At 72.9% G+C, this 55,637-nt stretch carries 52 protein-coding genes (2 of these 52 only partly in view); 30 read left to right on the top strand and 22 right to left on the bottom strand.

Annotation, left to right across the window (positions count from 1 at the left end; genetic code table 11):
* Positions 1-551 carry the 3' end of a Na+/H+ antiporter gene (locus B6R96_RS12325; RefSeq protein WP_081522492.1) on the top strand. Its footprint begins 1,030 nt before the window's first position, so only the last 551 of its 1,581 coding nucleotides appear in the window; its start codon lies beyond the left edge, outside the window; its stop codon occupies positions 549-551.
* 40 nt (positions 552-591) lie between these two features.
* Here the strand turns inward: B6R96_RS12325 and B6R96_RS12320 are convergent, their stop codons facing one another.
* The 4 genes from B6R96_RS12320 to B6R96_RS12305 form a co-directional block, all read right to left on the bottom strand.
* The gene (locus tag B6R96_RS12320) at positions 592-1,485 is read right to left on the bottom strand and encodes a 1-aminocyclopropane-1-carboxylate deaminase/D-cysteine desulfhydrase (RefSeq protein WP_053703966.1); all 894 of its coding nucleotides are present in this window, start codon (positions 1,483-1,485) and stop codon (positions 592-594) included.
* A 42-nt stretch (positions 1,486-1,527) separates the two neighbouring features.
* The gene (locus tag B6R96_RS12315; protein WP_184791660.1) at positions 1,528-2,118 is read right to left on the bottom strand and encodes a peptidoglycan recognition protein family protein; all 591 of its coding nucleotides are present in this window, start codon (positions 2,116-2,118) and stop codon (positions 1,528-1,530) included.
* A 127-nt stretch (positions 2,119-2,245) separates the two neighbouring features.
* The gene (locus tag B6R96_RS12310; RefSeq protein WP_081522491.1) at positions 2,246-3,442 is read right to left on the bottom strand and encodes a globin domain-containing protein; all 1,197 of its coding nucleotides are present in this window, start codon (positions 3,440-3,442) and stop codon (positions 2,246-2,248) included.
* A gap of 187 nt (positions 3,443-3,629) precedes the next feature.
* Positions 3,630-4,088 carry an RrF2 family transcriptional regulator gene (locus B6R96_RS12305; protein ID WP_052873811.1) on the bottom strand — a complete coding sequence of 153 codons (459 nt, stop codon included), beginning with the start codon at positions 4,086-4,088 and terminating at the stop codon, positions 3,630-3,632.
* Between the two features lie 235 nt (positions 4,089-4,323).
* On the opposite strand from B6R96_RS12305, the gene B6R96_RS12300 reads away from it, so the two are divergent.
* The 5 genes from B6R96_RS12300 (at position 4,324) to B6R96_RS12280 (ending at position 8,459) form a co-directional block, all read left to right on the top strand.
* The gene (locus B6R96_RS12300; RefSeq protein WP_081522490.1) at positions 4,324-5,730 is read left to right on the top strand and encodes a family 2B encapsulin nanocompartment shell protein; all 1,407 of its coding nucleotides are present in this window, start codon (positions 4,324-4,326) and stop codon (positions 5,728-5,730) included.
* Positions 5,727-6,779, top strand: coding sequence for a family 2 encapsulin nanocompartment cargo protein polyprenyl transferase (locus tag B6R96_RS12295; RefSeq protein WP_203351724.1), 1,053 nt, complete (start codon positions 5,727-5,729; stop codon positions 6,777-6,779). Before B6R96_RS12300 ends, B6R96_RS12295 begins: the two co-directional genes overlap by 4 nt.
* Before the next feature lie 141 nt (positions 6,780-6,920).
* Positions 6,921-7,523 (top strand): GNAT family N-acetyltransferase, encoded by a 603-nt coding sequence (locus B6R96_RS12290; RefSeq protein WP_081522489.1) that lies wholly within the window; start codon positions 6,921-6,923, stop codon positions 7,521-7,523.
* A gap of 108 nt (positions 7,524-7,631) precedes the next feature.
* Positions 7,632-8,219, top strand: coding sequence for a dihydrofolate reductase family protein (locus tag B6R96_RS12285; RefSeq protein ID WP_081522488.1), 588 nt, complete (start codon positions 7,632-7,634; stop codon positions 8,217-8,219).
* Positions 8,220-8,255: 36 nt separating this feature from the next.
* Positions 8,256-8,459, top strand: a complete 204-nt coding sequence (locus B6R96_RS12280; protein ID WP_052873807.1) for a hypothetical protein — start codon at positions 8,256-8,258, stop codon at positions 8,457-8,459.
* Position 8,460: 1 nt separating this feature from the next.
* Here the strand turns inward: B6R96_RS12280 and snpA are convergent, their stop codons facing one another.
* Positions 8,461-9,129, bottom strand: coding sequence for a snapalysin (snpA, locus tag B6R96_RS12275; RefSeq protein ID WP_081522487.1), 669 nt, complete (start codon positions 9,127-9,129; stop codon positions 8,461-8,463).
* Between the two features lie 210 nt (positions 9,130-9,339).
* On the opposite strand from snpA, the gene B6R96_RS12270 reads away from it, so the two are divergent.
* A complete protein-coding gene (locus B6R96_RS12270) occupies positions 9,340-10,275 on the top strand; it encodes a LysR family transcriptional regulator (RefSeq protein WP_030385993.1) in 936 nt (311 codons plus the stop codon).
* Positions 10,276-10,291: 16 nt separating this feature from the next.
* Here B6R96_RS12270 and B6R96_RS12265 read toward each other — a convergent pair whose 3' ends face one another.
* On the bottom strand, positions 10,292-11,101 hold the full coding sequence (locus B6R96_RS12265; protein WP_203351723.1) for a hypothetical protein: 810 nt from the start codon (positions 11,099-11,101) through the stop codon (positions 10,292-10,294).
* A gap of 154 nt (positions 11,102-11,255) precedes the next feature.
* Here B6R96_RS12265 and B6R96_RS12260 point away from each other — a divergent pair, with 154 nt between their 5' ends.
* Both B6R96_RS12260 and B6R96_RS12255 read left to right on the top strand, forming a co-directional pair.
* Positions 11,256-12,215: a DUF4097 family beta strand repeat-containing protein gene (locus B6R96_RS12260; protein ID WP_053703972.1), complete on the top strand. Its 960-nt coding sequence runs from the start codon at positions 11,256-11,258 to the stop codon at positions 12,213-12,215.
* Position 12,216: 1 nt separating this feature from the next.
* A complete protein-coding gene (locus B6R96_RS12255) occupies positions 12,217-13,182 on the top strand; it encodes a PadR family transcriptional regulator (RefSeq protein ID WP_081522485.1) in 966 nt (321 codons plus the stop codon).
* A gap of 183 nt (positions 13,183-13,365) precedes the next feature.
* Here B6R96_RS12255 and B6R96_RS12250 read toward each other — a convergent pair whose 3' ends face one another.
* The 4 genes from B6R96_RS12250 to B6R96_RS12235 all read right to left on the bottom strand — a co-directional run bounded on the left by B6R96_RS12250 (position 13,366) and on the right by B6R96_RS12235 (position 16,502).
* Positions 13,366-13,938 carry a Clp protease N-terminal domain-containing protein gene (locus B6R96_RS12250; RefSeq protein WP_081522484.1) on the bottom strand — a complete coding sequence of 191 codons (573 nt, stop codon included), beginning with the start codon at positions 13,936-13,938 and terminating at the stop codon, positions 13,366-13,368.
* On the bottom strand, positions 13,938-14,147 hold the full coding sequence (locus tag B6R96_RS12245) for a helix-turn-helix domain-containing protein (RefSeq protein ID WP_030385998.1): 210 nt from the start codon (positions 14,145-14,147) through the stop codon (positions 13,938-13,940). The genes B6R96_RS12250 and B6R96_RS12245 overlap by 1 nt, the downstream gene beginning before the upstream one ends.
* Positions 14,148-14,195: 48 nt before the next feature.
* Positions 14,196-15,158, bottom strand: coding sequence for a zinc-binding dehydrogenase (locus B6R96_RS12240; RefSeq protein WP_030385999.1), 963 nt, complete (start codon positions 15,156-15,158; stop codon positions 14,196-14,198).
* A 141-nt stretch (positions 15,159-15,299) separates the two neighbouring features.
* Positions 15,300-16,502 (bottom strand): NAD(P)-dependent malic enzyme, encoded by a 1,203-nt coding sequence (locus B6R96_RS12235; RefSeq protein WP_081522483.1) that lies wholly within the window; start codon positions 16,500-16,502, stop codon positions 15,300-15,302.
* Positions 16,503-17,028: 526 nt separating this feature from the next.
* Here B6R96_RS12235 and B6R96_RS12230 point away from each other — a divergent pair.
* From B6R96_RS12230 to B6R96_RS12220, 3 genes are read left to right on the top strand one after another with little or no spacing between them, the layout of a single operon-like run.
* Positions 17,029-17,988, top strand: coding sequence for an ABC transporter substrate-binding protein (locus tag B6R96_RS12230; RefSeq protein WP_030386001.1), 960 nt, complete (start codon positions 17,029-17,031; stop codon positions 17,986-17,988).
* Between the two features lie 39 nt (positions 17,989-18,027).
* The gene (locus B6R96_RS12225; RefSeq protein ID WP_030386002.1) at positions 18,028-18,969 is read left to right on the top strand and encodes an amino acid ABC transporter permease; all 942 of its coding nucleotides are present in this window, start codon (positions 18,028-18,030) and stop codon (positions 18,967-18,969) included.
* Complete coding sequence (locus B6R96_RS12220) at positions 18,969-19,733, top strand: amino acid ABC transporter ATP-binding protein (protein WP_030386003.1); 765 nt, start codon at positions 18,969-18,971, stop codon at positions 19,731-19,733. The genes B6R96_RS12225 and B6R96_RS12220 overlap by 1 nt, the downstream gene beginning before the upstream one ends.
* A gap of 101 nt (positions 19,734-19,834) precedes the next feature.
* Here the strand turns inward: B6R96_RS12220 and B6R96_RS12215 are convergent, their stop codons facing one another.
* Positions 19,835-20,608 carry a class I SAM-dependent methyltransferase gene (locus tag B6R96_RS12215; protein ID WP_081522482.1) on the bottom strand — a complete coding sequence of 258 codons (774 nt, stop codon included), beginning with the start codon at positions 20,606-20,608 and terminating at the stop codon, positions 19,835-19,837.
* Between the two features lie 82 nt (positions 20,609-20,690).
* Here B6R96_RS12215 and B6R96_RS12210 point away from each other — a divergent pair, with 82 nt between their 5' ends.
* A complete protein-coding gene (locus tag B6R96_RS12210) occupies positions 20,691-21,320 on the top strand; it encodes a CGNR zinc finger domain-containing protein (protein WP_030386005.1) in 630 nt (209 codons plus the stop codon).
* Here the strand turns inward: B6R96_RS12210 and sodX are convergent.
* The gene (gene sodX, locus B6R96_RS12205) at positions 21,224-21,646 is read right to left on the bottom strand and encodes a nickel-type superoxide dismutase maturation protease (RefSeq protein ID WP_030386006.1); all 423 of its coding nucleotides are present in this window, start codon (positions 21,644-21,646) and stop codon (positions 21,224-21,226) included. The genes B6R96_RS12210 and sodX overlap by 97 nt on opposite strands.
* A 171-nt stretch (positions 21,647-21,817) precedes the next feature.
* Between sodX and sodN the strand changes: the two genes are divergently transcribed.
* Positions 21,818-22,213, top strand: coding sequence for a superoxide dismutase, Ni (sodN, locus tag B6R96_RS12200; protein WP_030009413.1), 396 nt, complete (start codon positions 21,818-21,820; stop codon positions 22,211-22,213).
* Between the two features lie 110 nt (positions 22,214-22,323).
* Here sodN and B6R96_RS12195 read toward each other — a convergent pair whose 3' ends face one another.
* Entirely contained in the window at positions 22,324-22,902 is a 579-nt protein-coding gene (locus B6R96_RS12195; protein WP_081522481.1) for an HD domain-containing protein, read from the bottom strand.
* A 26-nt stretch (positions 22,903-22,928) separates the two neighbouring features.
* Positions 22,929-23,972: a helix-turn-helix domain-containing protein gene (locus tag B6R96_RS12190; RefSeq protein WP_237291402.1), complete on the bottom strand. Its 1,044-nt coding sequence runs from the start codon at positions 23,970-23,972 to the stop codon at positions 22,929-22,931.
* A gap of 246 nt (positions 23,973-24,218) precedes the next feature.
* Here B6R96_RS12190 and B6R96_RS12185 point away from each other — a divergent pair, with 246 nt between their 5' ends.
* The 3 genes from B6R96_RS12185 (at position 24,219) to B6R96_RS12175 (ending at position 26,230) form a co-directional block, all read left to right on the top strand.
* Positions 24,219-24,638, top strand: coding sequence for a hypothetical protein (locus B6R96_RS12185; RefSeq protein ID WP_159396320.1), 420 nt, complete (start codon positions 24,219-24,221; stop codon positions 24,636-24,638).
* Complete coding sequence (locus tag B6R96_RS12180) at positions 24,635-24,913, top strand: hypothetical protein (RefSeq protein WP_081522478.1); 279 nt, start codon at positions 24,635-24,637, stop codon at positions 24,911-24,913. Before B6R96_RS12185 ends, B6R96_RS12180 begins: the two co-directional genes overlap by 4 nt.
* A 213-nt stretch (positions 24,914-25,126) precedes the next feature.
* The gene (locus B6R96_RS12175; protein WP_159396319.1) at positions 25,127-26,230 is read left to right on the top strand and encodes a protein-L-isoaspartate O-methyltransferase family protein; all 1,104 of its coding nucleotides are present in this window, start codon (positions 25,127-25,129) and stop codon (positions 26,228-26,230) included.
* A gap of 218 nt (positions 26,231-26,448) precedes the next feature.
* Here the strand turns inward: B6R96_RS12175 and B6R96_RS12170 are convergent, their stop codons facing one another.
* The gene (locus B6R96_RS12170; protein ID WP_030386011.1) at positions 26,449-26,637 is read right to left on the bottom strand and encodes a DUF6104 family protein; all 189 of its coding nucleotides are present in this window, start codon (positions 26,635-26,637) and stop codon (positions 26,449-26,451) included.
* A gap of 105 nt (positions 26,638-26,742) precedes the next feature.
* On the opposite strand from B6R96_RS12170, the gene B6R96_RS12165 reads away from it, so the two are divergent.
* The 7 genes from B6R96_RS12165 to fxsT all read left to right on the top strand — a co-directional run bounded on the left by B6R96_RS12165 (position 26,743) and on the right by fxsT (position 39,730).
* Complete coding sequence (locus tag B6R96_RS12165; RefSeq protein ID WP_081522476.1) at positions 26,743-28,983, top strand: VMAP-C domain-containing protein; 2,241 nt, start codon at positions 26,743-26,745, stop codon at positions 28,981-28,983.
* A 41-nt stretch (positions 28,984-29,024) separates the two neighbouring features.
* Positions 29,025-30,113 carry an AAA family ATPase gene (locus tag B6R96_RS12160; protein ID WP_081522475.1) on the top strand — a complete coding sequence of 363 codons (1,089 nt, stop codon included), beginning with the start codon at positions 29,025-29,027 and terminating at the stop codon, positions 30,111-30,113.
* Between the two features lie 6 nt (positions 30,114-30,119).
* Positions 30,120-33,518 carry an SAV_2336 N-terminal domain-related protein gene (locus tag B6R96_RS12155; RefSeq protein ID WP_081522474.1) on the top strand — a complete coding sequence of 1,133 codons (3,399 nt, stop codon included), beginning with the start codon at positions 30,120-30,122 and terminating at the stop codon, positions 33,516-33,518.
* A 132-nt stretch (positions 33,519-33,650) separates the two neighbouring features.
* The gene (gene fxsA / locus B6R96_RS12150) at positions 33,651-33,845 is read left to right on the top strand and encodes an FxSxx-COOH cyclophane-containing RiPP peptide (RefSeq protein WP_037859955.1); all 195 of its coding nucleotides are present in this window, start codon (positions 33,651-33,653) and stop codon (positions 33,843-33,845) included.
* Between the two features lie 151 nt (positions 33,846-33,996).
* Positions 33,997-35,412, top strand: a complete 1,416-nt coding sequence (locus tag B6R96_RS12145; protein ID WP_237291401.1) for an FxsB family cyclophane-forming radical SAM/SPASM peptide maturase — start codon at positions 33,997-33,999, stop codon at positions 35,410-35,412.
* The gene (locus B6R96_RS12140; RefSeq protein WP_081522473.1) at positions 35,409-36,665 is read left to right on the top strand and encodes an aKG-HExxH-type peptide beta-hydroxylase; all 1,257 of its coding nucleotides are present in this window, start codon (positions 35,409-35,411) and stop codon (positions 36,663-36,665) included. The genes B6R96_RS12145 and B6R96_RS12140 overlap by 4 nt, the downstream gene beginning before the upstream one ends.
* 62 nt (positions 36,666-36,727) lie before the next feature.
* The gene (gene fxsT / locus B6R96_RS12135) at positions 36,728-39,730 is read left to right on the top strand and encodes an FxSxx-COOH system tetratricopeptide repeat protein (protein WP_081522472.1); all 3,003 of its coding nucleotides are present in this window, start codon (positions 36,728-36,730) and stop codon (positions 39,728-39,730) included.
* 27 nt (positions 39,731-39,757) lie between these two features.
* Here the strand turns inward: fxsT and B6R96_RS12130 are convergent, their stop codons facing one another.
* The 5 genes from B6R96_RS12130 to B6R96_RS12110 form a co-directional block, all read right to left on the bottom strand.
* Positions 39,758-40,237, bottom strand: coding sequence for a hypothetical protein (locus B6R96_RS12130; protein WP_081522471.1), 480 nt, complete (start codon positions 40,235-40,237; stop codon positions 39,758-39,760).
* Positions 40,238-40,510: 273 nt separating this feature from the next.
* Positions 40,511-44,386 (bottom strand): multifunctional oxoglutarate decarboxylase/oxoglutarate dehydrogenase thiamine pyrophosphate-binding subunit/dihydrolipoyllysine-residue succinyltransferase subunit, encoded by a 3,876-nt coding sequence (locus B6R96_RS12125; RefSeq protein WP_081525074.1) that lies wholly within the window; start codon positions 44,384-44,386, stop codon positions 40,511-40,513.
* A 271-nt stretch (positions 44,387-44,657) separates the two neighbouring features.
* The gene (locus B6R96_RS12120; protein ID WP_081522470.1) at positions 44,658-45,755 is read right to left on the bottom strand and encodes a HAMP domain-containing sensor histidine kinase; all 1,098 of its coding nucleotides are present in this window, start codon (positions 45,753-45,755) and stop codon (positions 44,658-44,660) included.
* Positions 45,752-46,492, bottom strand: coding sequence for a response regulator transcription factor (locus tag B6R96_RS12115; protein ID WP_053704699.1), 741 nt, complete (start codon positions 46,490-46,492; stop codon positions 45,752-45,754). The genes B6R96_RS12120 and B6R96_RS12115 overlap by 4 nt, the downstream gene beginning before the upstream one ends.
* A gap of 201 nt (positions 46,493-46,693) precedes the next feature.
* On the bottom strand, positions 46,694-48,451 hold the full coding sequence (locus B6R96_RS12110) for a glycoside hydrolase family 3 protein (protein WP_081522469.1): 1,758 nt from the start codon (positions 48,449-48,451) through the stop codon (positions 46,694-46,696).
* 139 nt (positions 48,452-48,590) lie between these two features.
* On the opposite strand from B6R96_RS12110, the gene B6R96_RS12105 reads away from it, so the two are divergent.
* Complete coding sequence (locus B6R96_RS12105) at positions 48,591-49,307, top strand: TetR/AcrR family transcriptional regulator (protein WP_081522468.1); 717 nt, start codon at positions 48,591-48,593, stop codon at positions 49,305-49,307.
* Here the strand turns inward: B6R96_RS12105 and B6R96_RS37250 are convergent.
* Entirely contained in the window at positions 49,304-49,888 is a 585-nt protein-coding gene (locus B6R96_RS37250) for a hypothetical protein (protein WP_159396317.1), read from the bottom strand. The two genes, B6R96_RS12105 and B6R96_RS37250, sit on opposite strands and share 4 nt — an antisense overlap.
* Before the next feature lie 36 nt (positions 49,889-49,924).
* Here B6R96_RS37250 and B6R96_RS12090 point away from each other — a divergent pair, with 36 nt between their 5' ends.
* From B6R96_RS12090 to B6R96_RS12075, 4 genes are all read left to right on the top strand, one after another.
* On the top strand, positions 49,925-51,307 hold the full coding sequence (locus tag B6R96_RS12090) for a glycosyltransferase family 39 protein (protein ID WP_081522465.1): 1,383 nt from the start codon (positions 49,925-49,927) through the stop codon (positions 51,305-51,307).
* Between the two features lie 127 nt (positions 51,308-51,434).
* A complete protein-coding gene (locus B6R96_RS12085; RefSeq protein ID WP_081522464.1) occupies positions 51,435-52,370 on the top strand; it encodes a sulfurtransferase in 936 nt (311 codons plus the stop codon).
* A gap of 64 nt (positions 52,371-52,434) precedes the next feature.
* Entirely contained in the window at positions 52,435-53,199 is a 765-nt protein-coding gene (locus B6R96_RS12080; protein WP_081522463.1) for a DUF4097 family beta strand repeat-containing protein, read from the top strand.
* Positions 53,200-53,370: 171 nt separating this feature from the next.
* Positions 53,371-54,201 carry an SUKH-3 domain-containing protein gene (locus B6R96_RS12075; RefSeq protein WP_203351618.1) on the top strand — a complete coding sequence of 277 codons (831 nt, stop codon included), beginning with the start codon at positions 53,371-53,373 and terminating at the stop codon, positions 54,199-54,201.
* Positions 54,202-54,236: 35 nt separating this feature from the next.
* Here the strand turns inward: B6R96_RS12075 and B6R96_RS37245 are convergent, their stop codons facing one another.
* Positions 54,237-54,725, bottom strand: coding sequence for a hypothetical protein (locus B6R96_RS37245; protein WP_159396316.1), 489 nt, complete (start codon positions 54,723-54,725; stop codon positions 54,237-54,239).
* A gap of 582 nt (positions 54,726-55,307) precedes the next feature.
* On the opposite strand from B6R96_RS37245, the gene lon reads away from it, so the two are divergent.
* Positions 55,308-55,637: the beginning of an endopeptidase La gene (gene lon, locus B6R96_RS12060; protein WP_081522459.1), read on the top strand. Its footprint extends 2,076 nt past the window's final position; only the first 330 of its 2,406 coding nucleotides appear in the window; it begins with the start codon at positions 55,308-55,310; its stop codon lies off the right edge, out of view.

Below are 55,637 nucleotides of genomic sequence, written 5' to 3'. Positions count from 1 at the left end.
TGATCGTGGGATGGGCCGGGATGCGCGGCGTGGTCTCGCTGGCCATCGCCTTCTCCGTGCCCATGTCGGTGCCGCACCGGAACCTGATCCTCTTCCTGACCTTCACCACGGTCATCGGGACGCTGGTGGTGCAGGGGCTGACGCTGCCGCCGCTGATCCGGGCGCTGAACCTGCCGCCGAAGGACGTGCAGGCCGAGACCCTGGCCGAGGCGCAGGCGCAGAGCGAGGCCTCGCGGGCGGCGGAGGAACGGCTGGCGGAGCTGCTGGAGGAACCGGAGAGCAGCACGCTGCCGCCGCCGCTGGCGGACCGGCTGCGCACGGTGCTGGAGCGGCGGCGCAATGCGGTGTGGGAGCGGCTGGGCGAGGTCAACCCGGAGACGGGGGAGTCGGCGGACGACATCTACCGGCGCCTCGCCCGGGAGATGATCGCCGCCGAGCGGGAGGTCTTCGTGACGCTGCGGGACCAGCGCCGGATCGACGACGAGATGCTGCGGGCGCTGCTGCGCCGGCTGGACCTGGAGGAGGCCGCGGCCTACCGCGAGGAGGGCTGAGGCCGGCGTCGGGGCCGGGGCGCCGGGGCGTCGGGCGCGGCTACGGCCGGCCCGTGACCACGGCGGCGAGGGTCGTACCGGGCGGGAAGGCGCCGGAGGCGGTGAGTTCGGTCAGGGCCCAGAGCAGCTTGGCCACGTAGATCCGCTCGACCGGCAGGCCGTGGCGGGAGGCGAAGTCGGCGGCGAAGGCCTCCAGCGCGGCCGGGACCCGGGCGTAGCCGCCGTGGTGGAAGTCCTCGGCCAGGGTCCAGTCGCCGGCCGGACCCCCGAAGGCGGCCGCCTGGAGGGAACGTATCTCCGCGGCCAGGAAGCCGCCCGCCAGGACCGGAACACCGAGCGCCCGCTGCCCGGGGCCCAGCCCGGCCGCGAGGCCCGCCAGGGTGCCGCCGGTGCCGCAGGCCACCGCCACCACATCGGCGGCGCCGCGCAGTTCCCGGCCGAGCTCGGCGCAGCCGGCCAGGGCGAGCGCGTTGCTGCCGCCCTCGGGGACGACGTACGCACCGCGCGCGCCCGCCGCGTCCACCAGCCGTGCCAGCCGGTCCGGCTCGGCCTTGCGGCGGTACTCGGACCGGGAGACGAAGTGCAGCCGCATACCGTCTGCGGCGCACCGGGCGAGGGAGTCGTTCAGGGGCCGCCCGGCGAGCTCGTCCCCGCGCACGACGCCGACCGTCCGCAGCCCGAGCAGCCGCCCGGCGGCGGCGGTGGCGCGCAGGTGGTTCGAGTACGCCCCGCCGAAGGTGAGCAGCTGATCGTGGCCGCCCGCGAGGGCGGCCCGGAGATTGGGCGCGAGCTTGCGCCACTTGTTGCCGGGCAGCTGCGGATGCACGAGGTCGTCGCGCTTCAGCAGCAGCCGCACGCCGTACCGTTCGAACCTGTCGTCCGCCGCCTCGACGAGCGCGGACGGCGGGCGCGGCAGCAGTTCGGGATGGGTCACCGGGTCATTGTCCCTGGTGGGGGACGGATTGTGGGGGACGGGCTACTTCAGGCGCTCGCCGATGCGGGCGCGCATGGCGTCCATCGTGAAGCCCCTGGGGTCGACCTTGCCCGGCTGCCATTCGCGGTGGCCGATCACCGAGCGGGCCGTCCAGTGGTGGACCCGGCACAGGGCCGCCGCGGCGCGGGCGATGGCGTCGAGCTGGACGGCGGGCCAGGGGTCCTCGCCGTCGCCGAGGTTCTCGCACTCGAAGCCGTAGAAGTGGCGGTTGCCGTCGGTGTCCGTCTCGTTGTCCGGCGGGAGCCGCTTCTCCGCGATGACCGCCGCGAGGACGTCGGAGTCACCGGCGCCCGCGTGGTTGGCGCGGCCGTAGCCGACCAGGTGGACGCGGCCGTCCTTGGCGATCACGCCGTGGCACAGGGGGCCGGGGAGGGCGCTGTGGCCCTCGCGGCAGAGCTCGACGGTGTGGGCGGTGCCGCGGGTGACGGTGTGGTGGATCATCACCCCGTGAACCGGCCCCCAGGGGCCCTTGTGGTTGCGGTTGTGGGTCCGCCAGGCGCCGACTTCGACGACGGTCAGACCCTCGTTCCGCAGTGCGTTGATGAAGCGGTCCGCGGACATGGGTGCGGCCATGGCCGCCTCCTTCGTTGCGGTGCGCGACGGACACCCTCTGTGCTCGTCTCGTCACCCTCCGGTTTAGTGGAGGCGACCCCTCCGCGCTAGTGCCTTCGTACGGCGAGCGAGCCGATCCGGCCAGGTGTCAGACCGATGCGAGCCACAGGTCCGGGCCGAAGACCTCGTAGTGGATGTCGGCGGCCGGCAGCCCCTTGGCGATCAGCTGCTCGCGCACGGCCCGCATGAAGGGGAGCGGTCCGCACAGGTAGGCCCGGGTGCCCGGCGCCAGGGCGACGGCCGAGAGGTCCATGCGGCCCTGGCCGTCGCCCGGCTCCGCCGCCTCCTCGTACCAGAACCGGGCCGAGGCGTCGGCCAGCTTGTGCGTCAGCGCCCGGTGGTCGCCCCGCAGCGGGTGGTCGGCGGGGGAGCGGTCCGCGTGCAGCACGGTCACCGGGGCGGTGTGCCCGGTGTCGGCCAGGTGCTCCAGCATCGACAGCATCGGGGTGCAGCCGATGCCGGCCGAGGCGAGCAGGACCGGGGCGGCCGAGTCGGCCAGGACCAGGTCGCCGTAGGGGGCCGAGACCCGCAGGGTGTCGCCGGTACGGACCCGGGCGTGCAGGTGGTGGGAGACCTCGCCGTCCGGGCCCGCGGCGGCCGGGCCGTGGACCCGCTTGACGGTGATCGCCCGGATCGTGGAGCCGGGGGAGGTGATGAGGCTGTACTGGCGGATCTGGCGGGCGCCGTCCGGCAGTTCGACCTGGACCGAGACGTACTGGCCGGGCCGGTGGGCGGGGGCCGGGGCGCCGTCCGCGGGAGCGATCCGGAAGGTGGTGCAGTCCGCCGTCTCCGCCACCCGCTCGGTGACGGTCCACTTGCGCCACACGTCACCGGCGACGACCTGCTGCTCGGCGTAGAGACGCTCCTCCAGGGCGATCAGGGCGTTCGCCATCAGCCAGTAGACCTCGTCCCAGGCCCGGGCTACCTCGGGGGTGACGGCCTCGCCGAGGACCTCGGCGATCGCCTCGAACAGGTGCCGGTGGACGACCGCGTACTGCTCGCGGGTCACACCGAGGCTGGCGTGCTTGTGGGCGATGCGGTTCAGCATCACGTCGGGCCGCGTGTCCGGGTGGGCGAGGAGGTGGGTCGCGAAGGCGGCGACGGAGCCGGCGAGGGCCTGCTTCTGGAGGCCGGCGTTCTGGTTCCCCCGGTTGAAGAGGTCGCGGATCAGTGCCGGGTGGGCCGCGAAGAGCTTGGTGTAGAAGAGCTCGGCTATCTCGCCGATGGCCGCTCCGACGGCGGGCAGGGTGGCTCGTACGGTGGCGCTCGACGTCTCGGACAGCATGGGGAACTCCTCGCGTGATGGGGCTGTGGGGCTGTGTGCGTGATCGATTGAATTTGCATCTAAGATGCATATTTTTGATCGCAGAAGGACCGCCGTGATGCGGACTTCTGTTCGGACGTGCGCCGGAACGGTGTGGACCGGTCCGGTCCGACGGCGGTAATCGGCCATCGGCCCATCGGGCCGAGGGTCAGGGGCTGCTGCCCGCCCCGGTCGGGGCCCTGCTCGAAATGCCCAGCAGGAGCGGCCCGGTCGGGGACGCCACCAGGTCGTTCACCGTCAGCGGGTCCAGCGCGGCGTAGAAGGCCTCCTGGGCACGGCGCAGGGCGCCGCGCAGGACGCAGGCCCCGCGCAGCGGGCAGGGGGTGGTGCCTTCGCAGTCCACGACGTCCCCCTCGCCCTCCAGCTCGCGCACCACCGAGCCGACCGGGGCGGCCCGTCCGGCGGAGGTCAGGGCGAGCCCGCCGCCGCGGCCGCGCCGCGCCTCGACCAGGCCGAGGTGCTGCAGTCTGGCGACCACTTTGGCCGTGTGCGTGTAGGGGACCTCCATGGTCGCCGCCACGTCACGGGTGGTGGGGAGGTCCGTTTCCTCGATGGCCAGGCGCATCAGGACGCGCAGTGCCAGGTCGGTGAATCGGGTCAGCCGCATGGGGCCACCGTAGGGAAACTTGCATCTCCTATGCAAGTTAGAGCGGCGGGAGGGTCGCGCATGGCCGAAATTGATGGGTCGCGTGGGGCTGGGGAGGCTCGTGGGGAAGGAGGTGGCCCCAAAGGGTGCCCCGCACCCGGACGGAGTAGTCCCACCCTTTTGTGTAATGGTCCGACCACGTTCCGTGCTGACAAGCTGCACCCGCAGATCCATGGAGTGATCGAAAGGGAAAGACATGTCGGTCCAGGCAGGTTCCGAGTCCGAGGCCCAGACACCGCAGCGCAGTCTCGGGACCACGGCCGCACGGAACTTGGCAACCACGACCAAGTCCGCGCCGCAGATGCAGGAGATCACCTCGCGGTGGCTCCTGAAGATGCTCCCGTGGGTGTCGGTGCAGGGCGGCACGTACCGCGTCAACCGCAGGCTGAGCTACTCGGTCGGCAACGGCGTCGTGGAGTTCATCAAGACCGGCACCCAGGTCCAGGTGATCCCGGCCGAGCTCGGTGAGCTCCCGCTGCTGCGCGACTACGAGGACCTCGACGTCCTCGGCGAACTCGCCCAGCGCTGCCGGCAGATCGACTTCGAGGCCGGACAGGAGCTCACCTCCTTCGGCAGCCCCGCCGACGAGGTCTTCCTGCTCGCCCACGGCCGCATCGACCAGATCGGCCCCGGCCCCTACGGCGAGGACGCCGTCCTGCGGACCGTCGCCGACGGCGCGTACTTCGGCGACGACTCCCTCGTCGATGAAGAATCGATTTGGGAGTACACCGCCCGCGCCGCCACCTCCGGCACCGCCCTCACCCTGTCCCGGCAGGACTTCCAGCTCCTCGCCGACCGGGTCGAATCGCTGCGCGCGCACGTGGAGGGCGTACGGAGCCGGCCCGACCGGCAGACCAACAAGTACGGCGAGGCCGCGATCGAGCTCTCCGCCGGCCACGAGGGCGAGGCCGTCCTCCCCGGCACCTTCGTCGACTACGAGGCCCGGCCGCGCGAGTACGAGCTCTCCATTGCACAAACGGTCCTGCGGGTCCACAGCCGCGTCGCCGACCTCTACAACCACCCGATGAACCAGACCGAGCAGCAGTTGCGGCTCACGGTCGAGGCGCTGCGCGAGCGCCAGGAGCACGAGATGCTCAACAATCGCAACTTCGGCCTGCTCCACAACGCCGACTACGACCAGCGCATCCAGCCGCACGACGGCGCACCCAGCCCCGACGACATGGACCAGCTGCTCAGCATGCGGCGCGGCTCCAAGCTGTTCCTGGCGCACCCCAAGGCGATCGCCGCCTTCGGCCGTGAGTGCAACAAGCGCGGGATCTACCCCGAGTCGGTGGACGTCGGCGGCAACCGGGTGCCGGCCTGGCGCGGGGTGCCGATCTTCCCGAGCAACAAGATCCCGATCAGCGATGCCCGCACCACGTCCATCCTGTGCATGCGCACCGGCGAGGACGAGCAGGGCGTGATCGGGCTCCACCAGCCGGGCATCCCGGACGAGATCGAGCCGAGCCTGTCGGTCCGTTTCATGGGCATCAGCGAGCAGGCGATCATCTCGTACCTGGTCACCGCCTACTTCTCGGCCGCGGTGCTGGTGCCGGACGCGCTCGGCGTGCTGGAGAACGTCGAGATCGGCCGCTGGCGCTGACCGCCGTGAACGCCATCGCGACCGGTGAGGGCCAGGACGCCGCAGCCCTCCTGGACCGGACGAGACAAGCGGTCGACCCGCAGCTGCGCCGTACCCTCGAGAGCCTGCCGGGCTCGATGCGGCGGGTGGCGATGTACCACTTCGGCTGGGAGCACGAGGACGGCAGCCCGGCCGCGGGCGGCGCGGGGAAGGCCATCCGGCCGGCCCTGGTGCTGGCCGCGGCGCAGGCCCTGCGCGGTCCGGATGCCGGGCCGGCCGACGAGGCCGTGAAGGCGGCGGCCGCCGTGGAGCTGGCGCACAACTTCACGCTGCTGCACGACGACATCATCGACAAGGACGTCCGGCGGCGCGGCCGGGCCACGGCCTGGACCGTCTTCGGGACGCCGGACGCCATCATCACGGGCGACGCGATGATGGCGCTCGCGCTGCGGCTGCTCGCGGAGGATCCGCATCCGGCCGCGGCGGCGGCCTCGGCCCGGCTCGCGGCCTGCATCATCGAGCTGTGCGCGGGCCAGCAGGCGGACTGCGCCTTCGAGCAGCGCCCGGAGGTCTCGCTCGACGAGTGCCTGGCCATGGCCACCGCCAAGACCGGGGCGCTCCTGGGCTGCGCGTGCGCGCTGGGAGCCTTGTACGCGGGGGCCGGGCTCGAGGAGGTCGACGCCATGGACGCGTTCGGGCGGGAGGCCGGACTGGCCTTCCAGCTGATCGATGACCTGATCGGCATCTGGGGGGACCCGGGGCACACCGGCAAGCCGGCCGGGGCCGACCTGATCGCCCGCAAGAAGTCCCTCCCGGTCGTGGCCGCCCTCACCTCGGGCACCGCGGCGGGCAAGGAGCTGGCCGCGCTGTACGCCGGCCCCATGACCGGGGACGACGTACGCAGGGCGGCCGACGCGGTGGACCGGGCCGGCGGGCGGGACTGGGCGCAGGCCGAGGCCGCGGACCGGATGGGGCGGGCGGTCCAGCAGCTGTCCCGGGCCGTGCCGGACCTGGGGGCGGCGGGCGGGCTGCTGGCACTGGCGGAGTTCGTGACGCGCCGCACGAGGTGACACGCGCCGCACGAGGTGAGACGTAAGGGGGGCCCGAGGCCCGTTCCGGTACCGCATGGTGCCGGAACGGGCCTTACCGCATGTCCGCGCCAACTCTAGGATCGCTCAAGGTTGTTGACACGTGAGTGAAGGGTGTGACCAGTGGCGCTGGAGATACGTCAGGCGGATCAGTCGGACCGGGACGCGGTGGCCCGGCTGCTCGACGAGTCCTTCCGCACCGACCCGGTGAGCAGCTGGGTCTTCCCGGACCCGGAGCACCGCGCCGCGGTGCACGGGAAGTTCCTCGGCGTCTTCGTGGACGTGGCGCTGGAGGAGGGGCGGATCGACTACGCCGTGGACGGTTCGGCGGCCGCGCTGTGGCTGCGGATCCCGGCCGCCGACCCGCAGGGGGAGCCGGTCGAGGACGAGGTCCCGGCGCGGATGCGGGCCGTCGCGGACCCGGACAACGAGCGCTGCGAGCTGGTCGGGCGCCTCACGGGCGCGGTGCACCCCACCGCCGAGGAGCACGAGTACCTGTTGATGATCGCGGTCGCGCCCGGCCGGCAGGGCGAGGGGCTCGGTACGGAGCTGATGCGTCCGGTGCTGGAGCGGTGCGACCGCGAGGGGGTGCCGGCGTACCTGGAGGCGAGCAGTGAGCGCAGCAAGGGGCTGTACGAGCGGCTCGGCTGGGAGTTCACGGGGGAGGCGGTGCGGCTCCCCGAAGGGCCGCTGATGTGGCCGATGTGGCGCAAGCCGCGCGGCTGAGCGCCGCTGCCGCGCCCCGGGGCGATAGTCGTTGCGTAACCACTTCAGGTGAAGTACTTTATGCGACGTGCCCCGGTGCGGTGGCACTGCCCACCGAAAGAGAATCGCTTGCGCAAGCTCACGTACTTCATCGCCACCTCCGTCGACGGGTTCATCGGTGCCCCGGACGGCGACGGCGATTTCTTCTACAGCCACCTCGACGCGGAGTTCGTCGGGTACCTGGCGGCCGAATACCCCGAGACCATCTCGGCCCAGGGACGCGTCCACCTCGGGATCGCCGACGCCGCCCCCAAGCGCTTCGACGCGGTGATCATGGGACGGCGCACCTACGAGCCGGGCCTCGCCCAGGGCATGACCAGCCCCTACGGCCACCTGCCCGAGCAGTACGTCGTCTCCCGCTCCCTCACCGCGCCGCCCGACCCGCAGGTCCGGCTGATCGGCGGCGACCTTGCCGCCGAGGTCCGCGCCCTCAAGGCCCGGGACGGCCTCGGCATCTGGCTCTGCGGCGGTGCCGACCTCGCCACCCAGCTGATCGACGAGATCGACGAGATCATCGTCAAGACCTACCCGGTCTTCGCGGGCACCGGCATGCCGATGTCGCACGCCGGCTTCGGAGTGCGCCCCCTGGAACTGACCGGGGTCAGGACCTTCGGCGGCGGCCAGGTCGTCAGCACGTACGCCGTCCGCCGGAGCTGACCCGCCGAACGCACGGAACCGGCCTACCGTGGAGGTATGGCCGGTGAACAGCAGCACCACGCGCACGAGACGGTGGCCCCGCAGGCCGGGCACGAGCAGCAGGCGTGCCCGGCGTGCGGTCGCCGCGTCGACACAGTGGTCAGGCGGCGCAAGTCCCTCGGGATCTTCATTCCGGTGTGGGGCCGGGGTCCCTGCCGGAACCCCGACTGCCGTGACTACGCGGACCCCGAGGAGCGGTGACTCAGCCCTTGGCGCCGAGATCCTTCGCGCCCAGGCCCGAGGCGAAGCCGTTGGCCCAGAGCTGGTTGACCCGCGCCCGCTCGGCGGAGTTCGGGTTGGCGTTCTGGCACGAGGTGCCCGGGCCGCCGCCCGACATCAGCTCGCTGCACGGGCCCGAGTAGTGGTCCGGCAGGCCCAGCACGTGGCCGGTCTCGTGCGCGGTCACCCGGGTGGAGTTGTACTGCTGGTTCTGCCGGTAGTCGAGGAAGATGTAGCCCCGGCCGTGCCCGTCCGTGCTCGCGTACGAGCCGCGTGAGTCATTGCCCTCGCGGTAGGAGAAGTTCCCGCCCGAGGACACCTCCTGCAGCTTCACGTTGGACACCGAGCTGTTCCAGATCTGCGTGGAGCGGGCTATCTGGGTGCGGAAGCTCGGGGCGCTGCGGGTGTTGTACGTGACGGTCACGGCCAGGACGCCGGGGTTGGCGGCGCGCTGCTCGGCGACCGAACGCTGCACGGCCTCGAAGAAGGCGCGGTTGGCGGCCTCGTTCTCCGGCGAGCGGTCGTACGCGGCGTAGCTCACGGCGCTGCCGACGGGGGCGGGCGCGGCGGTGGCGGTGGGGGCGACACCAAGGGCGGCTGCGAGGCCGAGGCCGACGGTCGTGGCCAGCATGGCCTTACGGGAGTGGCGCATGTGGGGGAGCTCCTACTCGTCCGGTGCGGTGGGGGGTGGTCTTTCGGTACCGGAGTCTGCGGGAGCACAAGTGCCCGGCGGATGATGTCAGTCCCCGATAGCGCGGGCCTATCGGGAAGATTTCGGAAGACCAACTAGCGTGAGAATGGCGGGATTCGGGGGGCTATCGGTGGCTGGTGCGGTCCATAGGGACCGGCCTACCCTCAGGGCATGGAGCTTGAGGTCAGGCACCTGCGCGCCCTGTGCGCCATCGCCGACGCCGGAAGCCTGCACAAGGCCGCCCGGCAACTCGGCGTGAGCCAGCCCTCCCTGACGACCCAGCTCCGCCGTATCGAACGGGCCCTCGACGGCGAGCTGTTCCTGCGCGAGCGCACCGGCTGCCGGCCCACCCCCTTCGGCCGGACCGTGCTGGGCCGGGCCCGCCCGCTGCTCGCCGAGATGGCCGCGCTGGTCGCGGAGGCCCGCGAACTGGCCCACGCATCGAGGCTGCGCATCGGCTCCACCGCCAGCAGCGCGCTGCCGGGCTGGCTGCGGCGGATCCACCGCAGGCTGCCGGACACCGAGACCTCGCTGGTGGTGGACGTCTCCGCCAACGCGCTGCTCAGGATGGTCGCCGCGGGGCAGCTGGACGTGGCGTTCGTGCACGAGGTGGAGGGCAGTCCGCTGCGGGTGCCGCCCGAGCTGGAGCTGCGCGTACTGATGGAGCGGGAACCGCAGTTCGTGTCGATGTCCCGGGACCATCCGGCCGCCGGCCAGGCGGTGGTCTCCTTACGGGACCTCGCCGCCGACCGCTGGATGGTGGATCCCTCGGTCGACGGCGAGTGGGACGGGCTGCGCCGGGTCTTCGCCGGGGCCGGGCTCGACCCGCCCGTCCTGCACGCCGACTACCACACGGCGACCTCGCTGATCATCTCCGGCGAGGCGGTCGCGCCCTGCCAGCCGACCTCCGGGCCGCGCGAGGACATGGCGATCCGGCCGCTGTGCGGGGACCCCCTCGCCGTACGCCTGCTCCTGGCGACCCGGCCCGGCGCGCACGCCGAGGTCTACGAGGACCTGCGCGCGGCCTACCGCGAGGCCGCGCTGCGCACGCCCCCGTACCGCGCCTGGCTCCACCACCACGCGAGCCCGCTCCTGGAGGTGGCGTAGCGGCGGATTCCGCCGGTCAGCGCCGCGCGCGTGCCCGGTCGTAGGCGAGGACCGCCGCCCCCTGCGCCAGCAGGACCGCGCCCGCCGTGGCCCAGCCCGGACTGCGGCGGTGCGCGGCCCAGGCCAGCAGCGGTGCGCCGGCCGCGACCTGGGCCGCGCCCAGCAGCCGGGCCCTCGGCCCGTGGATCCACGGGCCCGCCGGGCTCCCCTCCACCGCGTCGAGCTCGGCCCGCACCGCGTCGCGCCAGCCCGACCACTCCACCGTCTCGACGCCGGGGGCCACCCGGGCCGCACCCCGGAGCCGGTCGGCCGGTTCGCCCGGCGCCAGTCCGGCCGGCAGGGCCAGTCCGGCGCGGGTCAGCAGTGCGACCAGGGCCAGCAGCCGGCCCTCCCCGTCGACGGCCGGGTCCGCGTCGGCGCGGGTGAGGCGTTCGAGGTCCGCCAGGTCCAGGACCGGGTCGAGGCCGAGTCGCGCCGACAGGGCCCGCATCGCGCCGGGCTCGCCGTCCGGGCGCCCGGCGGCGTCCCACGCGTGGGCGGCGGTGCGCCGGAACCCGCTCGACAGGGCGAAGCCGGTCCGGCCGTCCTCCCACCACAGGCTCAGCACCGGCCAGTCGGCGCCGAGGGCGAGGGCCGATCCCCAGCCGGAGAGGACCTCCGCCACGCTCTCCCGGCCGTCCCGCCAGGGCTTGTCCTCGGGGACGAGCACGCTCCATTCGCCCGCCGGGGCGAGCAGCAGGCGGACGCGCAACAAGTGGGCCGGGCGGCGGACGGCCAGGGGTTCGGCGCGGCAGAGCAGCAGTCCGCCGGTCACGGTCCGGGAGATTGACATGCCCACACAATAGAGCAAAACACCCCAAACGGCGGGGTTTCGGGAGAGTGCTTGACTTCCCTTGACCGCGATATATCGTGTTAACAGAAGACGCGATATGTTGCGTGCGTCGAGCCAGGTCCGTGTACGCACGAGGAGGAGCAGCACCATGGCAGAGCAGTCGCCCGAGTCGCCCCAGCCGTCACCGGCGCCGTCGACGTGGCACTTCGCCGAACCGCGGAAGCTCACCTTCGAGGAGCCGGTGACCGAGCTCCGCGTCCGTGTCGTGAGCGGCACCGTCAATGTGGTCGCCGCCGAGGAGGGCCCGGCCCGCCTGGAGGTGACCGAGGTCGAAGGACCGCCCCTGTACGTGGTGCAGGACGGCGGCACGCTGACCGTCTCCTACGAGGACGCGCCCTGGAACGGCTCCCACGGGCTCAAGGAATGGTTCGAGTCCAAGCCCTGGAAGGCATGGTCCGGTTCGTTCTCCGGCCGCAAGGCCTGGGAGCGCAGCGCCGCGATCACCCTCTCCGTCCCCGCCGGCACCCACGTCCGCGTGGCCGCCGTCGACGCCGCCTCCTTCGTCTCCGGGATCTCCGGAGGCACCGACGTCAACGGGGTCTCCGGCGACGCCACGCTGGTCGGCCTGTCCGGCCGGGTGAAGGCGCACACCGTGTCCGGCAGCGTCGAGGCCCAGTCCGTCACCGGCGAGTTCGGCTTCCACTCGGTGTCCGGAAGCCTGACCGTGGTCGACGGCGCGGGCGTGAAGGTGCGCGCCGACTCCGTCAGCGGTGACATGCTCATCGACCTGGACCCCGGCCCGGAGGGCTCCGCGCCCGTGGACATCGCGCTGAACTCCGTCTCCGGCCAGGTCGCGATCCGCCTCCCGCACCCCGCCGACGCCCGCGTGGAGGCCAACACCGCCACGGGCCGCGTCTCCAACGCCTTCGAGGACCTGCGGGTCTCCGGCCAGTTGGGCGCCAAGCGGATCACCGGAACCCTCGGCTCCGGCGCGGGCACCCTGCGGGCCACCACGGTCTCCGGCTCGATCGCGCTGCTGCGCCGCCCGCAGTCCGAGGCCGACACCCCCGCCGCCGCCCCGCTCACGCTCGACAAGAAGGTGCTCTGACATGCCGCCCGTCTTCGCCCACGGCCGCCTGCGCCTGTACCTCCTCAAGCTGCTGGACGAGGCCCCGCGCCACGGGTACGAGGTGATCCGCCTGCTGGAGGAGCGCTTCCAGGGCCTGTACGCGCCCTCCGCCGGCACCGTGTACCCGCGGCTGGCGAAGCTGGAGGCCGAGGGCCTGGTCACGCACGCCACCGAGGGCGGGCGCAAGGTGTACTCCATCACCGAGGCGGGCCGCGCCGAGTTGGCCGACCGCGGCGGCGAACTCGCCGACCTCGAACTGGAGATCCGCGACTCGGTCACCGAACTGGCCGCCGAGATCCGCAGCGAGGTCCGGGGCGCGGCCGGTGACCTGCGGCGCGAGATGCAGGCGGCGGCCTCCGCGTCGGCGACCCGGACCACCGAGGAGGAGTCCTGGCAGACCGCCAAGGAGGAGCTGCGCAAAGCGCGGCAGGAATGGAAGGAACAGGCGCGCCGGGCCAAGGACGAGAGCCGCCGCGCCCGCGAGGAGGCGCAGCAGGCCCGCCGCCAGGCCAAGGAGGCCCAGGAGCGGGCCCGCGAGGAGGTCCAGCGGATAGCGGTCCAGCTTCAGGAGCAGTTCGCGAGGTCCGGCGGAGTCCTGGGCAGCCTGGCGGGGGCCTGGCTCGGCGGTACGCCTGCGGCGGGCTCGGCGGGCTCGGCGGGTGCCGGTGCGGGTGCCGGTGCCGGTGCGGCGGCGAAGGGGGCGGGTGCGGCGGACGCCTGGGCGGATGCGGCGGGGGACGCGGACCGGGCTTCCGAGTGGGCCGCGGATCTGACGGCCACCGGTGACCCGGCCCGTGACCTGGACCGGCTGCTCGACCGCTTCCGCGACGAGGTGCGCGACGCGGCGCGGGACCGCGGGGTGACCGAGGCCCAGGTGGCCGAGGCCCGTCGGCACCTCGAAGCGGCCTCCGCCCGGCTGGGAACCACGTTCGGGGCCCGGCCGTAGCCTCCCCGCGGCACCGCTGCCGGGGCTCCGCCCCGGACCCCGCGCCTCAAACGCCGGCGAGGCTGAAGGGCAGCCGGGGCTCCGCCCCGGACCCCGCGCCTCAAACGCCGGCGGGGCTGGAGGGGCGGGGCTCCGCCTACGGAACCCCGCCCCTCAAACGCCGGCGGGGCTGGAGGGGTGGGGTCAGGCGGCCAGGGTGGTTTCGGCCGTGCGGTAGGTGATGCCGTGGTCCGTCAGGACCTCGGAGACCGTGCCGGGGCGGGAGAGCAGCGCCAGCAGCAGGTGCAGGGTGCCGATGTGGTGGTCCTTGCGGCCCAGGGCGATGCGCAGGGACTGCTCCAGCACCTTCTTCGCCCCCTCGGTGAAGGGGACGTGCCGGTTGCCGGTGCGGCCGTCCGCCTCCTCGCGCCCGAGGACCGAGCGGAGCGAGGAGCCCAGGGTCCGCCTGCGGGGCGCCGGGGCCGCGAGGGCGCCTTCGCCGTGGGTCTCCTCGATGCGGGAGACGATCTGGGTGACGTCGATGCCGAGGCCGGCCAGCGCCTCCTCGTCCGCCCTCGACATGCCGCCCCGGCGGCGGGCCGCCGTGAGATCGGCGGCCACCGCCGCGCGGTCCACCCCGAGGGGGTCCAGGGCGCCCAGGGTCAGTAGGGACAGCAGCAGGTGTTCCTCGGTGACGGTGGCGGCGCCGCTGCGGCGGGCCTCGGTCACCGCCCCGGTCACGGTCGAGCGGGCGTCGCGGGTGAAGCGTTCGAACATCAGAGCCTCCCGTACTTCTTGTGCACGGCCTGCCGGCTGACGCCGAGCTCGGCCGCGATCTCCTGCCAGGACCACCCCTGCGCGCGGGCGCTGCGTACCTGTACGGCCTCCAGCTGCTCCAGCAGCCTGCGGAGGGCGGACACGGCACGCAGGCCCACGCGCGGGTCACGGTCACCGGCCCGCTCGGCGAGATCAGTGGCTTCGGTCATGCATGTCAATGTAGGTTGACGCGGGAGGTTCGTCAACCCCGGTTGACGTCAGGGGGTGAGGACGATCTTCCCGAAGAGGTCGCCCGACGCGAGCTTCTCGAACCCCTCCCGTGCCCGGTCCAGCGGCAGCACCTCGTCGATGACCGGCCGCAGCCCGGTGGTCGCGCAGAAGGCGAGGAGGTCCTCCAGCTCGTCCTTCGAGCCCATGGTGGAGCCCACCACCTTCAGCTCCAGGAAGAAGATCCGGGTCAGCTCGGCGTGCGCCGGGCGGTCGCCGCTCGTGGCGCCGGAGATCACCAGGGTGCCGCCGGGGCGCAGGGACTTCACCGAGTGGGACCAGGTGGCGGCGCCCACCGTCTCGATCACCGCGTCCACCCGCTGCGGCAGCCGCGCGCCCGGCTCGTACGCCTCTACCGCACCCAGCTCCACGGCCCGCTTGCGCTTGGCCTCGTCCCGGCTCGTCGCGAAGACCCGCAGGCCGGCCGCCTTGCCGAGGGCGATCGCGGCGGTCGCGACACCGCCGCCGGCGCCCTGGACGAGTACGGAGTCCCCGGGGCGGACCCCGGCATTGGTGAACAGCATCCGGTACGCCGTCAGCCAGGCCGTCGGGAGGCAGGCGGCCTCCTCGAAGCTCAGCTCGGCGGGCTTGCGCAGCACGTTCCAGGCGGGGACGGTCACCTGCTCGGCGAAGGTCCCCTGGTAGCGCTCGGTGAGGATCGAGCGGGGCTCGTCCGGGCCGACCCCGTGGCCGCTCTGGCCGATCACGGAGTGCAGGACGACCTCGTTGCCGTCCTGGTCGATCCCGGCGGCGTCGCAGCCGAGGATCATCGGGAGTCTTTCCTCGCCGAGGCCGACCCCGCGCAGCGACCAGAGGTCGTGGTGGTTGAGGGAGGCGGCCTTGACGTTCACGGTCACCCAGCCGGGTCGGGCCTCGGGAGCCGGGCGGTCGCCCAGCTCAAGGCCGTTCAGCGGCTGGTCACGGTCGATTCGGGCGGCGTAGGCAGCGAACATGCGGCGACGCTACCGCTCGGTAGCCCCGGCATCCACCCCCGTTCCCGTCACACGGCCGGGTCGGCCCCCGGTGCCGGATACGGCAGAGGCCCGGCCGGATCGCTCCGGTCGGGCCTCTGCGGGTACTGCTCGGGTCCGGTGTCAGACCAGGCGGGCCACGCCGTCGGCCTTCGCCGCGGCGGCGACGGCCGTGGCGACGGCCTCGGCGACGCGCTCGTCGAACGGCGACGGGATCACGTAGTCGGCGGCGAGCTCGTCACCCACGACGCCGGCGATGGCGTCGGCGGCGGCGATCTTCATGCCCTCGGTGATCCGGGTGGCGCGCACCTTGAGGGCGCCCGCGAAGATGCCCGGGAACGCCAGCACGTTGTTGATCTGGTTCGGGAAGTCCGAGCGGCCCGTGGCCACGACCGCCGCGTACTTGTGCGCGACGTCCGGGTGGACCTCCGGGTTCGGGTTGGCCATGGCGAAGACGAACGCGTCCTTCGCCATCGAGGCCACCGCCGCCTCCGGGACCGTGCCGCCGGAGACGCCGATGAAGACGTCCGCCCCGTTCAGGGCCGTCTCCAGGGAGCCGGTCTGGCCGGTCCGGTTGGTCAGGCCCGCGATCTCCGCCTTGACGTCCGTCAGGTCGGAGCGGTCCGCGGACACGACGCCCTTGCGGTCGGTGACGCAGACGTCGCCGATGCCCGCGTCCACCAGGATCTTCGCGATGGCGATACCGGCGGCGCCGGCGCCCGAGATCACGGCGCGCAGGTCGCCGAGGGTGCGACCCGTCAGCTTCGCCGCGTTGCGCAGCGCGGCCAGCGTCACGATGGCCGTGCCGTGCTGGTCGTCGTGGAAGATCGGGATGTCCAGCGCCTCCTGGAGGCGGCGCTCGATCTCGAAGCAGCGGGGGGCGGAGATGTCCTCCAGGTTCACCCCGCCGAAGGACGGAGCGAGACGGATGACCGTCTCGATGATCTCGTCCGTGTCCTTGGTGGCGAGCGCGATCGGAACCGCGTCCACACCACCGAACTGCTTGAAGAGAATGGCCTTGCCCTCCATGACGGGGAGGGAGGCCTCGGGACCGATGTCACCGAGTCCGAGCACGGCCGTACCGTCGGTGACGACGGCGACCACGTTGGACTTCCAGGTGTACTCGTTCACCAGCTCCGGCTGCTCGGCGATGGCGCTGCACACCTTCGCCACGCCGGGCGTGTACGCGAGGGAAAGGTCATCCTTGTTGGTGACCGGCACTGTGGCCTGGATGGCCATCTTGCCGCCCCGGTGCAGCGCGAACACCGCGTCCGGGTTGTTGTCCGTGACGCTGTCACTGCGAGGGTTGAAGATCTCCGCTGCCACTTCGTGTGACCCCTTAAGTCCTTTGAATCGTTGAGGGTGGCCACTCCTGGTTAAGGGGTGGGCGGGCACCGCGTCCGTACTCCGCGTCGACGGTTGGCCCGTCTCCGCGAAGGGGAGGTTCGTACGCGCGGGCGCGCCGCACGCGCGCCCTGAGCCCCGGATGAGGGGTGTAAGGATCTGTTCTACCCGAAGAACGCTCGCCCAGACGAGTCGATTCCCGCTCAACTGTAGGTCCCTTGCCCGGCTTTTGGCGAAAAGTCCAAACCTTGCTGTCCGATGGGCGAGACGCTCCGTAGAAACTGCGGCCAAAACACCAGGTCACAGCAGTATCTGCGGCCTGGAACCCCCTTCCCCGCAGTCCTGTTGGGCTACCCCCACCGCCCGTTATGCGATTTTGACCTGACGGGCACCCTGAATGTCTCAGTCCGAATGGCAAGATGCCGTAATCACACAAGGTCGCGACACTCGATGGTGCGTGTCCGACCGTTTTTCGATGCTTTTCCACCAGCGCCGGAGGAACCAAGCCATGACCGCTAGCACCACCCGTCGTACGACCGCCGCACGGTCCCGGATCGCCGCGGTCGGCGCGATCGCGGTTACGGGCGCCCTGATCCTCACCGGCTGTGGTGACCAGACCGACAAGGCCTCCGGCACCCCGTCGGGCGCGGCGAACAACAGCGCCCCGCTCTTCTCCAAGCTCCCGAAGAAGATCCAGGACGCCGGTGTCATCAAGGTCGGCACGGACGCCACCTATGCGCCGATGGAGTTCACCGAGGGCGGCAAGATCGTCGGCGTCGACCCCGACGTCGCGGCGGCCCTGAGCAAGCAGCTCGGCGTGCAGTTCAAGTTCGAGTCCGGCACTTTCGACACCCTGATCGGCAGCATGCAGACGGGTCGCAGCGACCTGGTCATGTCCTCGCTCACCGACACCAAGGCCCGTCAGGAGGGCCTGGACGACAAGGGCGCCAAGACCGGTGCCGGTGTCGACTTCGTCGACTACTTCTCCGCCTCGACCGGCATCCTGGTCAAGAAGGGCAACCCCCAGGGCATCAAGACCCTCGACGACCTGTGCGGCAAGACGGTCGCCGTCCAGCGCGGCACCACGTACGAGGAGTCCGCGAAGACCCAGGCCGAGAAGTGCAAGACGGACGGCAAGGGCGAGCTCAAGATCGAGTCCTTCCCGACCGATGCCGAGGCCCAGACCCGCGTGAAGGCCGGTGGCGCCGCCGCCGACCTGAACGACTCCCCGGTCGCCGCGTACATCGCGCAGACCGCCGGCGGCGGCAACGACTTCGAGGCCATCGCCAACCCGACCGACGCCGGCCTCTTCGGCATCGCGGTGGACAAGAAGAACACCGAGCTGCGCGACGCGCTCAAGGAAGCCCTCGACGCGGTCATCAAGGACGGCACGTACAAGGCCGCCCTGGACAAGTGGAACGCGGGCTCCGGCGCCGTGACCGAGGCCAAGATCAACGCCGGTTCCTGACCTCCGCGTACCACCGCAGCACACTGAAGGGCAGTCACTGTGACTGACAAGCTCGACAAGGTCCCGGACCCGGCGGACACCCCGCCGGCCGGGGCCGTCCCCCCCGAGGCGATCCGTGCCATCCCGGTCCGCCACTACGGTCGCTGGATCAGCGCCGTGGTCGTCATCGGCCTGGTCGTGGCGCTCGTCGTCGCCTTCTCGCAGGGCAACGTGCGCTGGGCGACCGTGCCGGAGAAGCTGTTCGACCCGACGATCCTGCGCGGTGTCGTCAACACGATCTGGATCAGCATCGCCTCGATGGCGCTGGGCCTGGTGCTCGGTGTCCTCTTCGCGGTCATGCGGCTCTCGAAGAACCCGGTCACCAGCACCATCGCCTGGTTCTACATCTGGCTCTTCCGCGGCACCCCGGTGTACGTGCAGCTGCTGATCTGGTTCAACCTCGCCCTGATCTTCCCGATCCTGAACCTCGGGTTCTACAAGGACGAGATGACCCAGGTCATGACGCCCTTCCTCGCGGCCCTGCTCGGTCTGGGCCTCAACGAGGGCGCGTACATGGCGGAGATCGTCCGCGCCGGCATCCAGTCGGTCGACGAGGGCCAGACGGAGGCCTCGCACGCGCTGGGCATGACCCGTACGCAGACCATGCGCCGGGTCGTCCTGCCGCAGGCCATGCGGGTGATCGTGCCGCCGTCGGGCAACGAGTTCATCAACATGCTCAAGACCTCCTCGCTCGTGGTGGCGGTGCAGTACTTCGACCTGCTGCGTGCGGCTCAGGACATCGCGTCCACGTCGTTCGCGGTGATGGAGATGTTCTTCGTCGCCTCGATCTGGTACCTCGCCCTGACCAGCGTGTTCAGCGTCGGCCAGTACTACCTGGAGCGTCGTTACGCCCGGGGTGCGCTGCGCTCGCTGCCGCCCACGCCGCTGCAGAAGATCAAGGCGAAACTGTCCAGCTTCTCGAACCGCAAGGCGGTGGCCTGATGACGACTGCCATGGTGAAGGCCGAGGGCGTCCACAAGTCCTACGGTGCGGCGCACATCCTCAAGGGCATCGACCTGGAGGTCGCCCCGCGTGAGGTGTTCTGCCTGGTCGGTCCGTCCGGTTCCGGCAAGTCGACGTTCCTGCGGTGCATCAACCACCTGGAGCAGGTCAACGCCGGACGGCTGTACGTCGACGGGCAGCTGGTGGGCTACCGCCAGAAGGGCGACAAGCTCTACGAGCTGAAGGACAGCGAGGTCGCGGCGCAGCGTCGGGACATCGGCATGGTCTTCCAGCGGTTCAACCTGTTCCCGCACATGACGGCCATCGAGAACGTCATGGAAGCGCCGGTCATGGTCAAGGGCGAGTCGAAGGCGGTGGCGCGCGAGCGCGCCGCCAAGCTCCTGGACCGGGTCGGGCTGGGCGACAAGGGCGGGAACTACCCCACCCAGCTCTCCGGCGGGCAGCAGCAGCGCGTGGCGATCGCCCGTGCGCTGGCCATGGAGCCGAAGCTGATGCTCTTCGACGAGCCGACCTCGGCGCTCGACCCGGAGCTCGTGGGTGACGTCCTGGACGTCATGCGGGACCTGGCCGAGTCGGGCATGACCATGATCGTGGTCACCCACGAGATGGGCTTCGCCCGCGAGGTCGGCGACAACCTCGTCTTCATGGACGGCGGCGTGGTCGTCGAGTCGGGTCACCCCCGCGAGGTCCTGGGCAACCCCCAGCACGACCGGACGAAGGCATTCCTGTCCAAGGTGCTGTAGTCCACGCACCCGCGGACGGCGAGGGGCGGTACGGGATTCCCGTACCGCCCCTCCGTCGTGTGCCGCCGTGCGGTCCCCGTTCTCGACCCTGCTCCAGGTCCCTACTTCAGTCCTAGGACCAGCGCGTCCGAGGGGGAGCGCCAGACCGTACGGGCCTCCGCGAAGCCCGCGGCACGCAGGGTCCGGGCGTGCCAGGCCTCGGAGGGGGTGTCGCCGTCCGCGTGCTCCCCGTAGATCTCGAAGCGCTGCTTGACCTGTTCGGTCAGCGCCGGGTCCGCGCCCGCCAGGTCCCACCACTCGCGCCAGTCCACCGCCCCCGCCGCCCTGGCCCGGTCCATGCCGGCGTGCCGGTGGGCGTGCTCGGCGGCGTCGATGCGCGGGGTGGCCGGGTCGGGCATGTGGTCGGCGTTCATGAACACCCCGCCCGGCGCCAGCAGCGGCGCGAGCTGCCCGTACAGGACGGCCAGGTCCCCGCTCGGCAGCCAGTGCAGGGCGGTGGCCGTCAGGACGGCGTCGTAGGTGTCGTGGGGGAGGGCGGCGCGCCAGTTCGGGTCCTTGAGGTCGGCGGTCACGAAGGCGACCCGCTCGTCCCCGGCGAAGTGGCCCTCGGCGATGGTCAACAGGGCGGGGTCGAGATCGACGCCCGTACTGGTGGCTTCCGGGAACCGCTTGAGGACGCGGTCCGTAATACTTCCCGTACCGCATGCGAGATCCAGAACGCGGGGGGCCGGTCCCACCAGTGCCTCGACCATGTCCAGCATCACGCGGAACCGTTCCTCGCGGTCGGGCATGTACCACTCCTGCTGCCGGTCCCAGCTGTCCTGCCAGGCCTGCCAGTCGGTCGTGCTCGCCGTGCTGTCCGCCGTATCAGCCATCCCGAACCCCTCCATACGTAATACCCTCGAAGACGTCTCAGCCGTTACCGGAGACACTAATCCGCAGCCGTAAGGACTACAAGTGGAACTGGCCCATTACTCGGACTTCGCCGTGCGCCTGGTCAACACCGAGGAGCCGGCCCGCAACAAGGACTCGCTCACCTCGGTGGACGCCGTCCGCGCCCTGTTCGGCGCCAGTCAGCAGATGGCGCGCCGCGTCACCGACGGTGACGTCACCCGCTTCCGCAACGTCCGCGGCCGCCTGCGCTCCGTCTTCGAGGCCGCCGACGGCGGCGACGAGGTCCTCGCGGTCGACCTGCTGAACTCGCTGCTCATGGAGTTCCCCGTCAGCCCGCAGGTGTCCGGCCACGAGACCCTGGCCGAGGACGGCCGCCCCGACTGGCACATCCACCTCGCCGAACACCCCTCGAACGCCTCCGCGGGCTACGCCGCCATGGCGGCCATGGGCCTGGCCTTCGCCCTCACCGAGCACGGCCCCGACCGGCTCGGCCTGTGCCAGGCCGCGCCCTGCCGCAACGCCTACCTCGACACCTCCACCAACCGCTCCCGGCGCTACTGCTCCGACCGCTGCGCCACCCGGGCGAACGTGGCCGCCTACCGCGCCCGCAAGCGGCTGGAGGCCGAGGCGTCCGCCCGCAGCGGGCGCAGCGCCGAGACCGCCCAGGACAGCCGGGCCCTCAGCGAACGCTGATCCTCCTCGCGCGGCCGGAAGCGCAGCACCGCCGTCGCCAGCACCAGCTCCCCGGGCACCGGCCCGTAGACGGTGCTGTCGCCGGTCTCGTTGAACGGGTTGTCGCCCAGCACCCACCAGCTGCCGCCCGGCCGCCGCTCCACCGCCCGCTTGACCACCAGCAGGTCCTGCTGGAAGGGGTGGCGCAGCACGACCACGTCACCCGGCCGGACGGCAGCCCCGTACCGGACCACGAGCCGGTCCCCGTTCAGCAGCGTGGGCACCATCGACGCCCCCGTCACCTCCACCACCTCGAACCGCTTCCGCGGGCGCCCGATCTCCACCATGCGTGTCCTCCTCGTCACCCCCGCATGCTGCCGCACGGGCCCGTACATTCGCTCACCGGTCCGGCCGCGACCCTGGACTTTTGTCCTAAGCCCATGGGGGCGGCCGCGAAATCCGGTTGTTCAGCGAGTAATCTCCCCCTTGAGAAGACGATCACGAGGAGGACACACTCCATGCTTTCCCGCCTCTTCGCCCCCAAGGCGAAGGTCTCCGCCCACTGCGATCTTCCGTGCGGCGTGTACGACCCTGCCCAGGCCCGCATCGAGGCCGAGTCCGTCAAGGCCGTGCAGGAGAAGTACCAGGCCAACGAAGACGCCGACTTCCGTGCGCGCGCCATCACCATCAAGGAGCAGCGCGCCGAGCTCGCCAAGCACCACGTCTCGGTGCTGTGGAGCGACTACTTCAAGCCCCCGCACTTCGAGAAGTACCCGCAGCTGCACACCCTGGTCAACGACACCCTGAAGGCCCTCTCGGCCGCCAAGGCGTCGAACGACCCGGCGACCGGCGCGAAGGCTCTTGAGCTCATCGCCGAGATCGACCGCATCTTCTGGGAGACCAAGGCCGCCTGATCCAGGGCGCCCCGGGGAACTCCCCGCGCTGCTGGTCAGAGCGCACGACACCGGCCCGACCGCTCCGAGCGGCCGGGCCGGTGTCGTTCTCCCCCGAGAGAGGTCCGGTATCAGGCCTTCTCGCCGAGGACGGTGCGCAGCCAGTCGAGCGGGTCCTGGCTCAGCAGCTCATCAGCCAGCCGCTGCCCGGTCTCCGTCGTGAGGCGCGCCCTGCTGTTGTCGATCCACCGCTGCGCGCCGGCGTGCCCCTGAGCCCTGTACTCGATGCCCTGGAGCATGCACTCCAGCTTGTCGGCGTCGCGCGCACAGACCGACTCCGGCGAGTCTTTGGCCTCGTACTCGGCGACGAGTTCCTGAATCGCCGATGCGAGCCGATCCGGCATGCCGGTGGTCTGGTCCGCCGTCACCGCAACCGGGTCGGCGTGGGTCGCGTACTTCTTCCCGAGGTGGTTCACATCCCCGGTGCGGGTCTCCTGGGTGTCGTGCCAGACGGCGAGGAAGGCCGCCCGCGCGGGGTCGGCCCCTTCCAGTTTCGCGATGATCGAAGCGATGAGAGACGTACGCCAGGAGTGCTCGGCGACGCTCTCCGGGTCGTTGACGCCGGCCATCCACCAGCCCGTGCGGCGCGTGTGCTTGAGCGTCCCCGCCTCGTAGAGGAAACCGGCCACCGCGGACAGGTCGTCAGCCACTGTGTCTCTCCTTCATGCCTCATGCCTCATGCCTCGGCGAGGCGGATCGCGTACCGAATGCCTTCCAGCTCCCGCCGTGCGCGCGGTGAGAGCCCAGTGCCATCCAACAGCACAGGCAGCCGGGCCCGGAGGGTCCGTCCGGCCGTGGACGGCGCGCGCAGGAGGGTGGGGCGCGCGGCGAGCAAGGCCCACACGGTGTGGATGTTCAGATCGAGGAAGCCGTGTTCGGGCACGAGGCCCTTCAGGAGGTGCTGGAGCATCCTGTGGCCGTGCCAGGCCCCGGTGCCCGGCGCGGCGATGAACTCGTCGGACAGCTGGAGGTGCGGACTCTCGCCGAGCCAGTAGGCCCAGTAATTCAGATTGGCCGCCTCGCCCGCCTCGTCGTCCAGCGTGGTGGAGATGAAGTGCCGCATGCGATCGCGGTCGCCGTGGCGTGCGGCGACGGCGGCCACGGAGCGGGCGGCGAGCCAGTGGGTGAGCCAGTCCTGCGGACGCTCCGCCCGCTGCTGCTGCGCGAGCCAGGCGGGGGTGTCCGGGGCGTCGTCGTATCCGGCCAGGTAGAGGGCCTGACGGCGGAGCAGGAACTGGCCCGCGCGGGCTTCCTCCGCAATCCGGCGGATGCGCCGGAAGAACCGCCGTCGGTCGTCCGGCGACAACGCGGGTCCGTCGGGGGCGGGTCCGCGGCGTGGCCTGCCGGGGCTCGCGTGGGCGCGCATCGGCTCGGGGGCCACTCCGTTCAGCGGCCACACCAGCACCTCGACGAGATCGCGTTGCAGGACCCACGTACCCAGGGGGCTGTCACCCGTCGGCCCGTCGTCGGTGAGCAGGTCCGTCAGGAGGAGATCCGCCTCCAGCGCCTTCTCCAGGGCGAGGAGCAGCGCGGTGCTCGCACCCATGCGCATGAGCCGGTGGCGATGCGTCAGCATCTGCCCCACTGCCAACGAGGTCAGCGGGCGCCGCCCCGACTCCCAGCCCGCCACCGTGTCCACGGAGACTTCGAAGGCTTCGGACAGGGACTCCTGAGTGTGACCCAGATGCTCCCGGATCAACCGGAAAACGTGGCCGGACACCACGCCGCGGCGACCGCGTTGCCGGGTTCCCCGACCGGGGGTCAGGGTGGGATCCGCCGGTGTGGCCACGACACCCTCCAGCCTGCGAAATGGCACCAAAGTACCCGTACCGGGGGTCACTTCGTGCGGCGAGTTCCGATTTCTACGCTGGTCTCCTCACCCGCTGACGACCGTAGGGAGCTGCCGTGTCCTGGAAGAAGACGGCCGACTGGTACGCGCGGAGCCTGGCCGATCCTGCGGCGGCGCATGCCGCTTGGCGGGAGCACGGTGTCGCCGTACTGCCGCTCGGAGCGCTTCGAAGCCGTGCGGATCCCCGACGGCCTCGTCCACGAGGCCGTCGAGAGCAGCGAGGACCGGGTCGTGGCCCTCGCGCTCACCCTGGCCCTGGAGGGGCCCGTCATCCACGACTCGCGCGGCCGGAACCACTACGCGCTCGTCGAACCGGGAACGGCGGAGCGGTGGCGAGCCCGGGACGCGGTCGAGTGCCTCGGGTACGGGACCCACCTCGGGGTGCCCGACATGGGCCGGGACCGGTCCGCGCCCGGCCGGCCCCTCTACTGGGCCGCGCCCCCCGGCCCCGGGTCGTACTTCTGCCGCGTCGCCGCCGTCCGGCTGCTCGTCCGCGTCGGCGCGGCACGGCTCGCCGAGCCTGAGGTGGCGACGTGACCGACCACCCCGACGGCGAATGCGCGCGGGCGCGCGTGCGGTGCTCCGGCTGCGGGCTGTCGGTCCCGATCGTGACCATGTACGGCGGGCCCATGGCCGACTGCCGGCTCTGCTGCTTCGCGTGGGCGGTCCACCACGACCCACACCTGTGCTGGCTGCGCAGCAACCATTTCGACGCGGACGTGGAGGAGGCCCTCGCCGCCCGCGTGCTCGACCTCGTGCCGCGCCTCATCGCCGCGCGCCTCGTGCTCGGCGAGATCGCCGACGCCCTTTGACTCCCGCCCCGCCGGGGAGCGGGCATTCTGCACAACAAACTGATTGGAGATCCTGATGGGCAAGGGCAAGCACGCTGGAGAGCCGGCCGACAAGCCGTGGACGCCGCCGCCGAGCGGAGGCAGCTCAGACGGGAGCCGACCGTCTCCCCAGCCTTCCACCCCGCCCCCGCCGCCGGGCAAGAAGTGAACCGGGACATCTGCCGCGAGGCCCTGGTGACCGCAGGGTTACTGCGCGAGCCGTGGCTGGCCGAGGCCTTCGACACGGTCGACCGCGAAGCGTTCGTCCCGCGCGCCGTCTGGCTCCCGGTCCGGGACGCCGAAGGCCGCTGGCGCTTCGTGGACCGCGACGAGGACCCGGACGCCTGGCGCCACGCCGTCTGGAACCCCCACCAGTCGGTCATCACGCAGCTGAACGACGGCGACACGGCTCCAGGGCCAGGCACGGGCGACTTCACGTCCTCCGTGTCCGCCCTGGACATCGTCATGCGGAAGCTTCAGCACCTGGACCTTGTGCCACGGTCCCGCGTCCTGGAGATCGGCTACGGATCCGGCTACCACACGGCCTTGCTGTGTGAGCGCGTCGGCTCGGAGCGGGTGGTCGCCATCGAGGTGGACGAGGAGCTCGCGCGGGCGGGCGCCGCGAACCTCAAGGCAGCCGGCTACGACCCGGAGCTGATCGTCGGGGACGGCCTGGAAGGCACCCCAGGCGGGGAGCCGTTCAGCCGGGTCGTCAACACGGCGGCGCTGCGGCGCGTTCCGTACGCCTGGATCGAGCAGTCCAGGCGGAGCGGGGTGATCCTCACCCCGTTCGGAACGGCCTACAGCAATGCGGGGCTCCTGCGGCTCCGCGTCGACACCTCGGGAACGAAGGCGCAGGGAGCCTTCATCGGCGAGTCCTCGTACATGTGGATCCGCTCCGAGCGGCCGACCATCGACCTCCAGGTCCCTGAGGAGTCAGCCAGCAGGAAGTCGCCGATCGATCCCGCGCAGGTTCTGGCGGCTGGCTACCTCCAGGACTTCGCCATCGGCCTCCAGGTGCCGGACGTCTCCTACTCGCACCGCGGGGAGGGTGACGACCGCCAGGTCCAGTTCGTGGACGAGGCCGGCACTTCGGCGACAATCGTCCGCTATGGCGACTGGTGGGAGGAGGACGCGGTCCGCTCCTGGGGACCGCGCGATCTGTGGGCGGAGGTGACTGCGGCGTACACCTGGTACGAGGTACGAGGCCGGCCGCACATCACGCGCTTCGGTGTCACGGTTGACGGGTCTGGCCAGTACGTGTGGCTGGATGACCCACGTCAGCTCGTCGGTTCCTGATCCGTAGCCCCGGCCGGGCCGGGCCTGTCCTGGCCGGGGCCACACCCCGCCTCTTCCGGCTGGCGGCGCAGGGGTCGGTGGCTTGTCTCCGGCTGAGGCGCCCCCGACTCCGAGTGGTGCGCACGCACTTTCTCGCCAGGTGGGGAGCGCCGAGACGGTGTCCGGAGCGGGAATCCGGCCCGGCCGCCGCCCCGGCCATCACCACCGTGCGAGGGGGCTCAGGCGTCCTCGTCGTCGTCCTCGTCGTCCAGGCGGGCCAGCCAGGTGGCCAGGCGTTCCACCGGGACCTCGAAGTCCGGGTTCAGGTCGACGAAGGTGCGCAGCTGCTCGGCGAGCCACTCGAAGGTGACCTCCTCCTCGCCGCGCCGCTTCTCCAGCTCCTCGATGCCGCGATCGGTGAAGTACAAGTCGGGCTCCGTGCCGTGATGGGGGTGTGCAGGGGGTGTTTCCCGCCAGGATAATCCGCCTTACGGCGAGACCTCCCGCCCGTGCCGCCCCCGGGTCTAGCCTGGATGCCCGACAAACAGGGGGCGCGCATGACGGACGGGCGCACGACCGGGTCCGCGCGCGCCTTCGAGCTCCTGGAGCCCCTCGTTCAGGCCGCGACCGTACGCGTTCACGCCCCGCCGGGCGGGTATGAGAACCCCCGCAGTCATCGGACCGGACCCACGTGGGGGAGCGGCTTCTTCATCGCTCCCGGGTGGGTCCTGACGTGTGCGCACGTGGTCGGCGAAGGGGGTGCTGCGGTGCGTCTGACGGGGCGCGAGGTCGGCATCACCTTCTCCGCCGGGAGCCTCACCGGAACGGTCACCGGGCGCGTGGAGTGCGTACTGCCCGAGCGCCTGGAGGAGCGGCGCCCCGGTCGGCACGCGCTGTGGGACCTGCCCGACCTCGCGCTGGTCAGGGTGCTGGCGCCCGTCTCGCACGCCTGCGTCTGGCTGACCGACCGCTCCCGCCCGCGCTTCGACGAGGTCGCCTACTTCGGCTGCACCGAGGACCTCGGCACCCCCGAGATCACCGGCCGCACCACCCGGCTGCGCGGCACCGCCGGGAACGGCGCGGCCATCCGGCTCGGCGACGACGACGAGATCGAGCCCGGCATGTCCGGCGGACCCGTCGTGGACCTGGCCCGCGGGGAGGTCGTCGGCGTGCTCAAGGCCCGGCGGCAGACCGGCGGCGGCGGGCTCGCCGTCTCCGTCGTACAGCTGCGCACCCTCCCGATGGCTGCGCGCGGCCAGGTCGGGCTCTACCGCCGGATCATGCAGGCCCACGACCTGTACCACTACGACCAGCACCTCAGCGATCTCGACAACCGCCGGACCTGGACGGACGTGCACGGCGAGCTCCCGCCGGAGGAGGGCGACCCGTTCGCGGGCCGGGGCCGGCTCACCCCCGGCGAGCGCACCACGCTGTGCGGGCTGCTCGCCGAGCTGCCCCCGCCCGGTTCCTCCGAGGTCGTACGCGCCCTCGTCGAGGCGGCGCGCGGCGAGGAGCCGGACCCGCTGCCGCCCGCCCCGCTCAGCTGGCGCGACGGGCTGGGGCTGCTCCACGACCCGCCCGGCGGGACCGGGGAGGCCGCGGCGATGCTCCGGTACGCGACCGACGTGAGCGTGGCCGACTACCGCGAGCCCGCCACACCGGGCGCCGACCAGGAGCTGTGGGACTGGGTCCGGGCCACGGCCGAGCGGCTGTGGCGGCCGCTGCGCCGGGAGCTCGGCGAGCGCCACGAGCGGGGCCTGGCCGAGCGCGAGCGGCGCCGGCGGGCTTCGGCCGGCCGGGCGGTGCACGGAACGGCCCGGCGGGCCGGCGGGCTGCCGTCCGGGGCGTCGGTGCTGCTGGAGGTGTGGGCGCACGGCTGGGAGGACCTCTACGACTGGCGGGTCTCCGTGCTCGCCGGTCCCGAGCACGCGGGACGGGTGACGCCGGTGGACTCGGGCGTACGGGCCACCCTGGCCGGTCTGCCGGAGGCGTTACGGGTCCCGCTCGCCGAGAGTTTCCGGCGGTGCGACACCCACGAGGCGGCGGCCCTGCTCGAAGTGGCCGTGGCCCCCGAGCTGTTCGGGCTGGCGGTGGACGCGTGGGTGGTGGTGGGCGGCGTACCGCTGGGCGTGCAACGGCCGGTGGTACTGCGCCACCCGGCCGGGGTGGCTGGGGCTGCCGGGACCGCCGGGACCGCTGCGACTGCCGGGGCTGCTGGTGCGGCAGGGACTGCCCGAGCCGCCGGAGCCGCCCGAGCCGCCCGGACCGCCGGGGCCGCCGGGCCTGACCCGGGCGGCGCGCGCGAGCACCCCGCCGACCGTGAGGGCACCGACGCCGCCGCCCGCTGGGCCCGGGTACAGGCGGGCCCGCTCCAGGACGAACGGGCCGACTGCGCAGGCGGCCGCCCGCGCAGCCCCGCCACCGAATGGCTGACCGGGCTCCCCGACAACACCGTGCCCGTGCACTGCCGGGCGGCGGACCAGGAGCCCACGCTGGGCTCGCTGCACGCGGTACGGGACGCCGGCTACGGCGTGGTGGTGACCCGGCGGCCCCCGCCCGAGCCCGGGGCCTCGTGCGCGCCCTTCCACCGCGGGCTGCGCGAGGAACTGGCCGACGCGGGGCGGGCGGAGGTGCTGCCGCTGCGCTTCCAGACCCTGCGCGGGCGCGCGTACGGGGCGGACCCCGACGCCTACTGGGCGGCCGGGGCGGGCCTGGTCTGGGAGGACCCGGCGCGGCCGCTGCCCGAGGAAGATCCGCTGCAGGGCGATCTGTGACGGGGGCCGGCCCGGCCGACGCGAGGGAGGGAGCAGGCACCATGAACGACGAGTGGCTCATTTACCGCGGGGTGGGCGAGCCCCACGACGGGATCGACGCCCTGCCCGACCCGCCGCCCTGGCGGGACTTCGACGGCGGCCCCGTGGCGGAGCCGGACGGTCCGGCCCGGGTCGCCGACGGCAACGTGGCCCGGCGGCTCGGCGCGCACCGGCAGGCCGCCGAGCTGCACCGGCCGGAGCCCGAGGAGCTGGAGGCCATCAACGCGGCGCTGTACCTGCGGCGGCCGCTGCTCGTGACCGGCTTCCCCGGAACCGGCAAGTCCACGCTCGCGCACGCCGTCGCCCACGAGCTGAAGCTGGGGCGGGTGCTGCGCTGGCCGGTGGTGTCGCGGACCGTGCTCCAGGACGGGCTGTACCGGTACGACGCCCTGGCCCGGCTCCAGGACGTGCAGATCGCCGCGAGCGGCGGCGGGCCGGCCGCGGGCGCCCCCGCCCCCGGCTCCTCCGGCTCCGGCACCGGCCCCGACCCCTCCTCCGGCACCGCGCCCGGACCCGCGGCCGTCCCCGGCATCGGGAAGTACATCCGGCTCGGGCCGCTCGGCACCGCCCTGCTGCCGACCGCCCGGCCCCGCGTCCTGCTCATCGACGAGCTCGACAAGAGCGACATCGACCTGCCCAACGACCTGCTGAACGTGCTGGAGGAAGGGGAGTTCGCCCTCCCCGAACTGGAACGCGTCGCCGACACCGAGCCCGAGGTGCAGGTGCTCACCGACGACGGGACGAAGGTGACCGTCCGCGGCGGCCGCATCCGCTGCCGGGCGTTCCCGTTCATCATCCTGACCAGCAACGGGGAACGGGACTTCCCGGCCGCCCTGTTGCGCCGCTGCATCCAGCTCGGGCTCGGCCAGCCCGGCGAGAAGCGGCTCGCCACCATGGTCCGCGCCCACCTCGGCGAGGAGGCCGCCCGCCTCGGCGCCGACCTGATCCGCGAGTTCCTCAGCCGCTCCCAGACCGAGCTGGTCGCCGCCGACCAGCTGCTCAACGCCGTGTACCTGACCCACTACGCCGCCCCGCCCACCCGGGAGGACCTCGCCGACCTGCTCATCCAGCGCCTCGACCGCCCGAGGTGATCGGCCGTGGCATCCGCATCCGCATCCGCACCCGGACCTGCACGCGTACCCGAGGCCGCAGCCGCAGCCGCAGCCGCAGCCGCAACCGAAGCCGAGGCCGCAGCCGCACCCGTTCCCGCCGGGGCGCCCGGCGTCCGTGAACTGGCCGCCCTGCTGCGCGCCGTCGGACTCGACCCGTCCGCCGAGGAGATCGCCGACGCGCTGTGGCTGGCCGGCCACATCCGCGGGCCCGTCCGGGCCGCCCCGGGCGACCGGGAGCCGGGCGGTGGCGGCGGTCCGGACACCGCGGCCGGCGAACCGGTCGCCGAGCCCGCCGAGCCCGTACGGGCGGAGGCCGAGGCCGACGCCCCGGTCGGGCTCTACGCGCCCGGGGAGGCCCGCGCGGACGGCGCCGACGGGGAACGGCCGGGGGAGGTGCCCGAGGAGTACGGAGTGCCCGTGCGGGTCCCCGGAGCCGCCGCACTGCCCCGCATCCTGGACGTCCAGCGGGCCCTGCGCGCCCTCCAGCGGCACCGCCCGCCCGGCCCGCCCACCCGGCTGGTGATCGACGAGAGCGCCACCGCCGAGGCCAGCGCCCGTACCCTCGGACTGATCATCCCGGTGCTGCGGCCGGAGAGCCGGCGCGAGGCGACCGTACGGCTGGTGATGGACGCGTCCCCTTCGATGGCCGTCTGGCAGGACATGTTCGAGGAACTGCGGTCGGTGTGCGAGCGGTTGGGGGCCTTCCGGGACGTCCAGGTGCACTACCTGCACCGCCTCACCGACGGCACGGCGGCCCTCGGCCGCAGCCCCGCACCCGGCTGCGTACGCGCCTCCGGACTGCGCTCCGGGGACCAGTTGCGGGACCCGACCGGCCGGGCCCTGACCATGGTGGTCTCCGACTGCGCCGGGCCGCTGTGGCGCGAGGGCACCGCGCAGCGGCTGCTGTACCGCTGGGCCGAGTGCACCCCGTGCGTGGTCGTCCAGCCGCTGCCGCAACGGCTGTGGGGACGCAGCTGGCTGCCCACCGAGCGGGGCACCCTCACCCGCCTGGAGGGCGGCGCGCAACAGCTCGCCTTCCGGCCGGACCGGCCGCCGTTGCCCGGGCGGCCCACCGGCGGGCTGACCGTGCCGGTGCTGCCGCCGAGCCCGACCGCCCTCGGAGCGTGGGCCCGGCTGCTGGCCGGGCTCACCGCCGGACCGGTACCGGCCGAGGTGGGCCGCGTACGGGCCGACCACCCGGCCGCGCCGCTGCCGCCGCCGCGTGCCGTGCGGCCGCCGCGCGAACTGGTGGCGCGCTTCCGGTCCTCGGCCGCGCCCCGGGCCGTACAGCTCGCCGTGTACCTGTCGGCGGCGCCGCTGACCCTGCCCGTGATGCGGCTGGTGCAGCGCACGATGCTGCCGGACTCCGAGCCCTCCGACCTGGCGGAGGTGCTGCTGAGCGGGCTGCTGCGGCGCAGCGGGCCGGGGCACGGGCACTGGTACGAGTTCGTTCCCGGGGTCCAGGACGTGCTGCTGGGTCCGCTGGGGCGGGACGAGGCCGCGCTGGTGCTCAAGCACTGCTCCGAGTACGTCCTGGCGCACTTCGGCCGGGGCGTACGGAACTTCCCCGCGCTCGCCGTCTCCCAGCTGACCGGGGTGCCGCCGGCGGTCGCCGACCCGGGCCCCGGCCCCGAGGACACCGAGCGCCCGCCGGAGGGACGGCTCCCGCAGGCCTTTGCACAGGTTTCGGCCAAAGTCGTACGGCGCTACCTGCCCGGGATGCCGCAGGAGGCCCCGCCGGTACGGGCACCCGCCCCGGCCCGGGTGCCCGCCCGGGCCGGGGCGGTGCGCGCCGCCCGCGACCGGCTCGCGGACGCCGACGCCGACGGGGACGGCGGCGCCCGGGCCCTGTACGAGGCCGTGGCGGTGCTGCGGCGCGCGGTGACGGCGCCGGCCGGGCCCGGCGACCCCCCGGAGGAGGCGGAGACCGAGCTGGCGGGCGCGCTGCTGCGGCTGTGGGCGGCCCAGCGGGACCCGGAGCTCCTCGCCGAGGCACAGCGGGCCGTGACCGGGCTGCGGACACCGCAGGCGGGGGCGATGCTCGGCCGGGTGCTGTACGAGCGGGCGCTGGCCTCCGGGCCGGACGCGGAGCTGCTGGCCGCGGCGGACATGGAGTTCGCGGTGGCGGGCGCCGCGGGCGACCCCGAGCTGCGGCGGGACTGCGCGGTGCGGCGGGCGGAGACCCTGATCCGGCTGAGCGGGCTGCGGGACGAGCCGGGCGCGCTCCGCGAGGCCCGCGCGGCCCTCGAACCCCTGGCGGGCGGGGCCCCCGACCCCGGCTCAGCGGCCGGCGCGGGAGCCGGGGCGCCGGCCGGGGCGGACCCCGAGGGTCCGGGCCGCGGCGGGGACGGCGGCCCGCGCCCCGCCCCGTACCCCGAACTGCAACTGGCCCTGGGCCGCGTCCTGCTGGCCCTGCTGCCCCGCACCGCCGACCCGGCCGAGCGCACGGCCCTCGCCGCACAGGCCGCCGCCCGCCTCGGGGCGGCCCTCCCGGCCCCGGCGGCCGCCCCCGCCCGCCCCGGCCCGGGGACCGCGCGGGTACGGGTGGAGATGGCCGACGCGCTGCGCCACCTCCCCGGCCGCCTGGAGGAGGCCGCCGGGCAGCTGGACGCGGCGCTCGCCGAGCCGGGCGGGGACCCGGAGCTGCGGGTGGCGGCCCTGGTGTGCCTGGCCCGAGTACACCGGGAGCGGTACGCGCGGGACGCCGACCCGGCGGCACTGGAGGACGCCGCCGAGGCGTACGGGCGGGCCCGGCGGCTGATCCCCCGCGACGCGGAGGCCTTCGCGGAACTGCTGCCCGAGTGGGGCGACGTACTCCTGGACCGGGCCCGGGCCGCCGACGGGCGCCGGTTCACCGGGGCGGCCGTACGCGTGCTGCGCGAGAGCCGGGCCGCGGTCCCGCAGTCCGACCCGGGGGCGGCGCACCGGCTGCTGAGGCTGGCCACCGGACTCCGGCTGCGGCACGCGTACGAGGGCGACCCGGTGGACCTGCGGGAGGCGGAGTACCTGCTGGAGCTGGCCGTCCGGCACAGCCGCAGCCCACTGGAACAGGCCCGCGCCTGGCGGGACCACGGCGACGTGCAGCAGGAGATCCACGGCCACACCCGGGCACTGGACCGCCTCGACCGGGCGGCGGACTCCTACCGGCGGGCCTGGCGGGCCGCCCTGGAGGCCGACGTGGAGGAGCGCGAGGACACCGCGGTCCAACTGGCGGCCCGCGTGCAGCAGTTGCGCGGGGACGTACTGGAGCGCCTCGCGCGGCCCCGCGCGGCCCTGGACGCGTACCGCTCGGCGCTGGAGCTGTGGACACGTACCCGCGAGGGCGCCGCCGGGCGCTCGGAGGCGGTCCGGGCGCGGATCCGGACCCTGGAGGCCGGGCTCTGATGCGCCGGCGACGCCCGCGCCGCGGGCGCGGCCCGGGCCGGGGGCCGCCGTTTCCGCGGACCGGTCGGCGGGAAAAGGAAGTGGACCCAGTGGACCATCCGGTGTGCGACGCGACAGGGGGCCCGGCGGCACATGGTGACGAAGCAGCAGGAAGTGGAGGCAGCGACCCCGGGATGTCCGGGCCGGTTGCCGGATCTCTCCGGGCTGGACCTGGCGGCGCTGCGCGGGATCGACCATCCCGTACTGGCCCGGGTGATCGAGGGCATGGTGGAGCGGGTGAACCGTCCCGCGGAGATCCTCAACGCCTTCGACTCCAGCGTGGCCTGACCGCGCCGCGACCCGGAGCGCGCCTGATCCGCCCCACCTTGAAACCGAGTTGACCACTTTCCGCCGTTAGCCGGGACCGCCCCCAGGGCAGGGATGCACCGTCCGCCGGGGTGTCCCCGGGCGGCGGTGGCCGGGGGAGGGAGACACGGCGATGGGGCGAGCGGTCACGAACGACTCCCCGCTGCCCCCACCCGGCAGCCCCACCCCCGCCCCCAACGACCCGGCCCCACAGCCCCCGGTGCAGCCCGAGGCCCCCGCGCCCGCGGACCGCGGCCCCGCCGGGCAGACGCAGCATGCGCGGTACGCGCCCTGGCCGTATACCCGGCTCGACGTGGTCGCCGCGCGGGCCGCCGGTCACCGGGCCCATCCCGTCCGGCAGTTCGTCCTGAAGACCCGCAGCCGGTGCAACCTCGCCTGCACCTACTGCTACGTCTACGAGATGGCCGACCAGGGCTGGCGCGGCCAGCCGCCCGCCATGACCCCCGCCACCGTCGCCCGCGCCGCGCAGCGGATCGCCGAGCACGCCGCCGCCCACGACCTGCCCCGCGTCGACCTCGTCCTGCACGGCGGCGAACCGCTGCTGACCTCGCCCGCCCGGCTGGCCGAGCCCGTCGACGCCGTACGCACCGCCCTCGCCGCGGCCGCCCCGCGCGCCCGGCTCACCGCCACCGTCCAGACCAACGGCACCCTGCTCACCCGCGGCCGCCTCGCCGCCCTCGCCGCCGCCGGGATCGGCGTCGGCGTCAGCCTCGACGGCGGCCTGCCCGCGCACAACACCCGGCGCGTGGACCACACCGGACGCCCCGGCTTCGGCGCCGCCGCCCGCGGCCTGCGGCTGCTCGCCCGGCACCCGCAGAGCTACGCCGGGGTGCTCTGCGTCGTCGATCTCGACCAGGACCCGGTGGAGACCTACGAGTCCCTGCTCGCCTTCGCCCCGCCCAGCATCGGGCTGCTCCTGCCGCTCGGGAACTGGAGCGACCCGCCCCCCGGCCACCACCCGGGCCGGACCCCGTACGCCGACTGGCTCCTCGCCGTCTTCGAGCGCTGGTGGCACGACGGCGTACGGCGCACCCGGATCCGGCTCTTCGAGGAGATCATCGCCCTGTTGCTCGGCCTGCCCACCGCCACCGAGACCCTCGGGCTGACGCCCGCCGCCACCGCCGTGATCGAGACCGACGGTTCGATCGAACAGGCCGACTCCCTGAAATCCGCGTACGAGGGCGCCGCCGCGACCGGAATGACCGTGGACACCCACAGTTTCGACGAGTTCCTCGACCACCCCGGATTCGCCGCCCGCCAGCTCGGGCGGGACGCGCTCGCCGCCGGGTGCCGGGCCTGCGAGCTGGTCGAGGTGTGCGGCGGCGGGCACTACCCGCACCGCTACCGCGCCGGCGAGGGCTTCCGCCAGCCGTCCGTGTACTGCGCCGACCTCCAGTCGCTGATCCGGCACATCGCCGCCGCCGTCCAGCACGCCGCCCGACACGTCACCGGCGCCCCCACCCACAACCCCGCCCCCACGCACGGCCCCGCCCACACCCCCAGCCACCCCCCGGCGGTCGCCTCATGACCACCGCCCTCACCGCGTTCACCGTCTCCTCGCCGACCCTGCGCGCCCTCGCCTCCACCGAGCCGTCCACGGACGGCAGCCGCCTGGTCCGCGACGTACGCCGCTCCAAGCGCCTGCTCCTGCTGCGCGCCGTCCTCGACGCCGCACCCGGCGGCCCGTCCGGGGAGACCGCCGACCACTGGGCCCTGCTGGAGGAGGCCGAACGGCACGACGCGGGCGCCGTCCGCGACGTACTGCACTACCCCGCCACCGGAGTGTGGGCCGAGGAGACCCTGCGCCGGCTGCACGCCCCGTGCGGCCCCCCGCCCGACCTCGGACACCTCGGCGCGCTCGCGGCAGCCGCCGCCCTGCGCGCCGGAATCGCCTTCACCCACACCCTGCGGCCCCTGCACGGCCGGCTCGTCCTGCCCACCCTCGGCCTGCTGCGCCCGGACCGCCCCGGCCCGCTCGCCCTCACCCAGCGCTCCTGGGACCCCGACGACCCCGCCACCGTGCCCCTGCACGCCCTGCCCGGGGGCCGGACCGCCCTCGACGACCTCGACCCGTACCGGGCCCCCGGCCCCGCGCAGCCCGCCCCGGTCCGCCCCGCCCGCCGGCTCACCCCCAAGGGCCACAAGCGGTGGGACACCCAGTGGTCCGGCGCGCTCACCCTGCTCCAGCGCTACGACACCCTCCGCGCGGAGGAGACCGTCCAACTGCTGCGCTCCGTCGTACCGCTCGCCGGCGGTTCCCGCTCCAGCGGTGCCACCCTGCCCGCGGCCGCAGGCTCCGTACTGGCCCGCGCACAGGCCCCGCCCGCGCTCGCCGCGACCCTCGTCCACGAGGTCCAGCACGGCAAACTCACCGCCCTGGCCGACGTGGTGACCCTGCACACCGCCGACCACACACCCCGCCACTGGGCCCCCTGGCGCAGCGACCCGCGCCCCCTGGAGGGGCTGCTGCACGGCGCCTACGCCCACCTGGCCCTCGCCGGGTACTGGCAGCGCGCCGCCCTCTACGGGGCCCGCGGCGCCTGGGCCCAGCACGCCCGGATCCGCGCCCAGGTGGCGGCCGTCCTGCCCACCCTGCGGGCGCACGAGCGACTGACAGCCGCGGGGCGGGAGTTCGCCGACGCGATGGGCGCCGCCGAGCGCGCCATGGACGACCTCCCGCCGCCCGGCGACCAGCACGCCTCGGCCCGCCGGGCCGTCGACCGCGAACGCCGCGCGTGGTGCGAGGCGCACCCCGAACTCGCCCCGTTCGCACAGGGCTGACGGACCGTCCGCTGCGGTACCTTTCAAGCCCGTCCACCGCCCGCATTCAGGGAGACGGCCGCATGACCACCGGTAGTCGGCAGGACCGCGACGGAGCCGCGCACCCGCAGCGATTCGTCATCAGCTTCGCGGGGTTCAACCGCCCCTGGGCGGTGTGGATCGCCCACCGCCTGGAGGAGCACGGCCACCGCGTCACCCTCCAGCGCTGGGACCCGCAGAGCAGCCCCGGTATCGGCCAGGCCCTCGACGACCTGGCTCGCTCCGGCAGCCGCGTCCTCCTCGTCCTCAGCGAGCGCTACTTCTCCGCCGGCACCCACACCGAGGAGGAGTGGAACACCGCCCTGCGCGCGGTCACCGACCGCCACCCCGACCGGTTCGCCGCGGTCTGCCTCACCGACGCCCCGCTGCCCAGCGCCGTCGCCGTACTGGAGAAGACCGACCTGTGGGGCCTGGACGCCTACGAGGCCGAGTACCGCGTGCTGCGCCGCCTGGAGCTCCCCACCGACCGGATCGGCACCGAGACCGGCCGCCGCGGACCGCGCTTCCCCAACGACCCGCCGGAGATCTGGGGCCGCGTCCCGCGCCGCAACCCGCGTTTCACCGGCCGCAACGACGTCATCGGGACCCTGCGCGAGGCGCTGACCGGGGCCCCGCCCGGCGCCTCCACCGTCACCCTGCTCGGGCTGTCCGGCGTCGGCAAGACCCAGGTCGCCACCGAGTACGCCTACCGCTTCGCCTCCGAGTACGACGTGGTGTGGTGGGTCCCCGCCGAGGACCGGCCCACCCTGCGCGAACGCCTCGCCGACCTCGCCCCGGCACTCGGGTTGCCGCGCGGCGCCGGCAGCTACGGCGAGCAGATCCGGGCCGTCCTCGAAGCGCTGCGGCGCGGGAACCCGTACGGCCGCTGGCTGCTCGTCTTCGACGGCTGCGACAACCCCGACGACCTGATCGACCTGCTGCCCTCCGGCGCAGGCGACGTCATCATCACCTCGCGCAACCGCGAATGGGCTGCCCGGCACACCAGCCTCGTCGAGGTCCCGCTCTACGCCCGCCCCGAGTCGATCACCTTCATCCGCCGCCGGGCCCTGCGCCTGACCGCCGCCGAGGCCGATCAGCTCGCCGAGGCCCTGGAGGACTACCCGCTCGCCCTCGACCAGACCGCCGGCTGGCTCGCCGACTCCCCGCTGCCGGTGGGCGACTACCTCGTCCTGCTCCAGCACCGGATGGACTCCCGCGAGGCCGTCGCGGTCTCCGAGGACTACCCCCTGCCCTTCCCCACCGCCCTCGCCATACTGCTCAACAACGTGCGGGAGAACTTCCCCGACGCCCTCGCCCTGCTCCGGCTGTTCGTCTTCTTCGCCCCCGGACCGGTGCCGCTGCGGCTGCTGCGCGAATTCCCCGCCGACGACGTGCCCGAACAGCTCGCCGGACTCATCAACGACCAGATCCGGTGGAACGCGGCCCTCAACAAGCTCGTCCAGTTCTCCGTGGTGCGGCTGGAGTACTCGGACCTCGCCGTGGAGGAGGGCGGCGGCGGGCTGGAGACCGTACAACTGCACCGCATGGTCCACGGCATCGTCCGCGAGAACCTCTCCCAGGAGGAGGCCGAGCCCCTGGCCCGCGCCGTGCGCCAGGTCCTCGCCGCCGCCGACCCCGGCCGGCCCTCCGACTCCCGGCTGTGGCCCCGCTACGCCGAACTCATCCCGCACCTGGCCACCTCAGGGGTGCTCACCAGCAGCAACCCGCGCATCCAGAACTTCCTGCTGCACTGCCTGCGCTACCTGATCCTCGCCGGGGAGTACCGCACCTGCCTGCGCCTGTCCGAGGAGACCGACCTGATCTGGCGGGCCCTGCTCGGCGAGGACCACCCCAAGGTCCGCGAGCTCAGCTACCAGTACGGCGGAGCCCTGCGCAACCTCGGACTGTTCCGGCGCGCCGAGACCCTCACCCGCGCCCGCGCCGCCCAGCTCACCGAGGAACGCGGCGACCGCGACCTGGAAACCCTGCGCGCGACCAGCTCGTACGGCGGCGTCCTGCTGTGCATCGCCCGCTTCGAACCGGCCCGGGAGATCTTCGAACACTGCCTGGCCACCTACCGCGAGCTCCTCGGCGAGGACGACTCCACCACCCTCGCCGCCCAGAACAACCTGGCCGCCACCTACCGCCTCCTCGGCCGCTACCAGGACGCCTACGACCTCGACCTGGACACCCTGCGCCGCCGCGAACGCGTCCTGAGGACCCATCACATCTCCACCCTGTCCTCCGGCATCGCCTGCGCCATGGGGCTGCGGCTGATGGGCCGCTACCACGAGGCCCAGACCCGGCAGGAACAGGGCGTGAAGATCAACACCCAGGTGCTGGGCCTGGAACACCCCCAGACCCTGCGCGCCGAGCACAACCTCGGGATGTGCCTGCGCCGCTCCGGCGACATCCCCGGCGCGGGCCTGCGGCTGCGGACCGTGTGGGAACGGGCCACCCGGGTCTTCGGCGTCGACTACCCGTGGACCCTGATGGTCGCCTCCGACTACGCCACCTACCTCAGGGAGTACGGGGACATCGGCGAGGCCCGCCGCATCTCCGAGGACGTGGTCCGCGGCTACCAGTCGCAGCTCGGCCTCGCCCACCCGTACAGCATCGGCACGGTCGGCAACCTCGGCCTCGTCCTGCGGGCGCAGGGCGAACGCGCGGAGGCCCTGTCGCTGGCGGAACAGGCACTGGTGGGCATGCGGGGCGCGCTCGGCGACCGGCACCCCTGGACCCTGGGCTGCGCCCTGAACGCCACCGGGCACCGCAACATCACGGGGCGCCTGGAGGACGCGCTGGACCTGAGCCGGGACACCCTGCGCACGGCCGAGCAGGTGCTGGGCCCGGACCACCCGATGGTCCTGAGCGCCCAGATCGCCCTGGCGGCGGACCTCCGGTCGGTACGGGAGCACGAGGAGGCGGCGAAACACGAGGACGCGGGCATCAAGGGCCTCACCCGCACCCTGGGCGCCCAACACGTCCACACGATCTCGGCCAAGCAACAGACCAGGCCGTACTGGGACTTCGAGCCGCAGCCGTAGCGGGTCCGGTAACGCCTCCGGGGCTCACTAGTCCGGCACCGGGATGAGGTTGGGACCGTTGTCGAACACCTGGTCCTTGAACCTGGCGCGTTCCTCCGGCGTGACGCACTTGACGTCGCCGTCCCACATCTCCCGCCATACGTAGCCGGGCATGCAGGTGGACGGCCCGTAGGCGCCGCCGCCGGGCTGGCGGTGGGGGTTCTGCGCGTGGACCCGGTCGCGGATCTGCGGCGTGACGCAGAGGGAGTCCCCGTCGAAGCTGTCACGCCATACGTAGCCGGGCAGACAGGTGTACGGCCCGTAGGCGCCGCCGTCGGGCTCCTGGTGGGGGTTCGGGAAGACGTCGGAGCGGACGCCGGCCGCCGCCTGCTGCGGCTGGGCGACCGCCGCCGACGCCGGCAGCGCGACGGCTCCGCAGATGAAGGCGGCCGAGGCGACGGGCATCACGAAGCGGGCGATCCGCCACTTGGGCCGGGTGGGGGTCGGGGTGTGGACGTCGTAGGGCATGGGGGCTCCTCCAAGGCGGGGGTCCGGTGGCGAGGGGCGCCGCGGGATCTCTGTCGGGTCCGTGGCCCCGCGGCCGTCGCCGCGCGATCACGTCTCCAGTAGAGGTGCCGGTACCGGTCCCGGTCATGTCCCGGAGGGGCGTGGCTTGACAGGACGGAACAGCAGTGCGGGGCGACCCGGAGGAGGCACCGGCCCGGAATCCGGGCCCGCTACGCCGGAAGGCCCGGCCCCCTCGGGGGGCCGGGCCTTCCGTACCGCTGGAACCGGGGCGGGTTACGCCTCGAAGACCTCGTTCAGCAGGAGCTGCTGCTCCGCCTGGTGGCGCTTCGCGGAGCCGACCGCCGGGGACGAGCCGTGCGGGCGCGAGATGCGCCGCAGGCGCTCGCCCGCCGGGACGTCCGCGCCGACCGCCAGGTCGAGGTGGTCGATCAGGTTCAGCGCGATGAACGGCCACGCGCCCTGGTTCGCCGGCTCCTCCTGGGCCCAGATGTACTTCGCCGCGTTCGGGAACTTGGCGATCTCGGCCTGGATCTCCGCGCCGGCCAGCGGGTACAGCCGCTCGATGCGGATGATCGCGGTGTCCGTGACGCCGCGCTTCTCGCGCTCGGCCTCCAGGTCGTAGTAGACCTTGCCGGCGCAGAAGACGACCTTGCGGACCGCGTTCGCGTCCACCGTGGTGTCACCGATGACCGGACGGAACGCGCCGGTGGTGAACTCCTCGGCCTTCGACGCCGCCGCCTTCAGACGCAGCATCGACTTCGGGGTGAAGACGATGAGCGGCTTGTGGTGCGGGTTGTGGACCTGCCACCGCAGGAGGTGGAAGTAGTTGGACGGGAGGGTGGGCATGGCCACCGTCATGTTGTCCTGCGCGCACATCTGGAGGAAGCGCTCGGGACGCGCGGACGAGTGGTCCGGGCCCTGGCCCTCGTAGCCGTGCGGGAGGAGCAGCGTGACGCCGGAGGTCTGGCCCCACTTCTGCTCGGCCGAGGAGATGAACTCGTCGACGACGGTCTGCGCACCGTTGACGAAGTCACCGAACTGGGCCTCCCACAGGACCAGCGCGTCCGGACGGGCCAGCGAGTAGCCGTACTCGAAGCCCATGGCCGCGTACTCGGAGAGCAGCGAGTCGTAGACGTTGTAGCGGGCCTGGTCCTCGGACAGGTAGAGGAGCGGGGTGTAGTCCTCGCCCGTCTCCCGGTCGATGAGGACCGCGTGGCGCTGGCCGAAGGTGCCGCGGCGGGAGTCCTGGCCGGACAGCCGGACCGGGGTGCCCTCCATCAGCAGCGAGCCGAAGGCGAGGGTCTCGCCCATGCCCCAGTCGATGGTGCCCTCGTCGATCATCGCCGCGCGGCGCTGCAGCTGCGGCAGCAGACGCGGGTGGACGGTGACGCCCTCGGGGATGGTGACCTGGGACTCGGCGATCCGCTTGACGACGTCCTGGGAGATCGCGGTGTTGACGGCGACCGGGAAGACGGCGGTCGTGCCCGGGGCGGCCGGCGCGACGGCCGCGGGCTGCGTGGCGGCCTCGCGGACCTCCGCGAAGACCTTCTCCAGCTGGCCCTGGAAGTCCTGGAGCGCCTGCTCGGCCTCTTCCAGCGTGATGTCGCCGCGACCGATGAGGGACTCGGTGTAGAGCTTGCGCACCGAGCGCTTCTTGTCGATCAGGTCGTACATCAGCGGTTGCGTGAACGCCGGGTTGTCGGACTCGTTGTGGCCGCGACGGCGGTAGCAGATGAGGTCGATGACCACGTCCTTGTTGAACGCCTGGCGGAACTCGAAGGCCAGCCGGGCGACGCGGACGACGGCCTCGGGGTCGTCGCCGTTCACGTGGAAGATCGGCGCCTCGATCATGCGGGCCACGTCGGTCGCGTACATCGAGGAGCGCGAGGACTCAGGGGCGGCGGTGAAGCCGACCTGGTTGTTGATGACCACGTGCACGGTGCCGCCGGTGCGGTAGCCGCGCAGCTGCGACATGTTCAGCGTCTCGGCGACGACACCCTGGCCGGCGAAGGCCGCGTCGCCGTGGAGCGCGAGCGGGAGGACCGTGAAGTCCGTGCCGCCCTTGTTGATGACGTCCTGCTTGGCGCGGGCGACACCCTCCAGGACCGGGTCGACCGCCTCCAGGTGGGAGGGGTTCGCGACGAGCGAGACCTTGATCTGCTCGCCGTCCAGGCCGGTGAAGGTGCCCTCGGCGCCCAGGTGGTACTTGACGTCGCCGGAGCCGTGCATCGACTTCGGGTCGAGGTTGCCCTCGAACTCGCGGAAGATCTGCGCGTACGACTTGCCGACGATGTTCGCGAGCACGTTCAGGCGGCCGCGGTGGGCCATGCCGATGACGACCTCTTCGAGGCGGGCCTCGGCGGCCGAGTCGATGACGGCGTCGAGCAGCGGGATGACGGACTCGCCGCCCTCCAGGGAGAAGCGCTTCTGGCCGACGTACTTCGTCTGCAGGAAGGTCTCGAAGGCCTCCGCCGCGTTCAGGCGGCGCAGGATGCGCAGCTGCTCCTCGCGCTCCGGCTTGGTGTGCGGGCGCTCGATGCGGTCCTGGATCCAGCGGCGCTGCTTCGGGTCCTGGATGTGCATGAACTCGACGCCGGTGGTGCGGCAGTACGAGTCGCGCAGCACGCCGAGGATGTCGCGGAGCTTCATCATCGACTTGCCGGAGAAGCCGCCGACCGCGAACTCGCGCTCCAGGTCCCACAGGGTGAGGCCGTGCTCGGTGATGTCGAGGTCGGGGTGCTTGCGCTGCTTGTACTCCAGCGGGTCGGTGTCGGCCATGACGTGGCCGCGGACCCGGTAGGAGTGGATCAGCTCGAAGACGCGGGCGGCCTTCGTGACGTCGTCGTCGTGCGAGGCGTCGATGTCCCGGTTCCAGCGGACGGGCTCGTACGGGATGCGCAGCGACTCGAAGACGGCGTCGTAGAAGCCGTCCTCGCCGAGCAGCAGGTTCGCGACGATGCGCAGGAACTCGCCGGAGGCCGCGCCCTGGATGACCCGGTGGTCGTAGGTCGAGGTCAGGGTCATGACCTTGGAGATGCCCAGCTTGTTCAGGGTGTCCTGCGAGGTGCCCTGGAACTCGGCGGGGTAGTCCATGGAGCCGACGCCCATGATGACCGACTGTCCGGGCATCAGGCGGGGCACGGAGTGCACGGTGCCCAGGCCGCCGGGGTTGGTCAGCGAGACGGTGACGCCGGTGAAGTCGTCCATCGTCAGCTTGCCGACGCGGGCGCGGCGGACGATGTCCTCGTAGGCCTGCCAGAACTCGAAGAAGTTGAGGGTCTCGGCCTTCTTGATGCCGGCGACGACGAGCTGGCGGTCGCCGTTGGGCTTCACCAGGTCGATCGCGAGGCCGAAGTTCACGTGCTCCGGCTTGACCAGGGTCGGCTTGCCGTCCTTCTCCGCGAAGGAGTAGTTCATGGCCGGCATGGCCTTGATCGCCTGCACCATCGCGTAGCCGATCAGGTGCGTGAAGGAGATCTTCCCGCCCCGGGCGCGCTTGAGGTGGTTGTTGATGACGATGCGGTTGTCGAACAGCAGCTTCACCGGGACGGCGCGGACGGAGGTGGCCGTCGGCACGTCGAGGGAGGCGTTCATGTTCTTGGCAACGGCAGCCGCCGGGCCGCGGAGCGTCACCAGCTCGGGGCCCGCGGGGGCCTCGGTGGCGGGCGCGGCCTTCTGGGGGGCTACGGCGGAGGGGGCGGGCGCGGCCGGTGCGGCGGCCGGGGCCTGGGAGGTGACAGTCACAGCAGGGGCACCAGAGGGGGTGGCAGGAGCAGGGGCAGGGGCTGGCACAGGCGTGGGCGCGGCAGCGGAGGCCGCGGCGCGCGCCGCCCCCGTGGCGGCGGCGTCGGTGGCGGCGCCAGTGGCCTGGGGTCCTGCGGCGACGGTGGTGGCGGCCTGTGCGGAGGCGCCGTCCGTCGTCGCGGGCTTCTGGGGACCGTCCGACTTCACCGGAGCAACAGCGCCTCCCGGCTTGTAGTCGGCGAAGAAGTCCCACCAGGCCCGGTCGACCGAGTTCGGGTCCTGGAGGTACTGCTGGTAGATCTCGTCGACGAGCCACTCATTCGCGCCGAAGCCTGAGGCAGGGTTCTTCCCGCCCTCTGCTGCTTCGGTCGTGGTGCTCGAGTTACTGGGGGACTGTGGCGACACGGCGGCAACCGCCCTCTTCCGCTTCACAAGGTATGGACAGCGGGAATAAAGGCTACGCCTCCTCGGCCGCTGCATGCAGGCCGGGCGGGACTTACGTCGTGCAGGTCACATCGAACGGCGGGTTTCATGACGTGGAATGGCGGGAAACCAGCCTGGTTCGGGTAGGGGGCAGCGAGGTTGCGGCCCCCATGGCTTCGCACCCCTGACGGACCCCGGGTACGTGTGGCCGAGATCATGTCCTTCCCACTCGAACCCTACGTCAACCCGGCACCTACGAGCTGCCCGGAAGCGTGACGAGGATGCGGCAGCCACGTGACGATTCGGCCACTCCGATCCGTCCTCCGTGCAGCTCCACGGCCCAGCGGGCGATCGCCAGGCCCAGTCCGGTGCCTCCGTCGCCGCCGCCCGCGCTGCCCCGGTTGAACCGCTCGAAGACCCGGTGCCGCTCCGCCTCCGGGATGCCGGGGCCCTCGTCCCGTACCTCCAGGACCAGGCTTCCGGGCGCGTCGCCGGCCCGGGCGCGGACCGTGACCCGGCCGTGCGGAGGGCTGTGCTTGACCGCGTTGTCGATCAGATTTGCCACTACCTGGTGCAGCCGCTCGGCGTCCGCGTGCGCCCACAGCTCGGGCGGGAAGACGTCCAGGTGCAGGTGCACGTCGTTGCGGGTGTGCCCGCCCGAACCGGAGAGCAGCCCCGGCCGGCCGGCGGCCGCCAGCCGCGATTCCTTCAGCACGCCGGACAGGTACGGCCACACCTCGAAACGGCGGGCGCGCAGCGGGACGACGCCGTTGTCCACCCGGGACAGGTCCAGCAGGGTCTCCACGAGCCCGCCGAGCCGCTCGGTCTGCTTGAGCATCGTGCGCATGGTCTCCGGGTCGGCGGCCGAAACCCCGTCCACCACGTTCTCCAGTACCGCCCGCAGCGCCGCGATGGGCGTGCGCAGCTCGTGCGACACATTGGCGACGAGCTCCTTGCGGTGCCGGTCCACGGCCTCCAGGTCGTCCGCCATCAGGTTGATGGTGGAGGCCAGGTCGCCGAGCTCGTCGCGGCGACCCGCCCCGCGCACCCGCCGGGTGAAGTCGCCGTGGGATATCGCCCGGGCCACGGTCGTCATGTCGTCCAGCGGCGCCGTCAGGCTGTGCGCCACGAACTGGGTGATCAGCATCGAGGCGATCACCGAGAAGACCGTGATGAAGCGCAGCTCGGTGTCCGTGCGCAGGGCCACCAGCAGCAGGCCCGTCGTGATGAAGACCGAGACCACCACGAGCGTGCCCAGTTTGGTCTTGATCGAGAACGGCGAGAAGGGCCGCAGCCCGCCCACGGGCCGCTGCCGCTGCCTCGGCCGCGGCCGTATCGGCGGGCCGCTCATGCCTGGGCCGGGGTCTCCAGGGCGTACCCGACGCCGTGGACCGTACGGATCCGCTCCGCGCCGATCTTGCGCCGCAGGGCCTTGATGTGGCTGTCGACCGTACGGGTCCCGGAGGCGTCGGCCCAGTCCCACACCTCGGCCAGCAGCTGCTCCCGGGAGAGCACCGCCCGCGGGGTGCCGGCCAGGCAGACCAGCAGGTCGAACTCGGTCGGGGTCAGGTGCACGTCCTCGGTGTGGACCCGCACCCGGCGCTGCGCGTGGTCGATCTCCAGATCGCCCAGGCGCAGGGTGGCCCCGCGCGGGGTGTGCGCGGCGATGGTGGCCCGCTCCACGCGCCGCAGCAGTACGTGGACCCGGGCGGCCAGCTCGCGCATCGAGAAGGGCTTGGTCATGTAGTCGTCCGCGCCGACCCCGAGCCCGACCAGCAGGTCGGTCTCGTCGTCGCGCGCGGTGAGCATGAGGACCGGGACGGGCCGCTGGGCCTGGACCCGGCGGCACACCTCCAGGCCGTCGAAGCCGGGCAGCATGATGTCGAGGACCAGCAGCTCCGGTAGCCAGCTCTCGGCCGCGGCGACGGCGGTGGGGCCGTCCCCGGCCGTCTGCACCTGGAAGCCCTCGGCGCGCAGGCGGGCCGCGATGGCCTCGGCGATGGTGTGGTCGTCCTCGACGACCAGCACACGCCGCTGGGCGCCGGGTGTCGCCGCGGCGCCCTGATGGGTGGTGTGTGTCTGTTCCATGTCCGCCCCTGAAGATCCCGCGTGAATGGGGTGCAGCGTAGAGGAGGCGTCGGCCTGCGGCTACGTGGGGTTCGGACATGGCATATGTGCTGGACCACCGTAAACGGAATGTGATGTACCGGGTACCGGTCCCCCCACGGGACCGGCACCCGGCGGGCGAGACCGGTCAGGTGCCTCGCCGTCCTGGTGCCCGGGCGGCAGTCAGAGGGCCAGTCCGTGGCCGTGCGGGAAGACCGGGTCGAACGTGTCGTTCGGCACATCCGGACGGGATGCCTCCACGGCCTTCATCGAGCGCGGGAGCTCGAAGGGGAGGCGGCCCTCGGGGGTGGCGCGGCCGAAGGCCACGTCCAGCAGGGCCGCGTCCGAGGCGCCGTAGTCGGCGATCAGGGCCGCCGCGCGCTCGGCGATCTCCGGGATGACGGCGGCCCGCTCCAGATTGATGCAGACCAGGGTGGGCACCCGGTCCAGGAGGGCCAGGATCTCCGTGAGTTCGGGCTCGGCGAAGGCCAGCGAACCGGAATGGAAGTAGGACTCGAAGATGTTCTCCCGCGGCTCGTACGGCGTCCGCAGCCGCAGTACGGCCAGGTCGGCGCCGGCCGGGTCGGCCACCACCTCGCCGTACGCGGCGGCGGCGCTCGCGTCCACGTTGCGCACGTACAGCCTCGGCCGCGTGGTGACCGGGAGCAGGCCCCGGGCATTGGTGAGGACGGTGAGGGAGCGGCGCTGGGCCGCGGCCCCCAGGGCCGTGAAGTCGGAGCGCCCCACGATCTCGGCCGCCGCGTCCGGGTCCACGTACGGGTCCTCGAACAGGCCGAGCGTGAACTTCTCCCGCAGCAGGCGGCGCACCGAGGCGTCGATCCTGGACAGCGCGACCCGGCCCGAGCGGACCAGCTCCACGATCACCTCCGGGCACTGCTCGCCGCCGAACTGGTCGCAGCCGGCCTCCAGCCCGCGCGCCGCCCGCTCGGCCACGTTCAGGTGCTCCAGGCCCCAGGCGCGCGCCGGGTGCACCTGCCCGAAGATCGTCGCGTCGTTGAGCAGCCCCCAGTCGCTGCAGACGATGCCCTCGAAGCCGAGCTCCTCGCGGAGCAGGCCGGTGACCACGCCCTTGTTGAAGCCGAAGCCGACCTCCTCCCAGTCCGTGCCGATCGGCTGGCCGTAGTACGGCATCATCTGCGCGCACCCGGCGGCGATCGCGGCCCGGAACGGCTCCAGGTGGTGCTCGCGCATCCCGCCCGGGTAGACCTGCTCCCGGCCGTGCGCGAAGTGCGGGTCCTCGCCGTCCTTCTGGGGGCCGCCGCCGGGGAAGTGCTTGACCATGGCGGACACCGACCCGGGCCCGAGGGCGGGGCCCTGGAGGCCGCGTACGTACGCGGCCACGAGCTCGCCCGTCAGCCGCGCGTCGGAGCCGAAGGTGCCCGACTGGCGGGCCCAGCGCGGTTCGCTGGCCAGGTCGATCTGCGGATGCAGGGCGACGCGGAAGCCGACGGCGAGGTACTCGCGGCGGACGGTGTCGGCGAAGCGGTGGACGAGTTCGGCGTCACCGATCGCGGCCAGGCCCAGGGCCTCCGGCCAGGCGGAGAAGGCGCCGGAGTTGAAGGAGGCGCCGATGTTGTCGGTGAAGGTGTGGCGCGGGTCGGTGGACAGCGTGACCGGAATGCCGAGGCGGGTGTCCGCGGCCATCTCCTGGACGGCGTTCTGCCACCGTGCCATCTCGCGGGGCCCGTAGGTGCCGAGCAGGTTGAAGTGGGTGAGGAAGCGGTCCTCGATCAGCTCGGGCGTGGTGAAGGGCAGCATCGAGCCGTCGGTCTCGGTGACCGGGGTGCCGTCCGCGTTCATCATCAGCATCGAGTGGAAGAGCTGGCCCGCCTTCTCCTCCAGGGTCATCCGGGCGAGCAGGTCCTCCACGCGGCGGTCGACGGGCAGCGCGGCGTCTTTGTACTCGGGCTTCGTGTTCATGGCGGGACTCCTGGCGCGTGACCGGCGGATCGGCACGGTCACGGTAGAGCCGAAAACCATGTACCTGCTAGGTTTTTGAAAAGTGACCTGGATCACTCGGGTCGGGTGGCCGGAAACAGCGGCCGCTTAGGGTGTCCGCATGGCACAGGACAAGGGGCGGACGGGACGGACGGCCCCGAAGGGCCCGGCCCGCGGGACCTACGCGGTCGGCGACGCCCGGCGGCAGAAGATCCTCGACACCGCCGTCGAGCACTTCGCCCAGTGGGGCTACAACGCGTCCTCGCTGGCCCGGATCGCCGCCGACTGCGGGATCACCCAGGGCGGCCTGCTGCACCACTTCCGCGGCAAGGAGGACCTGCTGCTGTCGGTCCTCGCGCAGAGCGAGCAGCACGACGTGCAGCGGCTGTTCAGCGAGCCCGCCGAATCGGTCGCCGCCCACTTCGCCACCCTGGTGGACCTCGCCGCCGACAACGAGCGGCGGCCCGGCATCGTGCGGATGTTCAACACCCTGGTCGGCGAGTCCGGCAACCCGGAACACCCCGCGCACGCGTACTTCACCCGGCGCTACGCCCGGGTGCTCGCCCACACCGTCGAGCTGCTGGAGGCCGGCGTCGCCCGGGGCGAACTGCGCCCCGGCACCGACTGCGAGGCCGCCGGCCGGGAGACCCTCGCCGTCATGGACGGCCTCCAGATCCAGTGGGTGCTGGCGCCCGGGAGCGTGAACATGCCGGCCCGGCTGCGCACCTTCCTGGACCGGCTGCTGCGGGACATCTCGGTCACGGGAACCGGCCTGCCGGACGCCCTGCCGGACGCCGTACCGGACGCCATGCCTGATCCTCTGCCGGGCGGGTCCTAGGGGGCGTCCTGGGCGGCGGTGAACGGGGGCAGGGCGTCCAGCACCTTCGTCAGGGACTCCGGCATGGACCCCTGGTCGGCCGCCACCTCGTGGCCGCCGTGCACGAAGGTGTAGGAGAACCCGTCGTAGATCGTGGGGCCGCCCGTCGCGATCCGGGGCAGCCGGGCGAAGTCCGCCTCCCGGAGGGCGGTGCGCAGGCCCGTGAGCTCCGACTCGGTCAGCCTGCCGGTGCCCGTCGGCCTCGCCTTGACGTCCAGCCGGGTGAAGGAGCCGTCGCCCTTGACCACGAGGGTGTGGGTCCGCCCGGCGAAGCCGCCGGTCCGGGTGACCCGGACCAGGGTCTCGCCGGGGGCGGGGAGCCGGCCGGCCGTGGGGCTCGCGCTCGGGCTCGTGCTCGTGCCCGGCTCGGCGGGCGGGCTCGCGCCCGGGCCGGCCGGGGGGCTCGTGCTCGCGCCCGCGCTCGTGCCCGGCTGCGCGGAGGCCTTCGGGGGCGCGTCGTCGCCGCCGGATCCGGACGGACCGCAGCCCGCCAGGACCACCGCACCCAGTACCGCGGCCACCACCACTCGGAACGCGCGCACACCCACCTCCGCAGGGACTCGGGTCCAACCCCGAGTATGGAGTCCGCACACCCGTTCCGACAGCACGCGGAGGCCGTCATCAGCCGGATCGCCCCCTGGCGGCTGCTCCCGCCGCTGCTCGCCGTGCTCCTCGGCCTGTGGGGCCTGGAGCGCGGCGGCAGCATGTGGCGCGACGAGTCCGTCACCTGGCAGGTCGCCCACCGGCCGCTCGGCCGGATTCTGGAGCTGCTGGACCGGGTCGACGCCGTCCACGGCCTGTACTACCTGCTCATGCACGGGGTCTTCGAGGCCTGGGACGGCGGCCTGTGGGCGCTGCGGCTGCCCTCCGTCGCCGCCACCGCCCTCGCGGCCGCCGGAGTGGCCGCGATCGCCCACCGGCTCGTGGGGGAGCGGGCCGCGCTGCTCGCGGGCTGCGCGTACGCCGTACTCCCGCCCGTGCAGATGTACGCCCAGGAGGGGCGCTCGTACGCCCTGGTCGCCGCCGCCGTGGTGTGGGCGACGTACCTGATGCTGCGCGAGCGCTGGGCGGCGTACGCGGTGGTGCTGCTGCTCGGCTGCTGGCTGCACGAGTTCGCCGCGCTGGCCCTCCTCGCCCACGCCTTCACCGCCTGGCGCTCGCGCGGCTGGCGGTGGAGCGCGGCGGCCGTGGTCGCCCTGCTGCTGCCGCTGGCCGTGGTGAGCGCCCGGCAGGCCGAGCAGCAGCTCGGCTGGCTCGGGCGGCCGAGCTGGCAGGACTGGGCGGCGTACGCGGTGGTGGGCGCCGCGGCCCTGCTGCTCGCGCGGGGCGCGCCGGGAGACCTCGTACGGGTGGCGCTCCCGCTCGTCCTGCTGCCGCCCGGGCTGCTGATGGTGATCTCGCTGTTCCACCCCTGGTACGTCGACCGGTACGTGCTCTACGCGCTGTCCGGGCTCGCCCTGCTGGCGGGGGCCCGGCTCGCGACGGCCCGCGGGTGGTGGCCGTGGCTCCTGGCGGGCGTCCTCCTGGTGGCGTTCGGCTTCTGGTCGGTGTGGCTGCGCACGCCGGAGAGCCGCAAGGACGACGCGCTCGCGGTGGCCGCCGCGGTCCGCGAGCGGGCGCGGCCGGGGGACGCGGTCGTGTTCATGCCCGCACGCCGGCGCGAGTGGCTGCTGTCCTCGCCGGAGGTCTACGGGGAGCTGCGCGACGTGGCCCTGGACCGCACCCCCGCGGCCTCGCGCAGCCTCCAGGGCACCGAGCTGCCCCCGGAGCGGATCCGCGAGGCGCTGCTCGCCTCGCCCCGGGTGATCGCCCTGCTGGACCCGGCCGGGCAGCCGCTGGACCCGTACCCGCAGGAGGTGGTCAAGCGGGAGGAGCTGGCCGCCCGCTTCGACCTGTGCTCCACCACCGGGGTGCGCGGCGCCCGCGTCGCGGTCTACGCCCGCCCGGGCACCTGCCCCTGAACCGCGAGGGCAGTGCCGCGGACCGGCCCGCCCCGGCCCGTCGTGGAGCCGGGGCGGCCCGCCGTGGAGCCGGTCCGGGCCGCATCGGAGGATGGGGCGACCCGTGTCGTCGAGCCGGAGGTGCCGCATGACCACGCCCGAGTACGCGTCCGAAGAGCCGTCCGGGGCCCTGCGCGATCCATTGCTGCCCGATCCGCTGCCCGGGCCGCTGCCCGATCCGCTGCCGGGGCCGCTGCCCGGGCCGCTCGTCGGGGTGGACTGGCTCGCCGGGCGGCTGGGAGCGCCCGGCCTGGTCGTCCTCGACGCCTCCGTCGGCGCCCACCGCGGCGCCGGCCGCCGGATCCCCGGCGCCCGCCCCTTCGACCTCGACGGGGACCTGTCCGACCACACCGCCCCCGCCCCGCACACCATGCCGGGGGTCCCGCAGTTCACCGAGGCCGTGCGGGCCCTCGGCCTGGCGGACACCGACACCGTCGTCGTCTACGACGCCGCCGGCCTCTACTCCAGCGCCCGCGCCTGGTGGATGCTGCGCGCCATGGGCTTCGACCGGGCCGCCGTCCTCGACGGGGGACTGCCCGCCTGGACGGCCGCCGGCCTGCCCGTCGAGGCCACCGCCGCGGCGTACGAGGGCCCGCGCGGCTCCTTCACCGCCCGGCCCCGCCCCGGGCTGCTGGTCGACAGCGCCACCGTCGCGCGGGCCCTGACCGACCCGGACGCGGCCGTCCTGGACGCCCGCACCCGGGAGCGGTTCGCCGGCACCGCCCCCGAGCCCCGGCCGGGCCTGCGCAGCGGCCACATGCCGGGCGCCCTCAACCTGCCGTTCGCCGAACTCCAGGACCGGGCCGGGCTGATGCGCCCCGCCGGGGAACTGCGCGCGGCCTTCCGGGAGCTGGCCGGGGACCGGGAGCGGCTCCGCTTCAGCTGCGGCTCCGGGGTGACCGCCTGCGTACTGGCCCTGGCCGCCGACCTCGCCGGCTACCGGGACATCGCGGTGTACGACGGCTCCTGGAGCGAGTGGGGCATGCCCTCGCAGCTCCCCGTGACGACGGCTCAGGGGGGATAACCCCACCGGGGTCCGGGTACGCGCCCCATCGGCCCGGGGCGGGCCCCCGCCCGAGAATCGGGCCATGACCTCACACACTGCCCCGGCCCGCCTCGCCCGCACCACCGCCGCCGCCCTCGGGGCCGGCCTCCTGCTGGCCGGCTGCTCCCTCCCGGACGCGTTCGACGACGGCGCGCGCCGGACGGCGACCGCCGACGCCACGGTCACCGAGGCGGTCACCGCGGTACGGGTGGCGGGGGCCCGGGCCGGCTCGATCGAGGTCACCCCCGGGGCCGGCCCCGGCGTCACGATCCGCCGCACCGTCCACTACCGCGAGGGCGCGGCCCCGACGCCCGGCCAGAAGGTCACCGACGGCGTACTGACCTTCACCGACGGCTGCTCCACGAGCTGCTACGTCGACTACCGCCTGGAGGTTCCGGCCACCGCGACGGTCGAGCTGGAGAGCAGCAGCGGCGACATCTCGGTGGCGGGCGTGGCGGCGGCCGCGGTGACGGCCGACTCCGGCACGGTCAGGGCAGAGCGGATCGGCGGCCCGCTGAAGGTCCGTACCTCCTCCGGCGACATCACCGCCACCGGCCTGTCCGCCCCGAGCGCCGACGTCCACTCCGACTCGGGCGACGCGCGCCTGGAGTTCACCGGCGCCCCCTCCTCGGTGCTCGCCGAGACCACCTCGGGCAACGTCACCCTGAAGGTCCCCGCGGCCCCGTACCGGCTCACGGTCTCCACCACCTCCGGCGACCGCGTCATCACCCTCCCCGACGACGCCTCCGCCCCCGCCCGCCTCTCGGCGAAGACCACGTCGGGCGACGTCCGCATCTCCGCCGTCTGAGTGTCCGATCCGATGTGACGTTTCCAGGTGCTGGCGTGGTGAAGTGCGTTGTGAATAGTTGAGCTGGGCGATGCGCGCCCTCCTGCCCAGAACACCCTTGCATGTTGCGTGGCCGGGTCCGGCACGATTTCGTCGTTGACGACGCCGGCGAGGGTGCAGCATCGTCGGGGCATGGGATCTGAAGGTGCGAAGCGCAGTCATGCACAGGCTTGGGCGGAGCTCCTGGCGGAATACCTTCCCCAATCTGAAGGGGAGGACCCGTCCTCTCCATCCCTGGGGCTGTTGCTGCAGGCGGCTGCGCGTGAGCCGTTGCTTAGTTCGATGTATCCGTGGATGTCGATGCAGCAGCTGAGCGTGTCGCCATCAGACAACTGGGAGGACTGGGGTCGGGAACCACTCCCAGCGATGTTCGCCCGTCCGGATTCCTATTCGGTAGTGGACCGCTCTGATCGGGGAGACCGTGTCACCTTCGAGACGAGAGATCCTGCCGAGGCAGTAGGGTTCGCAGCCCGACTTGTTCGCGACCAGGGGGCAGCGCAGACGAAGGCGGGGCACGTCTGGTCGGCCGAGGTGGAGACGGTGCTGCGGGGTGCCGGCTGGTATCCGGGGCGGAACGTTGACACGACAGTGTGGCGAGAGCGCCTGGAAGTGGACGGCTTCCGTATCCATTCCGCCGCCGAGGATTTCCTGCGCGAGTTCGGCGGGCTGACAGTTGTCGGCGGTGGCTCAGGCATCACCAGGGCGAGAGAGCCATTCGAGCTCGACCCGCTGCTTGCACTGGGCGAAGGCGACCGTTTCGGCGAATGGGGTGAGGAGATCGGGCACCACCTCTTTCCACTGGGGGAACTCGACCACGGCCAAGCCTTCATCGGCCTTGACGAGCGCGGCGAGTTGTATGTCGTCGTCAACTGGCTGGCCAGGTTTGGTCGTATGCCCGAGGCCATGGAGAACCTCGTCCTTGGAGTGATGCCGATTCGAATGCCCAGCTCAGTCCAGCCCTGAGGTCGTGCGGCGTGCCTCCTTCGTAATTTCGCGCGCTATTGGTCGAGGAACTGGAACTGTTCGATGAGCGTTCCGCTCGCGCCTTGGCGCCAGTAGGGCACGGCGGTGGGCGAGGCCAGGTCTATGGCCTCGGGATAGACGGCGGCGAACAGCTTCGACGTGCTGTAGGCACGAAAGGCCGTCGATTCGTCATCGTCCGGAATGAGGACGCGAGCGCGCGTGTCCCAGGTATGCCAGACATGCCGGCGATCCTCGGGGGGTTGGCGGTATCCCAGATATGTCAACAGAAGATGAAGGCGGTCAGTGCCGCGTCGGCTCAGTGTCCGTAGATGACGGCGCTGGGAGCGGACGATGGCGGGGATCTCGCTGAGGTCGGCCGCGGGCTGATTGACGTCAGGTGGGCCGATCCGGATGCGGTGCCGGAGGCATACGTAGCGGTGGAGCGGGAGGAGCCGGGTCACCGTTCCGCTGGGATGTTTGGAGTCGCAGCGGTGGCAGCCGTCTTGTGGCTCGTGGCGGAACATGGCCCGGTTCGGCTGTGGATCGCGCAGTTCCGGAAGAGCTCCTGCGAGGGCGTGAATGCTCCGGCCGATGAGGGCTGCGAGCCGCTCGGGGACGATGCCCGGCGCATCCCGCCGGACTGCTCGCGCCGGGTGACCTGGACCCAGAGTTGATATCCAGGCCGTGGACGGTGGTCAGTCGCCGCGACCTCACGCTGGGCAGGGAGAACAGGGTCGGGCAGGCGACGCACGAGCATCAGGCTGCCCGCCTTCGCCGGGAGGCGGGTTTGGCCGGCGCCGTGAGCTTCTCTGACCGCTCGGCGCCGAGGTGTGGTTGTGCAGCCGAAGCATGGATTCCAGGGTCCCGGCCAGGGCCACATGTCGTGGTCCCGATCGGTGGCATGGGCGGGGCTGCGGGGATACCGACGAAGCGTCCGGCGATCTGACGGCCGCGGGTGCCGGCGACCTGGGACTCGATGTCGATGCCCGCGTAGGGAGTACCGGACATCTGAGGCGTTCGCCCCGGGCGAACGGCGTGGGGGGAACATTGGGCGGCGCACATGCATTGAGTCGGCATAGCTCAACTTCACTGCCGGAGGGAAGATCATGGCTTCGACGTCCGTCACACTCACTCTGCCCGTGCTGCCGCTCGACGACGAGGTCGTGCTGCCCGGAATGGTCGTTCCGCTGGACCTCTCCGACGCCGAGGTACGCGCCGCCGTGGAGGCCGCGCAGGCCGCCGCCGGGACGAACGGCAGCGGCAAGCCCCGGGTGCTGCTCGTGCCGCGCATCGACGGGACGTACGCCGCGACCGGTGTGCTCGGAACCGTCGAGCAGGTCGGCCGGCTCTCCGGCGGCGACCCCGGCGCCCTCATCCGCGGCCTCGGCCGGGTCCGTATCGGGGCCGGGACCACCGGGCCCGGCGCGGCCCTGTGG

The sequence above is a fragment of the Streptomyces sp. Sge12 genome (assembly GCF_002080455.1).
Lineage (GTDB): Bacteria > Actinomycetota > Actinomycetes > Streptomycetales > Streptomycetaceae > Streptomyces.
The sequence above is the reverse complement of the archived record's forward strand: the minus strand, read 5'-3'. Positions and strand labels throughout refer to the sequence as shown.

What these genes read in the sequence shown, in the direction of transcription:
- B6R96_RS12160 (WP_081522475.1), top strand. Translation starts at nt 29,025, where the DNA reads ATGAACGACGAGTGGCTCATTTACCGCGGGGTGGGCGAGCCCCACGAC.
- B6R96_RS12110 (WP_081522469.1), bottom strand. Translation starts at nt 48,451, where the DNA reads ATGAACACGAAGCCCGAGTACAAAGACGCCGCGCTGCCCGTCGACCGC.
- sodN (WP_030009413.1), top strand. Translation starts at nt 21,818, where the DNA reads ATGCTTTCCCGCCTCTTCGCCCCCAAGGCGAAGGTCTCCGCCCACTGC.
- B6R96_RS12315 (WP_184791660.1), bottom strand. Translation starts at nt 2,118, where the DNA reads ATGGCCGCACCCATGTCCGCGGACCGCTTCATCAACGCACTGCGGAAC.
- B6R96_RS12140 (WP_081522473.1), top strand. Translation starts at nt 35,409, where the DNA reads ATGACCACCGCCCTCACCGCGTTCACCGTCTCCTCGCCGACCCTGCGC.
- snpA (WP_081522487.1), bottom strand. Translation starts at nt 9,129, where the DNA reads ATGCGCCACTCCCGTAAGGCCATGCTGGCCACGACCGTCGGCCTCGGC.
- fxsA (WP_037859955.1), top strand. Translation starts at nt 33,651, where the DNA reads ATGGTGACGAAGCAGCAGGAAGTGGAGGCAGCGACCCCGGGATGTCCG.
- B6R96_RS12075 (WP_203351618.1), top strand. Translation starts at nt 53,371, where the DNA reads ATGGGATCTGAAGGTGCGAAGCGCAGTCATGCACAGGCTTGGGCGGAG.
- B6R96_RS12310 (WP_081522491.1), bottom strand. Translation starts at nt 3,442, where the DNA reads ATGCTGTCCGAGACGTCGAGCGCCACCGTACGAGCCACCCTGCCCGCC.
- B6R96_RS12260 (WP_053703972.1), top strand. Translation starts at nt 11,256, where the DNA reads ATGGCAGAGCAGTCGCCCGAGTCGCCCCAGCCGTCACCGGCGCCGTCG.
- B6R96_RS12270 (WP_030385993.1), top strand. Translation starts at nt 9,340, where the DNA reads ATGGAGCTTGAGGTCAGGCACCTGCGCGCCCTGTGCGCCATCGCCGAC.
- B6R96_RS12115 (WP_053704699.1), bottom strand. Translation starts at nt 46,492, where the DNA reads ATGGAACAGACACACACCACCCATCAGGGCGCCGCGGCGACACCCGGC.
- B6R96_RS12300 (WP_081522490.1), top strand. Translation starts at nt 4,324, where the DNA reads ATGTCGGTCCAGGCAGGTTCCGAGTCCGAGGCCCAGACACCGCAGCGC.
- B6R96_RS12305 (WP_052873811.1), bottom strand. Translation starts at nt 4,088, where the DNA reads ATGCGGCTGACCCGATTCACCGACCTGGCACTGCGCGTCCTGATGCGC.
- B6R96_RS12185 (WP_159396320.1), top strand. Translation starts at nt 24,219, where the DNA reads ATGCCGCTTGGCGGGAGCACGGTGTCGCCGTACTGCCGCTCGGAGCGC.
- B6R96_RS12105 (WP_081522468.1), top strand. Translation starts at nt 48,591, where the DNA reads ATGGCACAGGACAAGGGGCGGACGGGACGGACGGCCCCGAAGGGCCCG.
- B6R96_RS12085 (WP_081522464.1), top strand. Translation starts at nt 51,435, where the DNA reads ATGACCACGCCCGAGTACGCGTCCGAAGAGCCGTCCGGGGCCCTGCGC.
- B6R96_RS12250 (WP_081522484.1), bottom strand. Translation starts at nt 13,938, where the DNA reads ATGTTCGAACGCTTCACCCGCGACGCCCGCTCGACCGTGACCGGGGCG.
- B6R96_RS12145 (WP_237291401.1), top strand. Translation starts at nt 33,997, where the DNA reads ATGGGGCGAGCGGTCACGAACGACTCCCCGCTGCCCCCACCCGGCAGC.
- sodX (WP_030386006.1), bottom strand. Translation starts at nt 21,646, where the DNA reads ATGGTGGAGATCGGGCGCCCGCGGAAGCGGTTCGAGGTGGTGGAGGTG.
- B6R96_RS12220 (WP_030386003.1), top strand. Translation starts at nt 18,969, where the DNA reads ATGACGACTGCCATGGTGAAGGCCGAGGGCGTCCACAAGTCCTACGGT.
- B6R96_RS12080 (WP_081522463.1), top strand. Translation starts at nt 52,435, where the DNA reads ATGACCTCACACACTGCCCCGGCCCGCCTCGCCCGCACCACCGCCGCC.
- B6R96_RS12165 (WP_081522476.1), top strand. Translation starts at nt 26,743, where the DNA reads ATGCCCGACAAACAGGGGGCGCGCATGACGGACGGGCGCACGACCGGG.
- B6R96_RS37245 (WP_159396316.1), bottom strand. Translation starts at nt 54,725, where the DNA reads ATGTTCCGCCACGAGCCACAAGACGGCTGCCACCGCTGCGACTCCAAA.
- B6R96_RS12090 (WP_081522465.1), top strand. Translation starts at nt 49,925, where the DNA reads ATGGAGTCCGCACACCCGTTCCGACAGCACGCGGAGGCCGTCATCAGC.
- B6R96_RS12245 (WP_030385998.1), bottom strand. Translation starts at nt 14,147, where the DNA reads ATGACCGAAGCCACTGATCTCGCCGAGCGGGCCGGTGACCGTGACCCG.
- B6R96_RS12130 (WP_081522471.1), bottom strand. Translation starts at nt 40,237, where the DNA reads ATGCCCTACGACGTCCACACCCCGACCCCCACCCGGCCCAAGTGGCGG.
- fxsT (WP_081522472.1), top strand. Translation starts at nt 36,728, where the DNA reads ATGACCACCGGTAGTCGGCAGGACCGCGACGGAGCCGCGCACCCGCAG.
- B6R96_RS12215 (WP_081522482.1), bottom strand. Translation starts at nt 20,608, where the DNA reads ATGGCTGATACGGCGGACAGCACGGCGAGCACGACCGACTGGCAGGCC.
- B6R96_RS12255 (WP_081522485.1), top strand. Translation starts at nt 12,217, where the DNA reads ATGCCGCCCGTCTTCGCCCACGGCCGCCTGCGCCTGTACCTCCTCAAG.
- B6R96_RS12120 (WP_081522470.1), bottom strand. Translation starts at nt 45,755, where the DNA reads ATGAGCGGCCCGCCGATACGGCCGCGGCCGAGGCAGCGGCAGCGGCCC.
- B6R96_RS12230 (WP_030386001.1), top strand. Translation starts at nt 17,029, where the DNA reads ATGACCGCTAGCACCACCCGTCGTACGACCGCCGCACGGTCCCGGATC.
- B6R96_RS12240 (WP_030385999.1), bottom strand. Translation starts at nt 15,158, where the DNA reads ATGTTCGCTGCCTACGCCGCCCGAATCGACCGTGACCAGCCGCTGAAC.
- B6R96_RS12280 (WP_052873807.1), top strand. Translation starts at nt 8,256, where the DNA reads ATGGCCGGTGAACAGCAGCACCACGCGCACGAGACGGTGGCCCCGCAG.